The 42,780-nt window shown below is 69.7% G+C and carries 35 protein-coding genes and 1 pseudogene; 8 read left to right on the top strand and 28 right to left on the bottom strand.

What is annotated here, in order from left to right:
- Together smc and ACFXGJ_RS10305 are read right to left on the bottom strand one after the other, a co-directional pair.
- Window positions 1-2,546: chromosome segregation protein SMC (gene smc / locus ACFXGJ_RS10310; protein WP_378618539.1), on the bottom strand; the 2,546-nt coding region annotated here is incomplete at its 3' end.
- A 94-nt stretch (window positions 2,547-2,640) separates the two neighbouring features.
- Window positions 2,641-3,417 carry a VOC family protein gene (locus ACFXGJ_RS10305; protein ID WP_378618536.1) on the bottom strand — a complete coding sequence of 259 codons (777 nt, stop codon included), beginning with the start codon at window positions 3,415-3,417 and terminating at the stop codon, window positions 2,641-2,643.
- Window positions 3,418-3,536: 119 nt separating this feature from the next.
- Between ACFXGJ_RS10305 and ACFXGJ_RS10300 the strand changes: the two genes are divergently transcribed.
- The gene (locus tag ACFXGJ_RS10300) at window positions 3,537-5,093 is read left to right on the top strand and encodes an APC family permease (RefSeq protein WP_378618534.1); all 1,557 of its coding nucleotides are present in this window, start codon (window positions 3,537-3,539) and stop codon (window positions 5,091-5,093) included.
- 44 nt (window positions 5,094-5,137) lie between these two features.
- A pseudogene (locus tag ACFXGJ_RS10295) lies at window positions 5,138-6,864 on the top strand (DUF222 domain-containing protein).
- A gap of 21 nt (window positions 6,865-6,885) precedes the next feature.
- On the opposite strand, the gene ACFXGJ_RS10290 reads toward ACFXGJ_RS10295, so the two are convergent.
- The 7 genes from ACFXGJ_RS10290 to ACFXGJ_RS10260 all read right to left on the bottom strand — a co-directional run bounded on the left by ACFXGJ_RS10290 (window position 6,886) and on the right by ACFXGJ_RS10260 (window position 12,393).
- A complete protein-coding gene (locus tag ACFXGJ_RS10290; RefSeq protein ID WP_378618531.1) occupies window positions 6,886-7,989 on the bottom strand; it encodes a serine hydrolase domain-containing protein in 1,104 nt (367 codons plus the stop codon).
- A gap of 172 nt (window positions 7,990-8,161) precedes the next feature.
- A complete protein-coding gene (locus ACFXGJ_RS10285; RefSeq protein ID WP_378423030.1) occupies window positions 8,162-8,617 on the bottom strand; it encodes a DUF350 domain-containing protein in 456 nt (151 codons plus the stop codon).
- 40 nt (window positions 8,618-8,657) lie between these two features.
- Entirely contained in the window at window positions 8,658-9,824 is a 1,167-nt protein-coding gene (locus ACFXGJ_RS10280; protein WP_378618529.1) for a glutathionylspermidine synthase family protein, read from the bottom strand.
- A gap of 1 nt (window position 9,825) precedes the next feature.
- Window positions 9,826-10,335, bottom strand: a complete 510-nt coding sequence (locus tag ACFXGJ_RS10275) for a hypothetical protein (protein ID WP_378618544.1) — start codon at window positions 10,333-10,335, stop codon at window positions 9,826-9,828.
- A 157-nt stretch (window positions 10,336-10,492) separates the two neighbouring features.
- Complete coding sequence (locus ACFXGJ_RS10270) at window positions 10,493-10,774, bottom strand: acylphosphatase (protein ID WP_378618526.1); 282 nt, start codon at window positions 10,772-10,774, stop codon at window positions 10,493-10,495.
- A gap of 10 nt (window positions 10,775-10,784) precedes the next feature.
- The gene (locus ACFXGJ_RS10265; protein ID WP_378618523.1) at window positions 10,785-11,936 is read right to left on the bottom strand and encodes an SMP-30/gluconolactonase/LRE family protein; all 1,152 of its coding nucleotides are present in this window, start codon (window positions 11,934-11,936) and stop codon (window positions 10,785-10,787) included.
- Between the two features lie 13 nt (window positions 11,937-11,949).
- A complete protein-coding gene (locus ACFXGJ_RS10260; protein WP_378618521.1) occupies window positions 11,950-12,393 on the bottom strand; it encodes an OsmC family protein in 444 nt (147 codons plus the stop codon).
- Between the two features lie 124 nt (window positions 12,394-12,517).
- Here ACFXGJ_RS10260 and ACFXGJ_RS10255 point away from each other — a divergent pair, with 124 nt between their 5' ends.
- Window positions 12,518-13,627: a hypothetical protein gene (locus ACFXGJ_RS10255; RefSeq protein ID WP_378618518.1), complete on the top strand. Its 1,110-nt coding sequence runs from the start codon at window positions 12,518-12,520 to the stop codon at window positions 13,625-13,627.
- A 49-nt stretch (window positions 13,628-13,676) separates the two neighbouring features.
- Window positions 13,677-14,546 carry a universal stress protein gene (locus ACFXGJ_RS10250; protein ID WP_378618515.1) on the top strand — a complete coding sequence of 290 codons (870 nt, stop codon included), beginning with the start codon at window positions 13,677-13,679 and terminating at the stop codon, window positions 14,544-14,546.
- 13 nt (window positions 14,547-14,559) lie between these two features.
- Here the strand turns inward: ACFXGJ_RS10250 and ACFXGJ_RS10245 are convergent, their stop codons facing one another.
- From ACFXGJ_RS10245 to ACFXGJ_RS10190, 12 genes are all read right to left on the bottom strand, one after another.
- A complete protein-coding gene (locus ACFXGJ_RS10245) occupies window positions 14,560-15,240 on the bottom strand; it encodes a response regulator (RefSeq protein WP_378618513.1) in 681 nt (226 codons plus the stop codon).
- A 13-nt stretch (window positions 15,241-15,253) separates the two neighbouring features.
- Entirely contained in the window at window positions 15,254-17,779 is a 2,526-nt protein-coding gene (locus tag ACFXGJ_RS10240; protein ID WP_378618510.1) for a DUF4118 domain-containing protein, read from the bottom strand.
- Window positions 17,780-17,786: 7 nt separating this feature from the next.
- Window positions 17,787-18,437: a potassium-transporting ATPase subunit C gene (locus tag ACFXGJ_RS10235; RefSeq protein ID WP_378618508.1), complete on the bottom strand. Its 651-nt coding sequence runs from the start codon at window positions 18,435-18,437 to the stop codon at window positions 17,787-17,789.
- Window positions 18,438-18,443: 6 nt separating this feature from the next.
- Window positions 18,444-20,549: a potassium-transporting ATPase subunit KdpB gene (gene kdpB, locus ACFXGJ_RS10230; RefSeq protein ID WP_378618506.1), complete on the bottom strand. Its 2,106-nt coding sequence runs from the start codon at window positions 20,547-20,549 to the stop codon at window positions 18,444-18,446.
- Window positions 20,546-22,246, bottom strand: coding sequence for a potassium-transporting ATPase subunit KdpA (gene kdpA / locus ACFXGJ_RS10225; RefSeq protein WP_378618503.1), 1,701 nt, complete (start codon window positions 22,244-22,246; stop codon window positions 20,546-20,548). Before kdpA ends, kdpB begins: the two co-directional genes overlap by 4 nt.
- A 4-nt stretch (window positions 22,247-22,250) precedes the next feature.
- Window positions 22,251-22,349 (bottom strand): K(+)-transporting ATPase subunit F, encoded by a 99-nt coding sequence (gene kdpF / locus ACFXGJ_RS10220; protein WP_378423007.1) that lies wholly within the window; start codon window positions 22,347-22,349, stop codon window positions 22,251-22,253.
- Window positions 22,346-22,471 (bottom strand): hypothetical protein, encoded by a 126-nt coding sequence (locus tag ACFXGJ_RS10215; RefSeq protein ID WP_378618487.1) that lies wholly within the window; start codon window positions 22,469-22,471, stop codon window positions 22,346-22,348. Before ACFXGJ_RS10215 ends, kdpF begins: the two co-directional genes overlap by 4 nt.
- A gap of 190 nt (window positions 22,472-22,661) precedes the next feature.
- Window positions 22,662-25,013: a LuxR C-terminal-related transcriptional regulator gene (locus ACFXGJ_RS10210; protein ID WP_378618484.1), complete on the bottom strand. Its 2,352-nt coding sequence runs from the start codon at window positions 25,011-25,013 to the stop codon at window positions 22,662-22,664.
- 66 nt (window positions 25,014-25,079) lie between these two features.
- Entirely contained in the window at window positions 25,080-25,952 is an 873-nt protein-coding gene (mutM, locus tag ACFXGJ_RS10205; protein WP_378618482.1) for a bifunctional DNA-formamidopyrimidine glycosylase/DNA-(apurinic or apyrimidinic site) lyase, read from the bottom strand.
- Between the two features lie 10 nt (window positions 25,953-25,962).
- The gene (gene rnc, locus ACFXGJ_RS10200) at window positions 25,963-26,703 is read right to left on the bottom strand and encodes a ribonuclease III (protein ID WP_378618479.1); all 741 of its coding nucleotides are present in this window, start codon (window positions 26,701-26,703) and stop codon (window positions 25,963-25,965) included.
- 7 nt (window positions 26,704-26,710) lie between these two features.
- Complete coding sequence (gene rpmF, locus ACFXGJ_RS10195) at window positions 26,711-26,893, bottom strand: 50S ribosomal protein L32 (protein WP_137799096.1); 183 nt, start codon at window positions 26,891-26,893, stop codon at window positions 26,711-26,713.
- Window positions 26,894-26,895: 2 nt separating this feature from the next.
- Window positions 26,896-27,477 carry a YceD family protein gene (locus tag ACFXGJ_RS10190; RefSeq protein ID WP_378618542.1) on the bottom strand — a complete coding sequence of 194 codons (582 nt, stop codon included), beginning with the start codon at window positions 27,475-27,477 and terminating at the stop codon, window positions 26,896-26,898.
- A 226-nt stretch (window positions 27,478-27,703) separates the two neighbouring features.
- Here ACFXGJ_RS10190 and ppk2 point away from each other — a divergent pair, with 226 nt between their 5' ends.
- Together ppk2 and ACFXGJ_RS10180 are read left to right on the top strand one after the other, a co-directional pair.
- Window positions 27,704-28,600 (top strand): polyphosphate kinase 2, encoded by an 897-nt coding sequence (ppk2, locus tag ACFXGJ_RS10185; protein WP_378618476.1) that lies wholly within the window; start codon window positions 27,704-27,706, stop codon window positions 28,598-28,600.
- Window positions 28,601-28,612: 12 nt separating this feature from the next.
- Entirely contained in the window at window positions 28,613-31,399 is a 2,787-nt protein-coding gene (locus tag ACFXGJ_RS10180) for a cation-translocating P-type ATPase (protein WP_378618473.1), read from the top strand.
- 18 nt (window positions 31,400-31,417) lie between these two features.
- Here ACFXGJ_RS10180 and ACFXGJ_RS10175 read toward each other — a convergent pair whose 3' ends face one another.
- The 7 genes from ACFXGJ_RS10175 to ACFXGJ_RS10145 form a co-directional block, all read right to left on the bottom strand.
- Window positions 31,418-32,182, bottom strand: coding sequence for a DivIVA domain-containing protein (locus tag ACFXGJ_RS10175; RefSeq protein WP_378618470.1), 765 nt, complete (start codon window positions 32,180-32,182; stop codon window positions 31,418-31,420).
- A 91-nt stretch (window positions 32,183-32,273) separates the two neighbouring features.
- The gene (gene coaD / locus ACFXGJ_RS10170) at window positions 32,274-32,762 is read right to left on the bottom strand and encodes a pantetheine-phosphate adenylyltransferase (protein WP_378422992.1); all 489 of its coding nucleotides are present in this window, start codon (window positions 32,760-32,762) and stop codon (window positions 32,274-32,276) included.
- Window positions 32,759-33,322 (bottom strand): 16S rRNA (guanine(966)-N(2))-methyltransferase RsmD, encoded by a 564-nt coding sequence (gene rsmD, locus ACFXGJ_RS10165; protein WP_378618467.1) that lies wholly within the window; start codon window positions 33,320-33,322, stop codon window positions 32,759-32,761. Before rsmD ends, coaD begins: the two co-directional genes overlap by 4 nt.
- Entirely contained in the window at window positions 33,319-36,732 is a 3,414-nt protein-coding gene (locus ACFXGJ_RS10160) for a pyruvate carboxylase (protein WP_378618464.1), read from the bottom strand. The genes rsmD and ACFXGJ_RS10160 overlap by 4 nt, the downstream gene beginning before the upstream one ends.
- Before the next feature lie 147 nt (window positions 36,733-36,879).
- Entirely contained in the window at window positions 36,880-37,428 is a 549-nt protein-coding gene (locus ACFXGJ_RS10155) for a hypothetical protein (RefSeq protein WP_378618461.1), read from the bottom strand.
- A gap of 1 nt (window position 37,429) precedes the next feature.
- Window positions 37,430-39,673: an ATP-dependent DNA helicase RecG gene (gene recG, locus ACFXGJ_RS10150; protein ID WP_378618459.1), complete on the bottom strand. Its 2,244-nt coding sequence runs from the start codon at window positions 39,671-39,673 to the stop codon at window positions 37,430-37,432.
- 13 nt (window positions 39,674-39,686) lie between these two features.
- The gene (locus tag ACFXGJ_RS10145; RefSeq protein WP_378618456.1) at window positions 39,687-41,330 is read right to left on the bottom strand and encodes a DAK2 domain-containing protein; all 1,644 of its coding nucleotides are present in this window, start codon (window positions 41,328-41,330) and stop codon (window positions 39,687-39,689) included.
- A gap of 257 nt (window positions 41,331-41,587) precedes the next feature.
- Between ACFXGJ_RS10145 and rpmB the strand changes: the two genes are divergently transcribed.
- Entirely contained in the window at window positions 41,588-41,779 is a 192-nt protein-coding gene (gene rpmB / locus ACFXGJ_RS10140) for a 50S ribosomal protein L28 (RefSeq protein ID WP_378618454.1), read from the top strand.
- 134 nt (window positions 41,780-41,913) lie between these two features.
- Window positions 41,914-42,711, top strand: a complete 798-nt coding sequence (locus tag ACFXGJ_RS10135; protein ID WP_378618451.1) for an enoyl-CoA hydratase/isomerase family protein — start codon at window positions 41,914-41,916, stop codon at window positions 42,709-42,711.
- Window positions 42,712-42,780 lie beyond the last annotated feature (69 nt).

The raw sequence follows: 42,780 nt of genomic DNA, 5'->3' as shown, positions 1-42,780 counted from the left end.
GCCGCGGCCACCGCGGCCGCGTTCTGACGCGCCGCCATCGCGCGTTCGGCGCGGGCGCGGGCGTCGCGTTCGGCCTGCGCCGCGCGACGCAGCGAATCCGCCTTGCCGCGAACCGATTCGGCCCGTTCCTCGGCGGTGCGTAGGGTCAGCCGAGCCTCGACCTCGACCGCCCGGACCTCGGCGACGGCGGCGGCCGCCGCCTCCCGCTCACCGCTGCTCGGGTCGCCGGCGGTCGGGTCGCCGTCCGCGGACTGCTCCTGCTGGGCCAGCGCGAGGCGTTCCTCGAGCTCACGCAACGCCGCGACCGACTCCTCGCGGCCCGCCTCGGCGGTTGCACGCTGGGCGGCGAGCCGGTCCGACTCGGCGTGCGCGGCCCGGGCCACCTGGCCGAGCCGTCCCAACTGCTCGTAGATCGCGGACATCGCGGCATCGGACTCGTTGAGCGCGGCCAACGCCTGTTCCGCCGTCTCGGTCCGGTCCGCGCGTTCCGCCTCGGCGCCCGCCAACGCGGCGGCCAGTTCCTCCGCGCGGCGTTCGGCGTCGGCGAGCCCGGCGGTGGACGCGTCGATCGCGGACTGCACCTCGAGGGTGGACGGCCTGCGGTCCGAGCCGCCGGTCATCCAGCCGGCGCCGGCCAGGTCGCCGTCCCGGGTGACGGCACGCAGATGCGACTGCGCGGCAACAAGTTCCGCGGCGGCATCGAGGTCTTCGACCACCGCGACCGTGCCGAGCAGGGCGGTGAGCGCACCGGCCATGTCGGCGGGGTGTTCGATCAGCTCCAGCGCCCGATACGCCCCCTCGGGCAGCCGGTCGGCAGGGATGGACACCGCGGCGGTGCCGCCGATGACCAGGGCCGCACGACCACCGTCACCCGCCTTGAGCGCGCGCACTGCCTCGCGCGCCGCGCCAACGGATTGCGCTGCGACGGCATCGGCTGCGGGCCCGAGGGCCGCGGCGATCGCCACCTCGAAACCCGAACGGATACGCAGCAGCCCGGCCAGCGGGCCGACGAGGCCGTCGCCGGGGTGGTGCTCGACGAGCCAGGCGGCACCGTCCTTCTGCTGCAGGCCGATCGAGAGGGCGTCGATACGGGCGCGCAACGAGGCGACCTGCTGTCCCGCGGCGCGCTCGGCGTCCTGAAGCTCACCGACCCGGGCGGTCGCCGACTCGAGTGCGGCGGTGGCGCGTTCGTGGTGCGAGTCCAGCCCGAGTTCGCCCGCGTCGAGGTCGCCGATCTTCTCCTGGACGGTCTCGAACTCGGACTGCGCGGCGTCGCCGCGGGCGCGGGCCTCGTCGATCGCCACCGAGAGGCGCGCGACCTCCGAGTCGACGGAATCGGCCCGGCTGCGGAGGGTGTCGACCTGACCGGAGAGGCGGGCGAGACCCTCGCGCCGGTCTGCGATCGCGCGCACCGCGGCCAGGTGGGCGCGCTCGGCGGCGGCGGACGCCTCCTCGTAGTGGGTCAGCTGCTCCTTGGCGGCGTCGAGGGTAGCCCTGGCGATCTCGAGCGCCTCGAGCAGTTCGGCCTCCTCCGCCGCGACCCGCTCGGCCTGCGCCTCGAGCTGCTCGGGGTCCTGACCGCGTCCGACGGTGGGTGCGGCGTCGAGGTGCCGGGCACGTTCGGCGGCGATCCGGATGGTGGCGTTGACCCGTTCGGCGAGGGCGGAGAGCTGGAACCAGGTCTGGCCCGCGGCCTCCGCGCCCGGGGTCAGTCGGGCGAGGGCCTGCTCGTGCTGGCCGAGTTCGGTGGAGGCAGCCTCGAGTTCGGCCTGCACGTGCTCCTGCTGTGCACGCGCCATCGCCTCGTCCTGGGCCTGCGAGGCCATTTCGGCCCGGCGGGTGACCAGGTCGTCGGCGACGAGTCGCAGCCGAGCGTCGCGCAGGTCGGCCTGCACGGTCTGCGCTCGGCGCGCCACCTCCGCCTGCCGGGCGAGCGGTTTGAGCTGCCTGCGCAGCTCGGTGGTCAGGTCGGTCAGGCGGGCCAGGTTGGCCTGCATGGCATCGAGCTTGCGGACCGCCTTTTCCTTGCGCTTGCGGTGCTTGAGGACGCCGGCGGCCTCTTCGATGAATGCCCGCCTGTCCTCGGGGCGGGACTCGAGGATCGCGGCGAGCCGGCCCTGACCGACGATCACGTGCATCTCCCGGCCGATGCCGGAGTCCGACAGCAGTTCCTGCACGTCCATCAGTCGGCAGGAGGAGCCGTTGATCTCGTACTCGCCGGCGCCGTCGCGGAACATCCGGCGGGTGATGGAGACCTCGGAGTACTCGATCGGCAGCGCGCCGTCGCTGTTGTCGATCGTCAACGTCACCTCGGCGCGGCCGAGTGCGGCCCGACCGGTGGTGCCGGCGAAGATGACGTCCTCCATCTTGCCGCCGCGCAGCGCCTTGGCGCCCTGCTCCCCCATCACCCAGGTGAGGGCGTCGAGAATGTTCGACTTGCCGGACCCGTTCGGGCCGACGACACAGGTGATACCGGGCTCGAACCGCAGAGTCGTCGCGGATGCGAAGGACTTGAAGCCCTTCAGCGTCAGACTCTTGAGATGCATGGCGAATGACGTTACTGCACCGCACCGACCGAATCGGCCATTGAACACCCCGCCGAGGCGCTTCCCCGACCATCGCCCGCGCTGCGGCGGCGACTTACCCCTGCCCGCCCGCCGGCGGGGAGCCCACCGTGAACTTCGCCCCGAACGGATCGGTGACCTCCGCGGTCCTCCCGTACGGCATGTCCGTCGGGTCGAGTGCGGTGCCTCCGTTCGCGCGGGCAGCGGCAACGGCCGCATCGGCGTCGGCAACCTGGAACAGCGTGCCCCAGGCCGACGCGGGCGCGGTCGGGTCTCCCAGGATGCCGCCGATCTCGTGCCCGTCGGGTCTGCGCAGGAACGTGAAGTCCATGCCGGGCAGGTCGGGGTTTCCGTCCAACGTGAAGTCGAACACCGTGGCGTAGAACTCGCGTGCCGGGCCCGGGATGGGCGTCACCAGGTCGTTGCGGAGCAGCGTGTTCGGCTCGTTGACCAGTTCGCAGCCGACGTGCGCGAATCCCCGCCACAGCCCGAACTGTGCGCCGGACGGGTCCCGCAGGATCGCCATTCGTCCCTCGCCCATCACGTCCATCGGCTCCGCCAGCACGATGCCACCCGCGTCGGCGGCCCGCGCGACCGTCTCGTCCACGTCGGCGGTGGCCAGGTAGACGCTCCACCAGAAGTCCGTCGCGCTCGGGTCGGGATTCGGCATCAGGGCCGCGACCTTCTTTCCCCGCAGCAGGCACATCGTGTAGCGCCCGACCTCCTCGGGTCCGACATCGAACTCCCACCCGAACACCGAGCCGTAGAACGACATCGCGCGGTCGAGGTCGGGGATGCCCAGGTCGATCCAGGTGGGGGTGCCAAGAGGTTGGTTCGTCGTGACGGCGCTCATCGCTACTCCTGAAATGTCGGGACTCGCTCGTGAACTGTCGACTGCGATCTCGACGCTAGCCGCCCGTACCGACACGGACGAGGTGAAGCGCACTTCGCGGGTGCACTAATCTGCCCCGAGTGATCGACGACTCGGCGGGGACCGCCAAAGGACTGCGAACCGGCGCGCTGAGCCTGACTTCGAGCGTGGTGATCGGCGTCGCCTCCGCAGGTCCCGCCTACAGCATCGCGGCGACACTGGGACTCGTCGTCGCGGCCGTGGGCCTGCAGGCGCCGGTCGTGGCCCTGCTCGCGTTCGTGCCGATCCTGTTCGCCGCCCTCGGCTACAAGGAACTCAACGCCGCCGATCCGGACTGCGGGACCACCTTCGTCTGGGCGACCCGCGCGTTCGGTCCCGCCTGGGGCTGGATGTCGGGCTGGGCGATCGTCGTGGCGGACGTGCTGGTGATGGCGAGCCTGGCGCAGGTCGCGGGCCAGTACACCTTCCTCGTGTTCGGCGCCGAGGGCATCGGGCACGACCCGACCAACGTCTGGGTGCTGACACTGGGCGTCGTGTTCATGGTCGCCATGACGCTCCTGTGCTTTCGCGGCATCGACATCTCCGCGCGCTTCCAGTCCGTCCTGCTCACCGTCGAATTCGTCGCACTGGTCGTGTTCGCTGCGGTGGCGCTGGCACGGGTGTGGCTCGGCAATGCGGGCGCGGCCGCACTGACGCCGCAGTGGAGTTGGTTCAACCCCATGGAGGTCGGTTCGTTCTCCACGTTCGTCAACGCGATCCTGCTGATGGTGTTCATCTACTGGGGCTGGGACTCGGTGGTCTCGGTCAACGAGGAGACGGTCGACGCCCGCCGCACCCCGGGCCGGTCCGCGGTGATCTCGACCGTGGTCCTCGTCGCGCTCTACGTTCTGGTCACCGTCGCCGCCCAGTCCTTCGCGGGCGTCGGCGAGGAGGGCACCGGCCTGGCGAACCCCGAGCACTTCGACGACTTCTTCGCCGCGTTGGGCACCGCGGTGTTCGGCGAGGGTCTGTTCGGGCAGGTGCTGACGCACGTCCTGCTGCTGATGATCCTCACGTCCGCGATCGCGTCCACCCAGACCACGATCCTGCCGACCGCGCGCACCACCCTGTCGATGGGCGTGTTCAAGGCGCTCCCGGACAGCTTCGCCCGCGTGCATCCCCGGTTCCTCACCCCGACCGTGTCCACGCTGGCGATGGGCGCCGTCTCGGCCGTCCTGTACGTGGCCTTCAACTTCGTCTCCGAGGGCGGCCTGATCTTCGACGCGGTGTCGGCGGTCGGCATCTCGGTGGGTTTCTACTACGGCATGACCGGCCTCGCCTGCGCCTGGCTGTACCGGGACACCCTGCGAGGCAGCACGCGGGACCTGTTGATGCGCGGGGTCTTTCCGCTACTCGGTGGTGCCATGCTGCTGTTTGCCGCCGGCTGGACGGCGGTCACGTCGTTCTCGGGGTCGTCGGGCGAGACCAGCTGGGCGATGCCGTTCGCGCCGCACTGGCACGTCGGCGGGGTTTTCGTCCTCGGGGTCGGTTCGATGGCGCTCGGCCTGCCGCTGATGTGGTGGTGGCGCAGCCGGGAGCGGGCGTTCTTCGCCGGTGAGACGATCGAGCGCGGGTTGCCTGCACCGGAACATCGTGTGGCGGAGGCCAGTTCACTGTAGGCAGACCCTGGCGAAGCCGAGCCATACGGCGTAACATAGAACACATGTTCGATTTTACGGACGCCCCCACATCACCCCCGGGACTGCTCGATGCCGTCGCGGGCACGGAATGGGCATCCGTACTGATCGAGCAACACGCAACGATCGCGCGACACCAGTTCATTCAGATCGACGCCGTCACCACCCTGTACCTCGCCCGCTGCGAAGAGGACGCCCGGCGCGGCAAGAACGAAGCCGTCCAGGGCGAATTCGCGAACATCGAGGTCGCGGGGATGCTCCATGTCACCGAAGGCACCGCCCTGGCCATGATCGATCTCGGCTGCACCCTGCGCTGGCGCCTGCATCGCGTGAGGGCACTGTTCGCCGCCGGGCGGATCGACCTCGCTCGGACCACCGCAATCGCCGACGCCCTCGCCAACGTCCCCGACGACAACTCGACGACATCGAACGGCTCCTGGTCGAAGGTGCCGAACGCATGACGGGTCCGAAACTGCGCACCAAGGCACGCCGCCTGATCGCCCGGCACGACCCCGACGGCGCCCGCCGTCGCCGCGAACTCGCCGAGGCCGACCGGGACCTCCGAATGCACGCCACCGACGACGGCATGACCCGAGTCGACGGGCTCCTGCCCGCCGCCGGCGCCCAAATCCTCGCCATGCGACTACGCCGAATGACCTTCGACGTCTGTGGCCGCGACCCGCGAACCTTCGCCCAACGCCGCGTCGACGCACTCATCGCCCTCGGCGCCGGAACGACCACCCTCACGTGTCGCTGCGGGCACGACGACTGCCACACTCTCAACCACACCGACAGCACCGAGCCGGTCGAAGTATGCGAATCCGGCGACGCCGCAACCGAATCACCCGAGGCCGCTCCCACCGAACCCAGCCGACCGACGCTTCCCAGGGCGACCATCACCGTCGGCGTCAACGCCATGACCCTGCTCGGACTTGACAACCTCCCCGGCTGCCTCGCAGGCCACGGCCCGATCGACGCCGACCTAGCCCGCGAAATCGCAGCCGACGGAACCTGGCGAAAGGTTCTCACCCTCACCGAAACCGACCGCGAGCTACTCCTCGACGCCCTCGCCACCACCGAGAACAACGCCGATGCCGCGTGGCTTACAGGCACGCGTACAGGCACCCCCTCCCACGGCCACATCCTCGGCATCAGCCGCGCACTCACCGCCGCAGGCATCACCCCCACTGCCATCCGAGAACGCACCCAGTCACGACGCGAGGCCCTCACCTACCGCCCCTCCGCACGGCTCGCCGAGATCATTCGCACCAGAGACGGGACCTGCCGATTCCCCGGATGCACGGCCCGCGCAAGCAACTGCGACATCGACCACACCGTGCCCTTCGACCACCACAACCCACGACACGGTGGCCTCACCGTCGAGCACAACCTCGCCTGTCTCTGCCGCACCCACCACCGGCTGAAGACCGAAGGACTCTGGAAGGTACGACAACTCGGCGCCGGACGACTCGAATGGACCGACCCCCATGGAACCACCACCATCACCACGCCCGACGGCGCCTTCAGCGCAGACGAGGCGAATCCCCCCGACACCCCGTTCGGACCACTCACCGACCAAGCAACCCTCGATCGCCTCTTCGGACCGCACCGCGGCCGCGGCGCCGAGGACGACCTCGAGTACCTCCTCGACGCCCACCTACCCAACTGGCGCACCACCCGCCGCGAGCGGCAATCCCGCGCCGTCCACTACACCGGCTCCACCTGTCGAATACCCCGACCCGCACCGTTCTGAGGGGCGGCGGTGATCAGTGCGTCAGATCTCTCGCATCCGGCGCAACAGTTCCACCGCCGGCCGTTCTTTCAACCCTGCCGAGTCCTGCAGGACGACGATCGCCGCACCGTGCGCGCGGTCGAGCATGACGGCGCCCGAGAATCCGCCGGTACCACCGGAATGCATGGTGTAGTCCACGCCGTCGATCGTCGCGATCCCCCACGCGTAGCCTCGTCGCAGAGACGGCGTATCCGACCACCGCGGTCGCAGCGCAGCCATTCCCGGCGCCTCCTCGCGCAGCAGTGCCTGCGCATACGAGGCCATGTCGCCGATCGTCGACCGCGCGCCGCCGCACGGCGCGTATGCGCCGATAGTCCACGGCGCCTGGGCGCGACCGTTCTCGTCGATTCCGGTGCTCGCACCGGCCGGCAGGTCGCCACGAGTCAGCGGGACCCACGTCCGCTCCAGCCCGAGCGGCTCGAGGACCCGCGCCTTCAGCAACGTCACGAAGTCGGTGTTCGCGGCCGAGGCCAGTGCCTGGCCGAGCAGCGCGTACCCGAAGGACGAGTATCGAAATGTGCCCCTGAAGATCAGCGGCGCCAGCCTGGCCTGCGCGAGCAACTGCTCGCGGTCGAACGGGAACGGATTGCCGCCGTTGAGCTTCCAGTCGATTCCGCCCGCGATCATGTCGGGGGTGGTCGCGAACTCGAGCAGTCCCGATCGGTGTCCGGCCAACTCCTCGAGCGTGACGTCGGCCACGGCCGAGCCTTGGACCGGCAGCAAGGTGCCGAGTCGCGTGTCGGGGCGGACCTCCCCACGATCCAGCGCGACCGCGAGGAGTTCCCCGGTGAACGTCTTGGTGATCGACCCGATCTCGTACTCGCCCGCGTCGCGCGGTCCCAGGTGCACACGCGTACTGCCCCTCGCGTCCACATACGCGACGTCGACCGAGCGGTCGGCGGCGGGAGCGAGCAACTCCCGTGCGAGCTGCTCGAGCCGCGACTGGCGCTCCTCCACGTCACCGATCGACGCCGTCGCGGTGCCGGCGCCTCCGACCAGCACCGACACCGCCACGAGTGCCGCGGCGGACAAGCCGCGCAGACGAAGCGTGACCCGCTCGGACAGTCCAGATCTCAGATGACGCATGTACGTCACGCCTCCCCCATCGGGAACGCCAGGTTCGCAGGTTCCACGCCTCGCCCCCCCGGGCAAGACACCACGCGACACTGTCGCTCATATGCACGAATACCGATACCTCCAGGAGGTATCGGTGTTGCCGTGCAGGACGTTACGCCCGTCTCGACACGAGGTGCAGGACCTACAGAATCGCGACCGCCACCACGAGACCCAGCGCGAGATGGGCGGCGGCGACCACCAACACCTCCGGGGTGAACCTCTCCCGGGCAAGAACCTCACCGATGTCGATGCCGGTCACCAACTCGACGAAGCGGACCGAGAACACCTGTGCGGCAATACCGACCAGGCCGAACACGAAGCTGTAGATCAGGCCCTCGACCAACCTGCCGGACGACGCGTAGATCGCGAGCACGATGATCAGCGCCATGCTCACCATCCCCGATGCGGTCACGATCGCGGCGTTCGGCCGGCCGGCACGGACCAGGTCCCGGAGCTTGCCGGGGGTGGTCCAGTCGATGGCGAAAAATCCGAGCACCATCAGCGCCAGCCCGAGGATCGCGTACAACACGATCGCCGACACACCCCGTCCGAGAGTCGACCAGTAGTCGCTACCCAGTGCCACCACTGTCGTCGTCATGTCGGGCTCCGTTTCGTCCGCGGTCGGCGTGACAGTGCTGTCACTGCTTGGGAATTCGATGTGGCACGAAGGCTGCGCCGTCGTCGGTCACCAGGCCGGCGGTCTCCCGGATCCCCAGGCCCGCGGCCTCGTCGCCGACGATCCACGCGCCGAGCGCCGGTCGCATGCCGTCGAACTCGGGCAGCGGGTCGAGGAGTTGGTACACGAACCCCTCCTCGCCGTAGATACCGCCGGTGCTGGTGTCCATCCCGGCGCCGACGATCGAGACGTTGGCACCCTCACGGCCGAGCTTGGGTTTACGCACGTACTCGGTGAGCTCGTTGGGGTCGTCCAGGTAGGCGGGCAGCAGATTCGGGTGGCCGGGGTACATGCCCCACAACACCGCAAGGATCGCCTTGTTGCTCAGGAGCGTCTTCCACAACGGCTCGATCCACATCGTCTCCGGCAGCAGTTCGAGTGCCCGTTTGCCGAACTCGTCGTCCAGCACCCATTCCCACGGGTAGAGCTTGAACAGCGAGGAGATCGGTGCCTCCTCGAGATCGACGAAGCGGTGCAATTCGCTGTCGAATCCGATCTCCTCGATGGGCAGCGCCACCGTGTCGAGACCCGCCTCCGCCGCGCACTCCTGCATGTACGCGACCGTGACGTTGTCCTCGCCACTGGCGTCGGCACTCGACCATGCGAAATGCAGCTCCGCACTGGGCAACTGCTGACGGATCTCGGTCCACCGCTCGACGAGCCGCTCGTGCAGGGAGTTCCACTGGTCGTCACCGGGATGGGCATCGGTCAGCCAGTGCCATTGCAGGATCGACGCTTCCAGCAAGGTCGTCGGGGTGTCGGCGTTGTACTCGAGCAGCTTCGCCGGCCGCCGCCCGTCGTAGCGCAGGTCGAACCGACCGTAGACGTGGGGATCGCCGCGTCGCCAGGACTCGGCAATCGGCCCCCAGGTCCATTCGGGGAGGCCGAAGTCCCGGTAGCGCTCGGTGAGGATGACGTGCTCGACCGCGTTGAGGCACATCGAGTGCAGTAGTTCGACGTCCGCCTCGAGGGCGAGGATCTCGTCCATCTCGAACGCGTAGTGGACCGACTCGTCCCAGTACGGACGCTCCGAGCCGTCGGCCATGCGCGCCGGACTGCCGTACACCATGCCCTGCGCGGCCACGGTCTCTTGCCACCCCGGCCGAGGGGTGCCACGAAGTCTGCGCACGTCAGGTCCCGCTGCTGCCGGAGATCTTGCTGCCGAAGCCGCCCCGTTGAACCGTGGTGCCGGACTTGGTCTTGATGGTCGCTCCCTTGGGTGTGACGACAGTGCCGCCGGTCATCTTGGTTCCGACGCCACCACCGTGGCCGCCGTAGTAGTAGCGGTACTGCGAGCCCGCGAAGATGAACATGCCGGCCGTGGCGCCGGAGCCGGGCGTGCCCTGCGTGCAGTACGAGTCGTCGACCACCACCTCGGTGTTCGGGTCGATGCAGGTGGCCTCGACGGTGTCCGAGGACAGCACCGAGTAGCCGAGCGCGACGAGGCCGACCACTCCCACCACCGCGACACCACCGATCATGGCCTTGCGACGTTTCCGCTTCTTCGCGGCCTCGTTCGCGGCGGCCTCCGCGGCCAGCCGCTCCTCCTCGGCGCGCTGCTTGCGGGCCTTGTCGCGTGCCCTCGCCTCGCCGACGGTCGGCGGGCGAGGCTGGGTGGTGCCAGGCTCCTGGCGACGGATCCGGCCCGCAGGCTTCGCGGGTTCCGCGGCATCCGGCTCCACCGGCGACTCGGAATCCCGAGCCTCGACTTCCCGACCTTCCGACTCCTGCGCGCCCGGGTTGTCCCCCTCGGGTCCCACCGCGTCCTCCCCACCGTGTGACGTCATCGACCCGAGCCTAGCGTTCGACGAATCCGACGAGTCCGCCCGCCGCGTCCGACCAGCTCTCCACGACGAGATCGACCGAACCCGGGGTCGATCCCGAGCGCAGCAGTTCGAGCAGCCGCTCGCAGGACGACCTCGGGCCCTCCGCGATCACCAGCACTCGGCCGTCGGGCCGATTCGTCGCGTGCCCGACCAGGCCCAGTTCGAGCGCCCTCGAGCGGGTCCACCAGCGAAAGCCCACTCCCTGGACTGCGCCGTGCACCCAGGCGGTGAGCCGCACCTGGTGCTGGGTCATCGGGCACCCGTCAGTTCGCCGGCGGAACGAGCTTGTGGACGGTGCCCTCGAAGCTGGTGGCGTACAGCGCGGTCGCATCCCAGCCGGGACCCGCACCGAACCGGACCGACGAGGTCAACGGGAGACCCGTTGCGATCTCGCAGGTGTCGCCGCTGGCGGGGTCGACGCGAACGATCTTGCCCGCCCCGTTGAGCGCCTCGTACAGGTAGCCGTCGGCGCCGAGGGTGAGGTCGTCACCCGCGTTCACGGGTCCGGCACCGGGCAGCGAGAGGACTCGGGCCGGACCGGTCAGGTCCTTCGTGTCGAGCACGCGAATCTGGGTCGTTCCTTCGAGGGTGTTGCCCACGTAGACGGTCTTACCGTCCGGAGACGCGAAAATGCCGTTCGCGGAGCCGATGTCGGTGCGCACCGTGACCGGCTCCTGCGGATCGGCCGCGGGGATCCGCACGATTCCCGGCTTGCCGCCGAGCACATTGGTGACCAGCAGGTCGCCGTTGTCGAGCCTGGCCAGCCCGTTGGGCATGGTCAGCCCGTGCGCGAGGGTCGACTGCTTGCCGCCGTCCAGGCCGACCGACTCGACGGTGCCGTTGGTGCTGCCGTACAGCCCCGCCATCACGTTGTTGCCGGTGTTGAACAGCACCCGGTCGCCGTCGACGACGATTCCGCCAGGCGAGTTCACCGAGGAGACGAGAGTTCCCTTGTCCCCGCCGGGGGTGAGGGTCCGGATGGCACCGTCGCCGAGCACCGCGCTCTCCGAGAGCAGCATCTTGCCGCGGCCGTCGAAGCCGAGGTTCTCGAGGGTTCCGAATCCGCTGGCGATGGTGCTCACGGTCCACTGCTTGCAGGCGGCCGACGCGGCCGCCACCGAGGGCGTGGTCGTGGCGGCCACGGCAGGCGACGTGGTCGCTGTCGTCGAGCCCGGAGCCGCCGGCGTGATCGTCGCAGCAGGCGCGGCCGGCGTGGTCGGCGTGGTCGTCGCGGCCGGCGTGGTCGCCACGGCCGGGGTCGACGTCGCCGGGAGCCCCGGAATCGGCAGCGGCAGAGACGGAATCTGCGGGACCTCGGGGCCGGGGGTCGGGAGAGGCTGGGCGCCGGCCAGTGGTGCACCGGCGAACACGCCGGCGACCACCGCGCCGACCATCGCAACGCGGGACAGAATCATGGCGCCTATTCGATCACGAATCAGTCTCGACTGAAAGGTTCACCACGGTGCCATTTTTCAGTGTCCGGCCGACGGTGCAGACCTTGTCCACGGACTTGAGCACCACGGTCAGCAGCCGTTCCTGCGCTTCGGCGTCCAGCTCGCTCAGATCGACCTCGAGCACCTCGTCGAGTCGCGGGTAGATCTCGTTCTCGCGGTCGGCCGCTCCCGAGACCCGCACGGTGGCGTCGTAGTTGTCGCCGAGCCGACGCGAGAGTGGCAGATCGGAGCTCATCCCGGTGCACGCGGCGAGCGCAATCTTGAGGAGCTCGCCCGGCGTGAACACCCCGTCCACGGTCTCCGACCCGATGAGCACCTCGGCGCCTCGCGAGCTGCGGCCCGTGTACCGGCGAGTTCCGGTCCGCTCGACCCACAGCTCGGTTCCGGCGGGAGTGGTATCGGGAGTCTGTTCAGCCATGGCGCAAGTCTGCCATCCCGGTGGGATCCGCTCGCCGCTCGGCCAGCACGATCGGGCCGGTGGGGATAGTTTCGAGGAACAGGGCACCTCAGTGCTGCGGTCAACCCGGGGAAAGGCCTGACGGATGCTGCACAACGATGTTCCGAGCCAGAACGAACTCGCGACCCTCGCGGCGGTCGAAGGGCGCACCTGCCTGTCGATCTACACCCCGATGGACGCGGCCCTCGACGACCCCGAGGCAAACCGAATCGCCTTCGCCAACCAGGCGAAGTCGGCGCTCGAGGCCGTCCAGGACAAGTCCGAGCGCGACACGTTCGAGGAGGCACTCGGCGACCTGGCCGACGATGACGACTTCTGGCGCTACCAGTCCCGCACCCTGGTGGTACTCGCCGAGGGCGAGCACGTACACGTCCACCGCATACCGAACCGTCTCGAGGCAGTCGAGCGCGTCGGGGACCGTTACTTCCTCAAGCCTCTGCTGCGGGCGGTGACCTTCCCCCAGACCGCGTTCGTGCTCGCTCTCGCCGAGGGGTCGGTGCGACTGGTGGAGGTCTCCGCCGAGTACCCGGCCGAGACGGTACGGGTGCCGGACCTGCCGACGAGCGCGGCAGACCACGCCGGCAAGGCCTCGCTCAGCGGTCGGGCACCGAAGGGGCGACTGCAGGGAACCGAAGGCCGCAAGCTGCGCGTGCGACAGTACTGCCGGGCCGTCGACCAGGCGCTACGCCCCGTTCTCACCGGTCGCGACGTCCCACTGATCCTCGCCGCGACCGAGCCCGTTTCGTCGATCTACCGTTCCGTCAACAGCTACCCGGCCTTGCTCGCCGAGGGCCTCGACGGCAATCCCGAGGAGCGCAGCGACGAGGAACTGGCAACCCTCGCCCGGGGCGTGCTGGACCGCCACTACGCCGCAGAACTCGCACGCACCCGCGAACTGTTCGAAACCCGGCGATCCCAGGGTCGGGCACAGACCGACCTGACGGACATCGGCCGCTCCGCCACCTTCGGACTGGTCGACACGCTCTTCGTCGACATCGACAGCTTCGTGCCCGGCACGATCGATCCCGAATCCGGGGTGGTCGAACTCACCGGTGACGACACGGGGTTCGGCTACGGCGTCATCGACGAGATGGCCCGTCGGACGCTGTTGCAGGGCGGCCGCATCCTGGCCGTGCGCGCCGAGGACGTCCCCGAGGGTGCGCAGGCCGCCGCGATCCTGCGCTACGCCGGCTGAGCCGGCCGGGTACCGACCACGGACTGCAAGGACTCCCGAGGAGGTTCGCATGACCGATCACCACCCCGTCGTCGTCGGTGTCGACGGGTCGGACTCGTCGAAGGCCGCGGTGGCATGGGCCGCCGACGCCGCGGCGGCGCGCAAGTCCGCCCTGCATCTGGTCTCCGCTGCGCTGGCACCCGTGCCGTTCGCCGGCATGGCGGCGGTCGGGCAGGATTTCTACGACGACCTCGCCGCGGAGAGCCGCAGACTTCTCGAAGAAGCGCGGACCCTGGCGGTCGAACGCGCACCCGACCTCGCGGTCGAGGCGACTCTGCATGCCGGACAACCGGTTCCGGTGCTGCTCGACTGGTCCGAACGAGCCGCGATGGTGGTTCTGGGATCGAGCGGACGCGGCGAGTTCACCGGCGCCGTCCTCGGCTCGGTCGCGGATGCCCTCGCCACCCACGGCTCCTGCCCGGTGGTGGTGATTCGTGGCACGGTCACCGAGCCGGTGGAGGGTCCGGTCGTGGTCGGCGTGGACGGCTCCGCGAACAGCGAACCAGCGATCGCGGCGGCATTCACCGAGGCGTCGCTGCGGGGCACGAAACTGGTCGCGGCCTACGCGGCGAGCGACCTCGCAGTGGACCGCTTCCTCGATGTGGTGGACGAACCTACCGCCGCTCTCGACGGTGCGCGGGAGCTGCTCGCCGCGGGGATGGCCGGGTGGCAGGAACGGTTTCCCGAGGTCGAGGTGGAGCGAGTGGTCGCCAAGGACCGCCCCGTCCGATTGCTGCTGGACCAGGCCGCCACCGCACAGCTGGTCGTGGTCGGCAGTCGTGGACGCGGTGGATTCCGTGGGATGCTGCTCGGTTCCACCAGCCGGGCCCTGCTGCACAGCATCGAGTGCCCGCTGATGGTCGTGCGCGACCGCCGCTGAGCCCCGGCCCCGCTCACTCCTGGAAGCGGTATCCCATTCCCGCCTCGGTGATCAGGTGGCGGGGACGGGACGGGTCGTCCTCGAGTTTCCGCCGCAGCTGCGCCAGGTAGACGCGCAGGTAGTGCGTCTCGGTCGCGTAGGCAGGCCCCCACACCTCGCGCAGCAGTTCCTTCTGCCCGACCAGCTTGCCCTTGTTGCGCACCAGCATCTCGAGCATCCCCCACTCGGTGGGCGTCAGGTGAATCTCCTGATCGCCCTTGGTCACCTTCTTCATCGCGAGGTCGACGGTGAACGAGTCGGTCACCACGACCGGCTCCGCGGCGTCCGCGGCCGCCGAGTTCCGGCGCACCGCCGCGCGCAGCCGCGCGAGGAACTCGTCCATCCCGAAGGGTTTGGTCACGTAGTCGTCGGCACCCGCGTCGAGAGCCGCGACCTTGTCCGCGGAGTCGGTTCGTGCCGACAGCACGATGACGGGCGCGGTGGACCACCCCCGCAGGCCCGCCAGCACTTCGATGCCGTCCATGTCCGGCAGTCCCAGATCGAGGACGATCACCTCGGGGTGACGCTCGGCAGCCGCCCGCAGCGCGGCGGCGCCGTTCGCCGCCGTGCTCACCTCGTACCCGCGCACGCTCAGGTTGATCCGGAGCGCCCGGAGGATCTGCGGCTCGTCGTCGATCACCAGTACTCGTGTCACACAGTCACCTCGGTCATGCCGTCACCTTCCCGATTCCAGCCAAGTCCACCACCATCGTCAGTCCGCCACCGGGGGTGTCGGTGGCGGAGACCGTTCCGCCCATCGCCTCGACGAACCCCCGCACGACCGACAGCCCCAGCCCGACACCCGTGGAGTTGTCGCGGTCTCCGAGACGCTGGAACGAGTCGAAGATCTGGTCCTCCGCGCCCCGTGCCACCCCGGGTCCGGTGTCGGCCACCGTGATCAGCACCCGGTCCCCCACGTCCGCCGCCGCGATGCGGACCGGGGAGTCCGGCGCGTACCGCAGCGCGTTGTCCACGAGATTCGCGATCACCCGCTCGAGCAGACCGCTGTCCGCCGCGACCGCGTGCCCGCCGACGTCGACCTGAACGCGCTCGCGTCCCGCCCGGCCGAGAACCGGGGTGCCGACGCCCACCCCGACCAGGGCGCGGTGGACCACCTCCTCGAGGTACACCGGCCGCAGGGACGGCCGCACGACGCCCGCCGCGAGACGGGAGGAGTCCAGGAGGTTGCCGACCAGGTTGGTCAGCTGGTCCGTCGACTCCTCCACCGTCGCAAGCAGTTCCGCGGTGTCCTCCGGGGAGAACTCCACGTCGTCACTGCGCAGGCTCGACACCGCCGCCTTGACCGCGGCGAGCGGCGTACGCAGGTCGTGGCTCACCGCCGAGAGCAGCGAGCGGCGGAGCCGGTCCGCCTCCGCCAGGGCCTGCGCGGCGCTGGCCTCCTCGGCGAGTTGAGCCTGCCGGATCAGCCCGACCGCCTGGTTCGCGACGGCCGCGAGCACCCGCCGGTCCCTCGCCCGCAGTTCGCTGCCCCGCAGCGCCAGCGCGTACTCGCCCTCGCCCACCTCGCACGCGGTGTCGGCGTCCGCGACCGACGTCGGCGGCGCATCCCCCACCGAGCTCACCACCCCGACACCCCGATGGATCACGCTGACGGACTGCTGACCGTAGGTCTCGCGGACCTTCTCGAGCAGCGCGGGCAGGTCGGCACCACGCAGCACCGAGCCGGCGAACAGTGCCAGCAGCTCGGCCTCCTGCGAGGCCAGGCGCGACTCCCTGGCACGCTTCGCCGCCGCATCCACCAGGACGGCCACGGCCACCGCGATCACCAGCAGCACCACGGTGGTGATGAAGTTGTCGGGCTCGGCGATCGTGAAGCTGTGCAGCGGCGGGGTGAAGAAGTAGTTCAACAGCAGCCCGGACATCAAGGCGGACAACGCTGCCGGGCCGACGCCGCCGAGCAGCGCCACCAGCAGCACCACGATGAAGAACAGCGCGCTCTCGCCGCCGACGCCGAAGTGATGGTCGGTCACCCCCATCACCGAGGATGCCGCGGCCGGCACCAGCACCGCCGCCACCCAGGCCAGGATCTTGCGCGAGCGGGATCCTGGCGGTGACAGCCTGCGCCTGGTGTTCGTCTCGCCGTGGGTGACCATGTGCACGTCGATGCTGCCCGAGCGCTGCACCACGCTCGCGCCGATGCCCTCGTCGAAGATCCGCGCCCAGCGCGAGCGCCGCGACGTGCCCAGCACGAGCTGGGTCGCGTTCGCCGACCGCGCGAAATCCAGCAGCGTCCCCGGGACGTCGTCGCCGACCACGCTGTGCAGGCTCGCGCCGATACTCGAACACAGCGCACGCACCTTGCCCATCTCGGGCGCGGACACCCCGGCCAGGCCGTCGCCGCGCACCACGTGCACGACCATCAGTTCGGCGCTGGCCTTCGACGCGATCCGGCTGGCACGGCGCACCAGCGTCTCGGACTCCGGGCCTCCGGTCACGGCCACGACGACCCGTTCGCGCGCCTCCCAGGTGTCCGTGATCGCGTTCTCGGCACGATACTTCGCGAGCGCAGCGTCGACCTGGTCCGCCACCCACAGCAGCGCGATCTCCCGCAGTGCGGTGAGGTTCCCGCGACGGAAGTAGTTGCTCAGGGCCGCGTCCACCTTCTCCGCGGCGTAGATGTTGCCGTGGGAGAGCCTGCGCCGCAGTGCTTCCGGGGTAATGTCGACGAGTTCGACCTGGGTAGCGGCGCGCACCACAGCGTCCGGAACGGTCTCCTGCTGGACCACACCGGTGATCTGGTGGACCACGTCACCGAGACTCTCGAGATGCTGCACGTTCAGTGTCGTCAACACATCGACGCCGGCAACGAGGAGTTCTTCCACGTCCTGCCAACGCTTCTGGTTGCGGCTGCCCGGGGTGTTGGTGTGGGCGAGTTCGTCGACGAGCACGAGGGACGGCCTGCGCCGCAGCACCGCGTCCACGTCCAGCTCGCCCATCGTGGTGCCGCGGTACTCGACGAGCTTCGGCGGAATGACCTCGAGGTCACCGAGTTGGGCCGCCGTGCGGGCGCGGCCGTGGGTCTCCACCACGGCCGCGACCACGTCGGTCCCCCGCTCGCGACGCCGGTGCGCCTCACCGAGCATCGCGAACGTCTTGCCGACACCCGGTGCCGCGCCCAGGTAGATCCGCAGTTCTCCGCGCCTGCGCCCGTCGGGGGTGTCGGTACCGCTCACCTGGCCATCATCCACCAGTCGAGGAGGTGCCGCACGAAGGCGCGGTCAGGCCGAGGGCGAGGTTGAGTTCGAGCACGTTGACGCGCTCGGCGCCGAGAATCCCCAGCTGACGCCCCTCGGTGTGCTCCTCGACCAGCTCGCGCACCCGTGCCTCACCGAGCCCGGTGACCTCCGCGACCCGGCGCACCTGCAACTGGGCGTATGCCGGGCTGATGTGCGGGTCGATACCCGACCCTGATCCGGTGACCGCATCGAGCGGAACCTCGGACGCCGGCACCCCCTCACGTGCGGCGACGGCCTCGCGGCGCTGGTGGACGAAGCCTGCCAGCAGCTCGCTGCTCGGGCCCAGGTTGGTCGGCAGGGCCGTGGCCGGATCGCCGGGGGCGAAGGCGATCTCCTCGGACACCGAACCGGTGACCCTGTTGTGGAAGAACGGATCCGGCGCTCCGGCGGTCACCTGCGGGTCGACGCCGACCCACCGGCTCCCCACGACGCAACCGTTGGCGTCGCGGACCGGCGAGCCCTCCGCCGAACCCGCGCTGATCCGGCCGATACCCCACACCGCGGCCGGATACAGCACACCGAGGATCACCGTGAGTGCCAGCAGGACGAGCAGTCCCGCCCACACCTGCCGCACCAAACCGATAGTGAATCGCATTCGAGCTCACCCAATTCCAGGAACGAGACGGACTACGAGGTCGATCAGCCAGATCCCGACGAACGGGGTGACCACGCCGCCGAGGCCGTAGATCAACAGGTTCCGGCCCAGCAACTGCGACGCGGTCGAGGGCCGGTACCGGACACCTTTGAGCGCCAACGGGATCAGCGCGACGATCACCAGCGCGTTGAACACCACCGCCGAGACGATCGCCGACTGCGGTGTGGCCAGGTGCATGATGTTCAGGGCGCCCAGCTGCGGATAGATCCCGCTGAACAGCGCCGGCAGGATGGCGAAGTACTTCGCCAGGTCGTTGGCCAGGGAGAAGGTGGTCAGGGCGCCCCGGGTGATCAGCAACTGCTTGCCGATCTCGACCACCTCGATGAGCTTGGTCGGGTCCGAGTCGAGATCCACCATGTTGCCGGCTTCCTTGGCCGCGGAGGTCCCGGTGTTCATCGCGACACCCACGTCCGCCTGGGCGAGCGCGGGGGCGTCGTTGGTTCCGTCGCCGGTCATCGCGACCAGTCGGCCTCCGGCCTGCTCCTTGCGGATCAACGCCAGCTTGTCCTCCGGGGTGGCCTCGGCCATGAAGTCGTCCACCCCGGCCTCGGCGGCGATCGCCTTGGCCGTGAGCGGGTTGTCTCCGGTGACCATCACGGTCCTGATGCCCATCGCCCGCAGTTCCGCGAATCGCTGGGCGATGCCCGGCTTGACCACGTCCGAGAGCTGGACCACGCCGAGGACTCGGATCTCGCCGTCCCGGGACTGCGCGACCACCAGGGGTGTGCCGCCGCCGAGCGCGATCTCGTTGACGGTGTCGGTCACCGCCGGCTCGGCGTGACCGCCGAGGGAGGAGACCCAGCCGAGGACTGCGTCGCCGGCACCCTTCCGGATCGCCGCACCCGACTGATCGAGCCCGCTCATCCGCGTCTGCGCGGTGAACGGCACGAACTCGGCCTCGAGTTCACTGTCCGTGGGGTCCGGGGACAGCCCGAACTCCACGGCACACAGTTCGACGATGCTGCGGCCCTCGGGGGTGCCGTCGGCCAGGCTGGACAGCCGCGCGGCCGCCGCGAGTTCGGCGGCGCCGACACCCGGTGCCGGGTGCAGGGCGGTCGCACGCCGGTTACCGAAGGTGATGGTGCCGGTCTTGTCCATCAGCAGGGTGTCGATGTCGCCGGCCGCCTCGACCGCGCGTCCGGACATGGCCAGGACGTTGCGCTGGACCAGCCGGTCCATTCCCGCGATGCCGATCGCGGATAGAAGTGCCCCGATCGTCGTCGGGATCAGGCACACCAGCAGAGCGATCAGCTTGACCGGATCCTGCTCGTGTCCGGCGTAGAGCCCCATCGGGCCGATCGCCACCACGGCGAGCATGAAGACGACCGTGAGCGAGGCGAGCAGGATGTTGAGCGCGATCTCGTTGGGCGTCTTCTGCCGCGCCGCGCCCTCGACGAGCGCGATCATCCGGTCGACGAACGAATGCCCCGGCGCGGCGGTGATCTGCACGACGATCCGGTCCGAGAGCACGATCGTGCCGCCGGTGACGGCGCAACGGTCGCCGCCGGACTCGCGGACCACCGGCGCGGACTCTCCGGTGATGGCCGACTCGTCCACGGTGGCGATGCCCTCGACCACGTCCCCGTCGCCGGGAATCACCTCGCCGGTCGTCACCACCACTCGGTCGCCGACCTTCAGCTCGGTACCGGGCACGGCCTCGGTGGCCCCGTCGGCGAGGAGTCGATGGGCCGTGGTGTCCTGCTTGACCTTTCGCAGGCTCGCCGCCTGCGCCTTGCCGCGGCCCTCGGCCACCGACTCGGCGAGGTTGGCGAACAGCACGGTGAACCACAGCCAGGCCGCCACCACCCACGAGAACACGGACGGGTCGCCGATGGCCATCAGCGTCGTCACCACGGACCCGACGAAGACGATGAACATCACCGGATTGCGTGCGAGATGACGGGGATCGAGCTTGCGGACGGCCCCGGGCAGCGCGGTGAGCATCTGACGAGGACTGAAGACTCCGGCCTTGACCGGGTTCGATCCGTGCGGGTCTGTCGGGGGCACCCCGAGCACTTCGGGTCGCTCCTCGACCGTTGACTGCACACTCATTGCAAAGCCTCCGCTATCGGGCCCAGCGCGAGCGCCGGGAAGAAGGTCAGCGCCGCCACCAGGACGACGGTGCCGGTGAGCAGTCCGGCGAACATCGGCCCGGCGGTGGGCAGGGTGCCGGCCGTCGGTGCCGTCTTGCGTTGCGAGGCAAGCGCTCCCGCCAGGGCCAGCACGAAGATGATCGGCAGGAACCGTCCCAGCAGCATGCACACGCCGAGCGAGGACTGGAACCAGTCGCTGGTGACGGTGAGGCCGCCGAACGCGCTGCCGTTGTTGTTCGAGGCCGACGCGAAAGCGTAGAGCACCTCGCTGAATCCGTGAATCGATCCGGGTGTACCCGGATCGCCGCTGTTGCCCTGGAATCCGGTGGTCGACGACAGGATCACGGTGATTCCCGTGCCGATCAGGACCAGCGCCGGCATGACCAGGACCGACAGTGCGGCCAGGGTGATCTCGCGCTTGCCGAGCTTCTTGCCGAGGTACTCGGGGGTGCGGCCGACCAGGAGTCCACCGACGAACACCGCGATGAGGGCGAAGATCAGGATCGAGTAGAGCCCGGTTCCCACTCCGCCGGGGGCGATCTCGCCGAGCAGCATGTTCAGCAGCACCGCACCGCCACCGAGCGGCGACATGCTGTCGTGTGCGGCGTTGACCGCGCCCGTGGAGGTACCCGTCGTGCTGACGGCGAACAGGGCGCTGCCGGGAATCCCGAACCGGACCTCCTTGCCCTCCATCATGCCGCCGGCCGCGGTGGCGGCGGCGCCACGGTGGCCCGACTCCGCGGCAAGGGTGACGGCGAGCAGACCGCCCCACAGCAGGCCCATCACCGAGAGCAGGGTCAGGCCCTGCTTGCGGTCCCCGACCATCGTGCCGAAGGTGCGGGTCAACGCCACCGGGATCAGCAGGATCGCGATGATCTCCACGACGTTGGTCAGTGGGGTGGGATTCTCGAAGGGATGCGCGGAGTTCGCCGCGAGGATGCCGCCGCCGTTGGTGCCGAGTTCCTTGATGGCCTCCTGCGAGGCGACCGGCGCCAGGGCGTTGGTGGCCGCGTTCCCGTCCAGCCCGGTGGATCCGAATCCGGTGTGGAACGACTGGATCACGCCCTGACTCAACAGGATCAACGCGATGACGAACGAGAAGGGCAGCAGGATGCGCAGGCTGCCGCGGGTCAGGTCGACCCAGAAGTTGCCGATCTCCCCTCCCCGCGAGACCCGGACGAATCCGCGGATCAACGCCACCGCGACGGCCATGCCGACGGCGGCGGAGACGAAGTTCTGCACGGCGAGCCCGAGCGGCTGGGTGAGGTTGCTCATCGTCGTCTCGGGTGCGTACGACTGCCAGTTCGTGTTGGCCACGAAGGAGACCGCGGTGTTGAACGCGACGGCCGGGCTCACGCCGGACAGTCCCCCGCTGAGCGGCAGCACGCCCTGGATCCGTTGCAGAAAGTACAGGAACAACACGCCGGCCGCGGAGAACCCGAGCAGCGAACCGGCGTACCCGTACCAGGTCTGCTCGACGCGAGGATTGATGCGGCACAGGCGATACAGCGTCGACTCGACGCGCAGGTCGCCCGACCGGAGGTCGGAGTCGGTGGTGTACACCTTCGCCATGTAGTCGCCGACGGGAACGTACAGAATCGCCAGCACCGCGATGACCAGTGCCGTCTGCAGTCCCGCGGCAAGGGCGGGATTCACTTGGCTAGAACCTTTCGGGATCGACGAGCGCGACCAGCAGGTAGATCACGAGCGCGGCCGCGAGCGCGACGAGGGCGACGCTCAGCAGGCCCGCCGCGGTCACCGGTCGCCCGTCCCGCGAGCGGAGACCGCGGAACGACCGGAGTTGCTCTGCAGGGCGCGCAACACCAGCGCGCAGGCAGCGAAAGACCCGATCATCAGCAGAACGTAGGCCAGATCAGCCATGACGCTTCCTCTTCGACTGTGCACGGTCGCCGGCCATCGGCGAACCGGGCCCGGTGAGCGGGCCACAGTGCAGAGTGCTCCCCGAAATCGCCCTTTTCGATGTTCCTTACGGGTCACTGACATGGTGACCTGGCGCGTTGACGCGTTCTTTACACCCGCACGTCGGCTGCACCCACTTCCACCTGCGCGGTCAGGTCCCCCGGTCCCGGTTCCGCTCGACCACCCAGGCGGCGATCTGGGTGCGGGAGGTGAACCCGAGCTTGGCGAGGACATGCTCGACGTGTCCCTGGGCGGTGCGCTGCGAGATCACCAGCCTCGCGGCGATTGCCTTGTTCGTGAGCCCCTCCGCGACGAGTTCGGACACCTGCTGTTCTCGGTTCGTCAGGCGGACGTCGGGTGCGGCCAGGTTGCGGCTGGGCCGGTTCGTCGCGGGGGTCGCCACCGGCAGCCGGTGCTCGCCGAGGGCATAGGCCACAGCGTTGTCCACGGTGAGCTCGCGGCCTTCCTGAAGCGCAGCCTCGTAGCGCGGCGCCCCGAGTGCGGCGCGGGCCTGCTTCCGTCGCCGCTTCTGGTAGCTGAGCAGCCCGGGAATGATGACCGCCTTGATGCCCGACGCCTGCCCTACCGACTCGGACGCACCCATCAGCACCGCGGCACGCTCGGACTCGTGCTGCTCGGCCGCGATCCAGGCCAGGGCCTCGAGGCTCGTCGCGGCGGTGAGCGGATCGTCCATCAACCGGGTCAGCCGCAGCCCTTCCTCGAGCAACTGCGTCCCCCGGACCGGGTCGCCCTGCTGCCACACGGCCAGCCCGAGCATGCACAGCGAGTAGGCGCGGAACATCGACTCACCCCGAGACTCGGTGAGCGCGAGGACCTCCTCGTGGCAGGCGATCGCCCGCCGAGTGTCCCCACGCAGACCGGCGGCGAGGGCGACGCCGAGCAGACTCGACACCCGCCGCAGCGGGTCGTCCTGGGCGCGGAACACGTCGAGCGCCGCCTCGAGGGACAGCACCGCACGAGGCAGGTCACCCGAGAAGATGTCCAGATATCCGCTGGCAGAGGCGACGAGCGCCCTCGCCGCGTCGTCGCCGAGCTTCTCGGCAAGGGCCCGCGCCTGATCTGTCTGTGACGTTCCCGCCCGGAGGTCGCCCTGCATCACCGCCAGCACGGTGTCGTCGCAGAGCGCCGCCACCCGCTTCGCATTCGGTTGCCCGCCGGGGCGGGCGAGCACCCGATCCATCCAGTGCCTGCCCTCGCTGAGCTGACCGCGGGAGAGCCAGAACGGGTACAGCGCGTCGGCGATCCGCACCCCGCTGTCACCCTCACCGGGCTCGGTGAGGCAGAACGTCAACGCATCGCGCAGGTTCGACTGCTCCCGCTCGAGGCGGGCGATCCACTCCAGTTGCCGGGCTCCGATCCACTCGGCCTCCGCCCGCCGCGCCAGCTGCTCGTACCAGTCCCGGTGCCGACGCCGCCGCACCGTGTAGTCGCCGGTCCCCCGGAGCTTCTCGCGACCGTAGTCGCGGAGGGTCTCGAGGAGCCGGTACCGCACCACGGCCCTGGACTCCTCGCGAATCAGGATCGACTTGTCGACCAGCGACGTCACCACGTCAAGTAGGTCGTCCGACACGGGGTCCCCGGCACAGATGCCCTCCGCGGCATCGAGCTCGAAGCTGCCGGCGAACACCGTCAGGCGCGCCCACAGCACCCGCTCCTGCTCCGTGCACAGTTCATAGCTCCAGTCGATGGACAGCCGCAGTGTCTGCTGCCGCTCGGGCGCACCCCGACTGCCCCTGGTCAACAGCCGCAGTCGATCGGTGAGCCGCTGCAGAATCTGCTGCACGGACATCGCCCGCAACCGCGCCGCCGCAAGTTCGATCGGCAACGGCAGCCCGTCGAGCCGCTGACAGATCTGGGTCACCGCGACCTGGTTCTCGGCGGTGAGGCCGAACCCGGGCACCACGGCGCCCGCCCGTTCGGCGAACAGGGTCACCGCGTCGTATCCGGGCAGCGCCTCCAACGACGACGGCCGGTCCGGATCCGGCACCCCCAGTGGCGGCACCCGCAGCGTGGCCTCACCGCCGATACCCAGCGGCTCCCGGCTGGTCGCCAGGACGGTGAGCTCGGGGCAGGCCTTCAACAGCCCTTCAGTGAGCTCCGCGACCGCCCCGACCAGGTGCTCGCAGTTGTCGAGGACGAGTAGCAGATGCCGGCTGACGAGGTAGTCCTCGAGAAGCGCCCGCGGCGGGTGGGCGGACTGCTCGCGCAACCCGAGCGCGGACACCACCGTCTCCGCCAGCAGTTCCGGGTCGTGCAACTCGCCGAGTTCGACGAGCCACGCCCCGCCCTCGAACGCGCGGCGGGAATCCTCGGCCACTCGCAGCGCGAGCCGGGTCTTGCCGACGCCACCGATCCCGCTCAGCGTCACCAGGCGCGAGCCCGACAGCAGTCGCTTCGCTTCGGTCACCTCGCGGCGGCGGCCGACGAAACTGGTCAGATCGAGCGGCAGATTCCCGGCAATGCCCCGAACGGCGGACGACATGCAATCGCCACCCTCATCTCACCGCCCCCAGGATTGAGGGTACGCCGGGACGACTCGGGGTGGCAGTCAGCGAGACCGCTGTCCCGCTCGCGGTCGCGGCTGACACTTCGGGCAGCTGTACGACGAGCGGTTCATGAACTTCTCCCGGCGAATCGGGGCCCCACATCGCGGGCACGGCCGGTCCTCGCGGCCGTAGGCGGCCAACGACCGGTCGAAGTACCCGGACTGCCCGTTGACGTTGACGTAGAGCGCATCGAAGGAGGTGCCGCCCTGCTCGAGCGCCTCCCCCATCACCTCGGCGACGGCGGACAGCAGCTCGCGCACCTGTGGCCGCGTCAGCCGGTCGGCGGGCCGGTTTCCGTGAATTCGACTGCGCCACAACGCCTCGTCCGCGTAAATGTTGCCGACCCCGGAGAGCACGGTCTGGTCGAGCAGCACGCGTTTGATCTCGCTGTGCTTGGCGCGGACGGCGCCGACGACGCCTTCGGCGTCGAACGCGGGATCCAGCGGGTCGCGGGCGATGTGCGCGACCGATTCCGGGAGCGCCGCCCCGTCCACCTCGACGATCGGCGCGAGCGCCCAGCCCCCGAAGGTCCGCTGGTCGACGAAGCGCAACTGGGTGCCGGTGTCCAGTTCGGCGAGAATACGCAGATGCTTCTCCCGGATCGCCTCCGGCGGCTGGACCAGCATCTGGCCGCTCATCCCGAGGTGCACGACGACGGCCAGGTCGCCGGGCGCGAGTTCGAGCCAGAGGTACTTGCCGCGCCTGCGGGCACCGGTCACGGACAGTCCCGCGAGCTGCGCGGCCAGATCGGCTCCGCCCGGCAGGTGCCTACGCACCGCGCGCGGGTGCAGGACCTCGACGGACTCGATGCGCGAACCCACGACGTGTGCATCGAGCCCACGCCGGACCACCTCGACCTCGGGCAGTTCAGGCACGACGGACGTCCTAGTCCGCCGTGGCGGAATCGCCCGCGGAGAGCGACTTCCAGGCGGTGCTGGCGGCCTTCTGCTCGGCTTCCTTCTTCGACCGTCCGACGCCGACACCCAGCGGGTTCCCCGCGACGACCACTGTCGCGGTGAACTCCTTGTCGTGGTCGGGGCCGGTCGCGCTGATCTCGTACGACGGCACGCCGTCGCCGCGTTCGGCGGTGAGTTCCTGCAGGCTGGTCTTCCAGTCGAGACCGGCACCGAGCTTGGGGGCCCGCTCGAGCAGCCCGGCGAAGAGGGTGAGCACCACCGTGCGCGCGGTGTCGATGCCGTGCTGCAGGTGGACCGCACCGAGCAGCGACTCCATGCCGTCCGCGAGGATGCTCGGCTTGTCGCGCCCGCCGGTCATCTCCTCGCCCTTGCCCAGGAGCAGATGCACGCCGAGGCCGCCTTCGCCGAGCTCGCGCGCCACCTCGGCGAGCGCGTGCATGTTGACGATGCTGGCCCGGATCTTCGCGAGCTCGCCCTCGGACTTGTCCGGGTGCGTGACGTAGAGCTTCTCGGTGATGGTCAGGCCCAGGACGGAGTCACCGAGGAACTCCAGTCGCTCGTTGGTCGGCAGTCCACCGTTCTCGTACGCGTACGAGCGGTGAGTCAGTGCCAACGTCAGGAGCGGTTCGTCCAGAACAACGCCAAGAGCGGCGAGGAGGGAACCATGAGTACCCTCCTCGCCGCCGGCGGGAGCTGTGTTGCTCGTCACTGCGCGACTAGACCGCAGCGGTGACCTGACGACCCTTGTAGGTGCCGCAGGACGGGCACGCGATGTGGGGCAGCGTCTTCTCGCCGCAGCCACGGTTCGGGCAGGTGATGAGGGTGGGCGCAGTGGTCTTCCACTGGCTGCGGCGCGACCGGGTGTTGGACCGCGACATTCTGCGCTTGGGGACAGCCACTTCTACTTCTCCTCGGCTTCGGTGTTCACACGACTCTTGCTGGACTGGGATGCTGCAGTATCGACGTCGAGACCGGCGTCCAATTTCCCCGCGAGGGCAGCCCAACGAGGATCCAGTATCTCATGCCCATGCCCTGATTCTGCAATCGCCAGGCGAACCCCACATTCGGGGCACAGTCCCTGGCAGTCTTCGCTGCACATCGGCTGCAGCGGAAGTTCAAGCCCAGCGGCGTCGACGATCACCGGTTCGAGGTCGATCAGGTCGTCCTCGACCCGGTAGACCTCGTCCTCCTCGGTGGTCTCCTCGGTGACGCTGTCCGGGTAGGCGAACAGCTCGGTGAGGTGGAGGTCGAACTCACCCTCGAACGGCTCGAGGCATCGCGAGCACTCGCCCTTGGTCTCCGCGTGAACGGTGCCGGTGACCAGCACGCCCTCGGAGACCGACTCCAGGCGCAGGTCCAGGTCGACGTCGGCGCCCTCGGGCACCCAGATCAGGTCCAGACCGATGCGCGACGGCGCCGAAACGGTGCGCGTGACGGTTGCCATGGATCCGGGCCGACGGCCGAGACTGCGGGTGTCCAGCACGAAGCCACCGACCTGCGGACGGTGCGAGGTGGATCTGTGGGAGGACACGCGAATACTCTTTCGTCAGGTAACCAAGCGGAATGGGCAACCACCCCAGGGTACGCGATGTCCACTCGCACACGAAACCGACCCCCCGCGACGGTGCGGTTCGGCTGCGCGGCCCCGCGACCGCGAGGATGATGACACTGGTCGATTCATCCGTGCCGATGAGATCGAGGGGTGTTCCGTGGGAAAGAAGCACGGCAACAACAAGCACAGCGGCGACAAAGCGCGTGGCGGGCGGTCCGGGCACACCCCGGCCCCGTCCGGAGACGAACTCGTCGCACCCGGCGCGGAGCAGCAGCCGTCGGACCGGATGAAGTACAAGGAGTATCGCCACCTGCTCGCGCCCCTCCAGGCCGAACTCGTCGCGATGCAGGAATGGGTCAAGTCGTCCGGCGCCAAGATCTGCATCGTGTTCGAGGGCCGCGACACCGCGGGCAAGGGTGGGGTGATCAAGGCCATCACCGAGCGGGTCAGCCCCCGGGTGTTTCGAGTCGTCGCACTTCCCGCACCCACCGAACGCGAGAAGTCGCAGATGTACATCCAGCGGTACGTGCCGCACCTGCCCGCGGCCGGCGAGGTGATCATCTTCGATCGCAGCTGGTACAACCGCGCCGGTGTGGAGCGCGTGATGGGCTTCTGCACCGAAGCCCAGGCACTGCAGTTCATCGAGGCCATCCCCGCGGTCGAGCGCACCATTGTCGAATCCGGCGTCATCCTGCTCAAGTACTGGCTCGAGATCAGCGAGGAGGAACAGACCCTCCGACTGCAGAGTCGCATCGACGACCCCCGCAAGATCTGGAAGCTCTCCGATCTCGACCTCGAGTCGTACAGCCGCTGGTACGACTACTCCCGGGCCCGCGACGACATGTTCAGACTCACCGACACGGGTTGGGCGCCATGGTTCCTCGTCAACACGGACGACAAGAAGCGGGGCCGGCTCAACGTCATCAGCCACCTGCTCGGCCAGGTGCCCTACGAACCGCCGGAGCACCACGACGTCGAACTGCCTCCCCGGCAGTCCGCACACGGCTACCGGCCCACCGACCAGCCACTGCACTGGATTCCCAGCCCGTACTAAGGAGTCCCGGCCATGCCCGCCACTGAGAACCCTTCCGCAGACCCGGCCGCCGTCGACACTCCGCCGGCGGCGTCGTGGCACACACAGGACGCCGCGGCGGTCGTCGCGACGCTCACGTCCAACCCACGGGCGGGCCTGACAAGCGCGGAAGCGGAGGCACGCACCCGCCGCTACGGCGTGAACGAGATCGCCGCCGAACCCTCGCCCTCGATCCTGTCCACCGCATTGCGGCAGCTCCGGGACCCGATGAACCTGATGCTGGTGGCGGTGGCCGTCGTCAGTCTTGTCATCGCCGAGATTCCGACGGCGATCGTCGTCGCCGCACTGGTGCTCCTCAACGTGGTCCTCGGCGCCCAGCAGGAACTGAAGGCACGCGCCAGCGTGGACGCGTTGGCGCGGATGCAGACACCGCAGGCACGGGTGATCCGCGACGGGACACTGATCGAACTGGACGCGACCGCGCTCGTGCCCGGCGACATCGTCGAACTCGAGGCCGGCGACATCGTCCCCGCGGACGGGCGGCTGCTCAGGTCGGCGACCCTCGAAACCCAGGAGGCGGCGCTGACCGGCGAGAGCGCCCCGATCGGGAAGGATCCCGCGCCGCTGCCCGACACCGACGTGCCCCTCGGCGACCGCAGCAACATGGTCTTCCAGAACACCTCGGTCACCCGCGGCACCGCCACCATGGTCGTCACCGAGACCGGCATGCACACCGAGATGGGGCTGATCGCGTCGATGCTCTCGGCGGTCGCGCCGAGCAAGTCACCGTTGCAGCGCGAACTGGACTCGCTGACCAAGGTGCTCGGCATCATCGCCTGGGCCGCGGTGGCGATCATCGTGGTCATCGGTGCGATCCGCGGACAGGACGTCACGACCCTCCTGCTGCTGGGCATCTCGATGGGCGTCTCGGCGATCCCGACCGGCCTGCCCACCTTCGTGCAGGCGATGCTCGCTTACGGGGCGCGCCAGCTGGCCGAGGCGAAGGCGGTCGTGAAGAACCTCACCGACGTCGAGACGCTCGGGGCGACCAGCGCGATCAACTCCGACAAGACCGGCACCCTCACCATGAACCAGATGACGGTGCGGTCGCTGTACTTCCACACCCGCTGGTACACCGTCGACGGCGAGGGCTACAGCAAATCGGGGAAGATCAGCCAGGCCGCCGGCGAGCAGGTTCCCGACTTCACGATCCTCGCCTACGGGCTGTGCCTGGACAGCGACGCCACCGTGTCGGACACCGGCGAGGTGGTCGGCGATCCGACGGAGGCCGCACTGGTGGTGCTGGCGGCGAAGATCGGCGTCGATGCCCCGCTCACCAGGCAGAAGTATCCACGGGTCGCCGAGGTGCCGTTCGACTCCGCGTACAAGTTCATGGCAACCTTCCACCACCTCGAGCTCGACGGCGCCACCCGATTCCTGGAGGTGGTCAAGGGCGGTCCGGACGTCGTCCTAGACCGGTGCACCCACGCGTTCCGGCCGGGCCGGGTCGCGGTGCCGCTGGACGAGGTCCGCGACGAGTTGACGGCGGCGAACCGGGCCATGTCCGAAAAGGGCCTTCGCGTCCTCGCATTCGCGGCCCGCGACGTCGCCGGGCAGGAGGACGGCGTCCGGGCAGACCCCATGGCGTTCGTCGAGGACCTGACGTTCATCGGGATGGTCGGCATCATCGACCCGCTCCGGCCGGAGGCCGTCGACTCGGTGCGCACCGCCCACGCGGCCGGCATCGACGTCCGCATGATCACCGGCGACCACGCGATCACCGCCTCGGCGATCGGCGCCGAACTGGGGCTCGGCCCGGGCGCGATCGGGGGTGCCGAACTGCAGGCCATGACCGACGACGAGCTGGCGGCGGCGCTGCCGAATCTGCACGTGTTCGGCCGCGTCACGCCACAGGACAAGCTGCGTCTGGCCGACATCATGCAGCGCAGCGGCGCGGTGGTGGCGATGACCGGCGACGCCGTCAACGACGCCGCCGCGCTGAAGAAGGCCGACATCGGCGTGGCGATGGGCTCGGGCAGCGAGGTCACCAAGCAGGCGGGCAAGATGGTGCTCACCGACGACAACTTCGGGACGCTGATCACCGCGATCCGGTTGGGCCGCAGCATCTACGAGAAGATCGTGTCGTACATCCGATACCAGATGGCCAAACTGTTCTCGCTGGTTCTACTGTTCCTCGTCGCGAGCATCTTCAACATCAACGAGGGGGTCGCGCTGACCCCGCTGATGGTGTTGTTCCAGCACTTCTTCATCACGCTGTTCCCGGTCGCGGTCATCATGGTCGACCCGGCCCCGCCGAACCTCATGAACAAGCCGCCCCGTGACCCGGGACTGCCCATCGCCAACCGCCCGGCGTTCGTGCAATGGCTGGCCTACGGAATCCTGCAGTTCGCCGTCACGCTCGCGGCGATGCTGCTGGCCCCCGGCGAGATGAGCACGACCGAGGCGAACGTTCCGATGACGATGGCATTCGTGGTGCTCTCGCTCGGGTCGATCCTGGCCGGACTCGTCATGCGCCGCGATCCGGAGTCGGGCCTGACGGCACCGGTGCTCGGGGCACTGAAGATCCTGTCCGTACCCGTCGTCGTCACCGTGTTCGCGGTGGAACTCGGCTTCCTCCAGGACCTGCTGATGACGACCTCGCTGACCGGCCGCCAGTGGCTCGCCTGCCTGGGGTGGTCGCTGATCGTCCCGGTCGTCGTCGAGGCGGAGAAGGCCGTGCGCCGTCGACGTCGGGCGCACCTGCCCGCTGCGATGGCCACGCTGGATGTCGTGACGCCCCGTCGCGCGCGAGTGCTCTGACGCCGTTCGTGACGCCCGTCACCGACGCCGCTCGGAGCGTCGATCCTCCGGTTCGTCGTAGGTCGGCACGCCCGAACCGGTCCGCAACTGCTGACGCCCACGGCCCACCGACCGGATGGTTCCGGTGAGGAACTCCTCGAACTCCGCCAGCTTGTTGTCGACGTAGAGGTCGCACTCGCCGCGCAGCCGATCCGACTCCGCGTGCGCGGCGTCGATGACGCGCGAGGACTCCGCATGCGCGGCCTGCACGACCTCCGTCTGCGATACCAGGCGATCCTGCTCCGCCTGCCCCTCGGCGACAGACCGCTCGTGCGATGCGCGGCCCGACTCGATCATGCGATCGGCCTCGGCCGCGGCCCGGGCGGTGACGTCGTCGTACTGGTTGCGCGCGTCCGTCACGGTGCGATCCGCCTCGTCCTGCGCGTCGGCGACGAGTTGCTCCGCGTGCGCCTGGGCCTCCGCGACCATTCGATCGGCCTTGTCCTTCGCGTCGGCGAGGATGCGGTCCGCGTCCGCGCGCGATCCGGAGAGCGTCTCGTCCGCCTCGGCATTGGCGCTCGAGACCGTCTGGTCGGCCTGAGCGCGGGCGTCGCCGACGAGCTTGTCGCGATGGTCGAGCACGTCCTGCGCGTCGTCGAGTTCGCCCGGGATCGCGTCGCGGACGTCGTCGAGCAGCTCGAGCACGTCGCCGCGTGGCACCACGCAGCCGGCGGTCATCGGCACACCGCGAGCTTCTTCCACGATCGCGACGAGCTCGTCGAGCGCCTCGAATACCCGGTACACGCCACACCCCATTCGTCGTCGACGGCTTACCTCACCAGTCTGCCTGCCGACCGACCCGTGGACGCCTCGCCACGCCCGGTGTGTCGAGGATCTACTGCGCGCGGCGTTCTTCGATGCGGGCGAGCAACTGCGCGTGCACCTTCGCGGGCAGCATGTCGGCGACGTCTCCCCCGAAGGTCGCGACCTCCTTGACCAACGAACTCGACAGGTAGCTGTACCGCGGGTTGGTCGCGACGAACAGCGTGTCGACGCCGGTCAGCTTGTGGTTCATCTGCGCCATCTGCAGCTCGTAGTCGAAGTCGTTGGCGCCGCGCAGACCCTTGACGATCGCGGTGGCGCCGTTGGCCTTCGCGTAGTCGACCAGCAGACCGTGCCAGGAATCGACACGCACGTTCGACAGGTCGGCGGTGGCCTCACGCATCATCGCGATGCGCTCGTCGATGGTGAACATGCCCTGCTTGCTCTTGTTGATCATCACCGTGACGATGACCTCGTCGAATTGCGCCGCGACACGGCCGATCACGTCGAGATGACCGTTGGTGACGGGATCGAAGGACCCGGGGCAGACCGCACTGCTCATGACTGCAGACCGTAACAGGCGATCTCGACGCGAGTGTCGCCGTACTTGCGGACCCGCTCGACCTCGAGTCCGGCGGGCCACACGGTGTCCGCGGACCGCGTGGCCCGCTCGACCACCACCATCGAGCCCTCCCCGATCCAGCCGCCCGCCGCGATGGCCGCGAGCACCGAACCGAGCTCGTCCTCCCCCAGCGCGTACGGCGGGTCGAGGAAGACGATGTCGTACTCGCGGTCGGGCGCACCGGCCACGACCGCGGCCACGGGCGCGGTCCGGACAACCGCACCCGCCAGCCCGACCGCGGCGACGTTCTCGCGCACCACCGCCGCCGCCTTCGCGTTCGACTCGACCAGCACGACGTGCTCGGCTCCGCGCGAAAGCGCCTCCAGCCCAAGGGCTCCCGATCCCGCATAGAGATCGAGCACGGCCGCACCGTCAAGCTCGACGCGTGCGTCCAGCGCACTGAACAACGCCTCCCTCACACGCTCGGAGGTGGGCCGGGTGCCCGCGGTGGGCACCCGGAGCCGGCGCCCACCCGCGGCGCCGGCAACGATCCGGGTCACTGCGGGCCGTCCTCCTCGGCCGCGACGACGGAGATCACCGCCAGCAGGTCACCACCCTCGACCTGCTGGACCGGCGCGATCGCCAGGCGGGTGACGATGCCGCCACGGCTCGCGGTGATCGCGGCCTCCATCTTCATCGCCTCGATCGTCGCGATCGTGTCGCCTGCGCTCACCTTCTGGCCTTCCGCCACGACCAGCGTCACGACACCGGCGAACGGGGCCGGCACGTGACCCGGGTTGCCTCGGTCCGCCTTCTCCGCGACGGGGACCTCGCTCGAGATCGAGCGGTCCCGCACCGACACCGGCCGCAGCTGGCCGTTCAGGATGCACATCACGGTGCGCATGCCGCGCTCGTCCGCCTCCGAGATCGCCTCGAGCCCGATCAGCAGCTCCACGCCGGGCGCGAGCTCGACACGATGCTCCTCGCCGCGACGCAGACCGTAGAAGAACTGGTTGGCCGACAGCCTCGAGGTGTCGCCGTACGTCTCGCGATGCTCGAGGAATTCCTTTGTCGGACCCGGGAACAGCAGTCGGTTGAGGGTGCCCTGCCGCTCCTTCGAGCCACCGGCGAGACCGGCCTCGTCGGCGGGGGTCAGGGTCACCTCGGGCTTCGCCTCGCCACGACCTTCCAGCGCCTTGCTCCGGAAGGGCTCGGGCCACCCGCCGGGCGGGGTACCGAGTTCGCCGCGCAGGAATCCGATCACGGATTCGGGGAGGTCGAACCGGGAGGGGTCCGCGGCGAACTCGTCGGTGGAGACGCCGGCACCGACCAGATGCAGCGCCAGGTCGCCGACCACCTTCGAGGACGGCGTGACCTTGACCAGGCGTCCGAGCATCCGGTCGGCGGCCGCGTACTTCGCCTCGACCTCCTCGAACTGGTCGCCGAGGCCGAGCGCGATCGCCTGCTGGCGCAGGTTGGACAGCTGGCCGCCGGGAATCTCGTGGGTGTAGACCCGGCCGGTCGGGGCGGGCAGCCCGGACTCGAACGGCGCGTACACCTTTCGCAACGCCTCCCAGTACGGCTCGAGGTCGCACACGGCCTGCAGGTCCAGTCCGGTGTCCCGCGGCGAGTACGCCGCGGCAGCGACGATCGCCGACAACGACGGCTGGCTGGTGGTCCCCGCCATCGCTGCGCTGGCACCGTCCACGGCGTCCGCACCCGCGTGCCAGGCGGCCAGGTAGGTGGCCAGCTGGCCACCCGGGGTGTCGTGCGTGTGCACGTGCACGGGCAGGTCGAAGTTCTTGCGCAGCGCGGTCACCAGCGTCGCCGCTGCGGGCGCCCGCAGCAGTCCCGCCATGTCCTTGATCGCGAGGACGTGGGCGCCCGCGTCGACGATCTGCTCGGCCAGCTTCAGGTAGTAGTCGAGGGTGTAGATGTTCTCGTTCGGGTTCGAGAGATCGCCGGTGTAGCTCATCGCGACCTCGGCGACCGCGGTCCCGGTCTCGCGCACCGCGTCGATCGCGGGGCGCATCTGGTCGACATTGTTGAGCGCGTCGAAGATCCTGAAGATGTCCACACCGGTCGCGGTCGCCTCGTGCACGAACGCACGCGTGACCGACTCCGGGTACGGCGTGTAGCCGACGGTGTTGCGGCCACGCAGCAGCATCTGCAGACAGATGTTCGGCACCGCGGCCCGCAGCGCGGCGAGGCGCTCCCACGGGTCCTCGTGCAGGAACCGGAGCGCCACGTCGTAGGTCGCCCCACCCCAGGCCTCGATGGAGAGCAGCTCGGGGGTCATCCGGGCGACGTGCCCGGCGACGTCGAGCAGGCCGCCGGTGCGCACCCGCGTCGCCAGCAGGGACTGGTGCGCATCGCGGAAGGTGGTGTCGGTGACGCCGAGCGCGTCCTGGGCGCGCAGCGCGGCCGCGAAGCCCTCGGGGCCCAGCTCCACCAGACGCTGCTTGGACCCGGCGGGCGGCGGGGTGGTCAGGTCGATCTTGGGCAGCTTGTCCCGCGCGTAGACCGTCGTGGGTCGCTCGCCGTGCGGCTTGTTCACCGTCACGTCGGCGAGGTAGGTGAGGATCTTGGTGCCACGGTCCGCGGAGGCCCGCGAGGTGAGCAGCTGCGGACGCTCCTCGATGAACGAGGTGGTCACCTTCCCCGCGCGGAAGTCCGGATCGTCGAGCACGGCCTGCAGGAACGGGATGTTCGTCGCGACACCGCGAATGCGGAACTCGGTGACGGCGCGGCGGGCGCGGGCCACGGCGGCGGGCAGGTCCCGGCCGCGACAGGTGAGCTTGACCAGCATGGAGTCGAAGTAGGCGCCGACCTCGGCGCCCAGGTTCGCACCGCCGTCGAGTCGCACGCCCGCGCCGCCGGGGGTGCGGTAGGCGGTGATCCGTCCCGTGTCCGGGCGGAAGCCGTTTGCCGGATCCTCGGTGGTGATGCGCAACTGCAGGGCGGCCCCGCGAAGCTTGATCGAATCCTGCCTCAGGCCAAGGTCTTCCAGGGACTCACCGGAGGCGATTCGGAGCTGCGCCTGGACCAGGTCGACGTCGGTGACCTCCTCGGTGACCGTGTGCTCGACCTGGATGCGAGGGTTCATCTCGATGAAGACGTGGTTGCCGCGGGTGTCGAGCAGGAACTCGACCGTGCCGGCGCAGGAGTAGTTGATCTGCTTGGCGAACGCCACGGCGTCCGCACAGATCCGGGCCCGCAACTCCTCGGACAGGTTGGGAGCGGGCGCGAGCTCGATCACCTTCTGGTGCCGGCGCTGCACGCTGCAGTCCCGCTCGAACAGGTGGATGACGTTGCCCTGGCCGTCGGCGAGGATCTGCACCTCGATGTGGCGCGGGTCGATCACCGCCTGCTCGAGGAAGACGGTCGCGTCACCGAAGGCGGACTCGGCCTCGCGCGCGGCGGCCTCGATCGCCTCGCGCAACTGGGCGCGCTCGGCCACCCGGCGCATGCCGCGCCCGCCGCCACCCGCGACGGCCTTGACGAAGATCGGGAACTCCATCGTCTCCGCCGCCGCCAGCAGCTCGTCCACGTCGGCGGAGGGCTCGGACGACGCCAGCACCGGCAGGCCCGCGGCCTTGGCCGCTGCGATCGCGCGCGCCTTGTTGCCGGTGAGCTCGAGGATCTCCGCGGACGGACCGACGAAGGTGATCCCCTCGGCCGCACACGCCGCGGCGAGGTCCGGATTCTCGGAGAGGAAGCCGTAGCCGGGATAGACGGCATCCGCCCCCGCCTTCTTCGCGGCCGCCACGATCTCGGCGATCGAGAGGTAGGCGCGCACGGGATGGCCCTGCTCGCCGATCTGGTAACTCTCGTCGGCCTTCAGACGGTGAACCGAGTTGCGGTCCTCGTACGGAAAGACTGCAACGGTGCCCGCGCCCAGCTCGTAGGAGGCGCGGAATGCCCGGATCGCGATTTCGCCGCGATTGGCAACCAAGACTTTTGAGAACATCGCTGAAAATTACCCCTGCGTTCGTGCCGATCGCGGTGTGGCGTTCCAGCATTCGGGAATCTCCCGCACATTCGGCCACCTGTAACGATGCAGTACGCTACCGGCAGCCACCTCACAGCACCATGGCACCCCCTGTGAGCTGCGATTTCAGTGAATTTCGGCGATCGTTCCGGCGGTCGGATCCAGCCCGTCGGGCCCAGCCGGAGCGTCCTGCATGATGTTTGCGCGGCTCCACACCACCGACGCCCACAGCACCGCCAGCGCGGCGGTCACGGCCCAGGTGACGAGGAGACCCGACGCCAGACCCGGCGGCCGGGTCTGTTCGGGCAGGCTCTGCTGCGACCAGCACGCGAGTAGTCCGAATACCGTCGCGATCCCGTTTCCGACCATCGCGACCCAGGCCATCGCCCACCGGCGTGAGCAGAGCGCGACCGCCGAGGCGCCGACACCGAACACCGCCACGAGGACGAGGTAGATCCGCAGCGGGACCGTGGCCCCCGGCTCGTTCCCGCCGGCCGGCGAGGTGAGGACGCTGAACGCGGATGCGCCTCCGGCATGGGGAAGGAAGTATCCCGTGGCGAGCAGTCCGACCGCTCCAGCTGCGACCGGAAGCAGTCGCCCGAACGAGAACTCCCCCGCCACGCGGCGCTCGATCGCCGCGAGTTCGTCCCGGTAGGCGGACAGGTCGTCGGTCATGTCAGGACTTCTCCAGAAATTCGATCCGGTCGGCGTCGAGCGCGGCGGTCACCATCGACGCGAGTCCGGGATGTTCGGTGAGTTCGGGGTCGGCGGCGACCACCCGCTGGGCGAACGCGCGGGCGGACTCGATCACGTCCTCGTGGTCGAGCAGTGAGAGCAGCCGCAGGGTGGTCACGGTGCCGGACTGCGCCGACCCGAGCACGTCGCCCTCCCGCCGTTGCGCGAGGTCCAGTTGAGCGAGCTCGAAGCCGTCGTTGGTGCCCGCGACGGCGCTCAACCGCTGGAACGGCGTCGAGCCGGGCCGCATGCCGGTGACCAGGATGCACAGGCCCTGATGCTTGCCGCGGCCGACGCGACCGCGGAGCTGGTGCAGCTGGCTGACGCCGAAGCGGTCCGCGTCCACGATCACCATGACCGTCGCGTTGGGCACGTCGACGCCGACCTCGACCACGGTCGTACACACCAGCACGTCGATCCGGCCCGCCGTGAAGTCGCGCATCACGGCGTCCTTCTCGTCGGACGGCAGCCGGCCGTGCAACAGCCCGGTGCGGACGGTCGCGAGCGCACCGAGGCGCAGCTCGTCGAAGAGCGCCAGGGCCGCGACCGTCGGCTGCTCCTTCGTTTCCGGCTTCTCGGGCGGAGCCTCGTCGTCGCCCTCCCCGATCCGCGAGCACACCACGTACGCCTGGCGCCCGTCGGCGACCTCCTCGAGGATCCGTTGCCACGCCCGGTCCACCCACGCGGGCTTCTCCGTGGCAGGCACCACGCTGCTCACGATCGGGGACCGGCCTCGCGGCAGCTCTCGCAGGGTGGAGGTCTCGAGATCGCCGAGCACGGTCATGGCAATGGTGCGAGGGATCGGTGTTGCCGTCATCACCAGCACGTGTGGGCTGAGCCCCTCGCGGGCTCGGCCGCGCAGCGCGTCGCGCTGCTTGACACCGAACCGGTGCTGCTCGTCGACGACCACCATGCCGAGGTTGAAGAACGAGACATCGTCCTGGATCAGGGCATGGGTGCCGATCACGATGCCCGCGTCCCCGGTGACCGCCTCGTTGAATGCGGCCCGGCGCGCGGCGACCGGCATCGACCCGGTCAGCAGGGTGACCCGCGTCGCATGCTCGTCGGCACCGAGTTCGCCTGCGGTGCCGAGAGATCCGAGCATCTGCCGCAGCGACCGGGCGTGCTGGGCGGCGAGCACCTCGGTGGGCGCGAGCAGCGCGCACTGGTACCCGCCATCGATCACCTGGAGCATCGCGCGCAGGGCGACGACGGTCTTGCCCGATCCGACCTCGCCCTGGAGCAGTCGGTTCATCGGGTGCGGCCTCGCAAGGTCGGCGGAGATCTCCTCCGCCACGGCGTGCTGTCCGTCGGTGAGGGTGAAAGGCAACTGCTTCTCGAACTCCGCTGCCAGACCGTCCGTCCGCGGCGGGCACTGCGGCGCGGTCCGGCCCTCGACGGCGTGCTTGCGCTGAGCCAGGACCAGCTGCAGTGCGGCCGCCTCGTCGAACCGGAGCCGCTCCCGAGCGCGGGAGACCTCGTCCTTCGTCTCCGGCAGGTGCACCAGGCGCAGCGCCTCGTCCAGCCCGATCAGGCCCTGCTCGTCCCGAACCGACTGCGGCAGTGGATCGTCCACCTCGTCGAGCTGGTCGAGCACCTGTCGCACGCAGCGGGCGAGCGTCCAGCTCTCCACCTCGCGCGTCGAGGGGTACACCGGAATGAGAGCCCGGTCGAAGATCGACATGTCCACGGCCGCACCGGAGTCCTGGCTGCTACGCGCCATGTCGGCGAGCGCGCCGGCCCCGCGGACCACCGCGGGCGCGTCGGACCCGTCGCGGGACGGCAGGATCAGGTAGCTGGGATGGGTCAGCCCGAGCCGCTCCCGGAAGTACTTGACGTTGCCCGAGAACATAGCCCGCACGCCGGGTTTGATCACGTGTGCGACCTTCTGCGGGTTGAAGAAGGTGGCGTCGACGTCCTGCTTGTCGCTGGAGAGCACGACTTTGAGGAATTTGCCCGAGCGCGACTTCATCGCGATGATCTTCGCGCTGGTCACGGTCGCGACGAGGGTGATGTGCGAGCCCTCCTCCGGCTTCGCCTCGCCCAGCTCCGCGCCCTGGGTCGCGTAGCGGTTCGGGTAGTGCCGCAGCAGGTCCTGAACGGTGTGGATGTCGAAGGCCTCGGCCAGCGCGTCGGCCGTCTTGCGTCCGAGCAGGTGATCGAGCCGGTCCGTCAGTGTCGCCATCAGTGCTGTCCGCCTATTCGACGCCGAGTTGCAGGAGGTCGCCGTCCTGTCCACCGGGGTAGACCAGGACCTCGACACCGGGGTGGTGTTTGGCGACGTGGTCGGTGAGCAGGTCCGCGAGACCGTCGGGAACCCCGGCGCCGAGCAGCAGGGTGACCAGTTCGCCGCCCACCCCGAGGACGTTGTCGAGCAACCGTCGGCCCGCCTCCGCGGCATCGGGAGCGATGACCACGACCTCGCGGCCGAGCAGGCCGAGGCCGTCACCGCGCTCGCAGGTGCCGACCAGGGTGAGCGCTCGTTCCTCGGCCACGCGCAGCGACCCCCAACGGGTGGTCGCCGCGGCCTCCGACATCGCGAAGGCGTCGTCCACGGCAACCCGTTCGGGGTCGTGCACGGCCAGAGCGGCCAGGCCCTGCACCATCGAGGAGCTGGGAAGCAGCTGCACCGAGTGGTTCTCGTCGCGGGCCGCGACACCGACCGTCACCAGTTCCTGCGCGGGCAGCGCACCGTTGGGCAGCACCAGCACCTCGCCGTAGCCGAGGTTCCGGATCGCCGCGAGCAACTGATGGGGCGTCACGGGCTCGTCGCAACGGAGTACCGCGGCGCCCTCGGCCGCGAACAGTTCCGCCGCGCCGTCCCCTGCGACCACCGCGAGAATGGCGCGAGAAGTCGACTTCGCAGGGACCGGCGGGCGTTCCCGGGCGGCGTCGAGCGCGAAGCACGAGATCCGGATCTGGCGGGGCAGGCCCGCGGCGAGGGCCGCCTCGACGGCTGCACCCGGGTCGGAACAGTGCACGTGTACCGACCACGAACCCGCCCCGTCCCCGACGATGACCACCGAGTCGCCCAGGTCGTCGAGACGGGTGCGCAGCGCGTCGACCCGGCTGTCGTCGGAGTTGCCGAGCAGGTACATCACCTCGAAGTCCTGCCCGACCGCGTCCTGGCCGCACTCGACGGCGGGCTCGGCGGACGGCGCGACCTCGGCGGGCTCGACGACCACCGGGACGACGGCGGTGAGATCGGACCGCTCCGGGGTGACCCCGGTGACGACCGCGACCAGCGCATCGAGGATCACCACCAGACCGAGGCCACCCGCGTCGACCACCCCCGCATTGCCGAGTGCGGCCAGCTGCGACGGGGTCTTGCCGAGCGCCGCCGCGGCCGCGGCGGCCGCCACCGTCACCACGCCTCCGAGGTCGGTGCCGCGCGGGCATGCGCTGGCCGAGGCCGCGGCGTGACGCAGCACCGTGACGATCGTCCCCTCGACCGGAATGCTGATCGCCTCCGCTGCCAGCACCGCCGCCTCGTTGAGGGCGCCGCGCACACTGTCCGCGTCCAGCGGGCCGGCGGCGACCGCTTCGGCGATGCCACGCAGCACCTGGGACAGGATGACGCCGGAATTGCCGCGGGCACCGGCGACCGCCCCGCGCGCCAGCGCCGCGGCGACCTCGCCCACCGACGCGTCCTCGGCCGCGGTCGCGCCCTCTTCGGCGGCCGCCTGCATGGTGAACAGCAGATTCGTTCCGGTGTCGGAATCGGGTACCGGGAAGACGTTGAGCCGGTTGATCTCCTCGCGGCGACTGTCGAGTCCGTCCACACAGGCCCGCGCCCAGCGGCGCAGCGCCACTCCGTCAACGCTCTGCAGGGCCTCGAGCACCGCTGTTCTGTCCCTCCGCCCGTGTGGGTATTCTCGGTCCCGCAAGACTAGCGGTCGGGTACGTCGATGCACTCGGCTCGATGCGCGGGCCGGGCCGGTTTGGCCAATCGATCCCGTTGCAGCTAGTCTTGCAGGGTTGCCTCGCAAGGGTTACTTCGGTCTCCCCTGTTCGCAGGCGAGCATCACAGCAGTACAGATTCACCCGCTCCACCGCACGACCCATAAGTATCCATCACCACATCAAGGAGTTCGCGACTATGGCTGCCGTCTGCGACGTATGCGCCAAGGGACCCGGCTTCGGTAAGTCGGTCTCGCACTCGCACCGGCGTACCAACCGTCGCTGGAACCCGAACATTCAGACTGTCCGGGCCCAGGTTGGACCCGGTCACCGCCAGAAGCTCAACGTGTGCACCTCCTGCCTCAAGGCGGGCAAGGTCGTTCGCGGCTGATCTTCCCCAGCACTCGACTGTGCCCCCGACGCCTCCGGTGTCGGGGGCACAGTTGTATTCCGGGCGAACCCGACGCTCACCGCTGTGCGAGACGCCCCGACGACCGCGGTCCCGGCTGCCGATATGGTGCAGCGGTGACTTCACTCGACGGCCTCAGCCGCGTCAGCCTCGAAGGCGACGTCCTCCGCATCGCTATCGCCACCGCCGACAACGGCACCTCACTCGACTTCGACGGAGTCGACCAGGGCACCAAGGCCCTGCGCGCCCTGTCCGCCGGCACCCTGGCGGCTCGTAGCGTCCTGCTGATCGGCGAGGGCGCCAACTTCTGCGCGGGCGGCAACGTCCGAGCGTTCGCCAGTGCCGAGAACCGCGCCGAGTACGTCGGCACCGTCGCCGGCGCCCTGCACGATTTCGTGCGCGCGATCGAGGCAACCGAGGTCCCGATCGTCGCAGCGGTGCAGGGCTGGGCGGCGGGCGCCGGGATGAGCCTGGTGTGCACGGCGGACATCGCGATCGGCGGACCGTCGACCAAGCTGCGGCCCGCCTACCCGTCGATCGGCTACACGCCGGACGGCGGCATGTCGTGGACGCTGCCGCGGATCGTCGGCGTGGCCCGCGCCCGCGAGATCCTGCTCACCGACGCGGTGCTCGGCGCCGACGAGGCCGTGCGCCTCGGCGTGCTGAGCCGGCTCGTCGGCGACGACGAGGTCAAGGACGAGGCGCTGCGCGTCGCCCGAACCCTCGCGGCAGGCCCGACCAGCGCGTACGCCGGGATCAAGCGCCTGCTGGTGGGATCCGGTTCGGCCACCCTCTCCGAGCAACTCGACGCCGAGACCGCGTCGATCTCCGCCGCCGCCGACACCGTTGCGGGCCGCGAGGGCGTCGACGCCTTCGTCGAGAAGCGCCGGGCGGATTTCGCGACCAACCGCTGACCCGCGGTCCCGGAGGCCGGGCGGGTGCCCCCGCGTGGCGCCGACCGCCCGGCCGCCGGCGTTCAGGGC

It is taken from the genome of Rhodococcus sp. NPDC059234, assembly GCF_042754225.1.
GTDB lineage: Bacteria > Actinomycetota > Actinomycetes > Mycobacteriales > Mycobacteriaceae > Rhodococcus_G.
This window is presented reverse-complemented; position numbering and strand designations above follow the sequence as displayed.

Excerpts from the sequence above, each read along its gene's own strand:
- ACFXGJ_RS10305 (WP_378618536.1), bottom strand. The coding sequence starts at position 3,417 with ATGAGCGCCGTCACGACGAACCAACCTCTTGGCACCCCCACCTGGATC.
- ACFXGJ_RS10290 (WP_378618531.1), bottom strand. The coding sequence starts at position 7,989 with ATGCGTCATCTGAGATCTGGACTGTCCGAGCGGGTCACGCTTCGTCTG.
- ACFXGJ_RS10285 (WP_378423030.1), bottom strand. The coding sequence starts at position 8,617 with ATGACGACGACAGTGGTGGCACTGGGTAGCGACTACTGGTCGACTCTC.
- ACFXGJ_RS10270 (WP_378618526.1), bottom strand. The coding sequence starts at position 10,774 with ATGACCCAGCACCAGGTGCGGCTCACCGCCTGGGTGCACGGCGCAGTC.
- ACFXGJ_RS10265 (WP_378618523.1), bottom strand. The coding sequence starts at position 11,936 with ATGATTCTGTCCCGCGTTGCGATGGTCGGCGCGGTGGTCGCCGGCGTG.
- ACFXGJ_RS10260 (WP_378618521.1), bottom strand. The coding sequence starts at position 12,393 with ATGGCTGAACAGACTCCCGATACCACTCCCGCCGGAACCGAGCTGTGG.
- ACFXGJ_RS10255 (WP_378618518.1), top strand. The coding sequence starts at position 12,518 with ATGCTGCACAACGATGTTCCGAGCCAGAACGAACTCGCGACCCTCGCG.
- ACFXGJ_RS10250 (WP_378618515.1), top strand. The coding sequence starts at position 13,677 with ATGACCGATCACCACCCCGTCGTCGTCGGTGTCGACGGGTCGGACTCG.
- ACFXGJ_RS10235 (WP_378618508.1), bottom strand. The coding sequence starts at position 18,437 with ATGCGATTCACTATCGGTTTGGTGCGGCAGGTGTGGGCGGGACTGCTC.
- kdpB (WP_378618506.1), bottom strand. The coding sequence starts at position 20,549 with ATGAGTGTGCAGTCAACGGTCGAGGAGCGACCCGAAGTGCTCGGGGTG.
- ACFXGJ_RS10215 (WP_378618487.1), bottom strand. The coding sequence starts at position 22,471 with ATGGCTGATCTGGCCTACGTTCTGCTGATGATCGGGTCTTTCGCTGCC.
- ACFXGJ_RS10210 (WP_378618484.1), bottom strand. The coding sequence starts at position 25,013 with ATGTCGTCCGCCGTTCGGGGCATTGCCGGGAATCTGCCGCTCGATCTG.
- ACFXGJ_RS10180 (WP_378618473.1), top strand. The coding sequence starts at position 28,613 with ATGCCCGCCACTGAGAACCCTTCCGCAGACCCGGCCGCCGTCGACACT.
- coaD (WP_378422992.1), bottom strand. The coding sequence starts at position 32,762 with ATGAGCAGTGCGGTCTGCCCCGGGTCCTTCGATCCCGTCACCAACGGT.
- ACFXGJ_RS10160 (WP_378618464.1), bottom strand. The coding sequence starts at position 36,732 with ATGTTCTCAAAAGTCTTGGTTGCCAATCGCGGCGAAATCGCGATCCGG.
- ACFXGJ_RS10155 (WP_378618461.1), bottom strand. The coding sequence starts at position 37,428 with ATGACCGACGACCTGTCCGCCTACCGGGACGAACTCGCGGCGATCGAG.
- recG (WP_378618459.1), bottom strand. The coding sequence starts at position 39,673 with ATGGCGACACTGACGGACCGGCTCGATCACCTGCTCGGACGCAAGACG.
- rpmB (WP_378618454.1), top strand. The coding sequence starts at position 41,588 with ATGGCTGCCGTCTGCGACGTATGCGCCAAGGGACCCGGCTTCGGTAAG.